Annotated in this window: 62 protein-coding genes (1 of these 62 cut by a window edge); 28 read left to right on the forward strand and 34 right to left on the reverse strand. The window is 56.2% G+C overall.

The features are described from left to right. From HEQ34_RS10045 to HEQ34_RS10060, 4 genes are all read left to right on the forward strand, one after another. The coding region (locus tag HEQ34_RS10045; protein ID WP_296200071.1) for a SufD family Fe-S cluster assembly protein at window positions 1-426 on the forward strand (426 nt) is incomplete at its 5' end. Further along, the gene (locus tag HEQ34_RS10050) at window positions 423-1736 is read left to right on the forward strand and encodes a cysteine desulfurase (RefSeq protein WP_296200072.1); all 1314 of its coding nucleotides are present in this window, start codon (window positions 423-425) and stop codon (window positions 1734-1736) included. The genes HEQ34_RS10045 and HEQ34_RS10050, both read left to right, overlap by 4 nt. After that, entirely contained in the window at window positions 1733-2188 is a 456-nt protein-coding gene (locus HEQ34_RS10055) for an SUF system Fe-S cluster assembly protein (protein WP_296200073.1), read from the forward strand. The genes HEQ34_RS10050 and HEQ34_RS10055 overlap by 4 nt, the downstream gene beginning before the upstream one ends. Beyond that, window positions 2185-2541, forward strand: a complete 357-nt coding sequence (locus tag HEQ34_RS10060; protein ID WP_296200074.1) for an iron-sulfur cluster assembly accessory protein — start codon at window positions 2185-2187, stop codon at window positions 2539-2541. Before HEQ34_RS10055 ends, HEQ34_RS10060 begins: the two co-directional genes overlap by 4 nt. On the opposite strand, the gene HEQ34_RS10065 is transcribed toward HEQ34_RS10060, so the two are convergent. Next, a complete protein-coding gene (locus HEQ34_RS10065) occupies window positions 2538-4925 on the reverse strand; it encodes a S8 family peptidase (RefSeq protein WP_296200075.1) in 2388 nt (795 codons plus the stop codon). The two genes, HEQ34_RS10060 and HEQ34_RS10065, sit on opposite strands and share 4 nt — an antisense overlap. A gap of 104 nt (window positions 4926-5029) precedes the next feature. On the opposite strand from HEQ34_RS10065, the gene HEQ34_RS10070 reads away from it, so the two are divergent. The 5 genes from HEQ34_RS10070 (at window position 5030) to HEQ34_RS10090 (ending at window position 8816) form a co-directional block, all read left to right on the forward strand. Continuing rightward, window positions 5030-5704: a pyrimidine 5'-nucleotidase gene (locus HEQ34_RS10070; RefSeq protein ID WP_296200076.1), complete on the forward strand. Its 675-nt coding sequence runs from the start codon at window positions 5030-5032 to the stop codon at window positions 5702-5704. Beyond that, window positions 5701-6540, forward strand: coding sequence for a 2,3,4,5-tetrahydropyridine-2,6-dicarboxylate N-succinyltransferase (gene dapD / locus HEQ34_RS10075; protein WP_296200077.1), 840 nt, complete (start codon window positions 5701-5703; stop codon window positions 6538-6540). The genes HEQ34_RS10070 and dapD overlap by 4 nt, the downstream gene beginning before the upstream one ends. A gap of 236 nt (window positions 6541-6776) precedes the next feature. Next, entirely contained in the window at window positions 6777-6959 is a 183-nt protein-coding gene (locus HEQ34_RS10080; RefSeq protein ID WP_296200078.1) for a DUF465 domain-containing protein, read from the forward strand. A gap of 73 nt (window positions 6960-7032) precedes the next feature. Continuing rightward, window positions 7033-8022 carry a TerC family protein gene (locus HEQ34_RS10085; RefSeq protein ID WP_296200079.1) on the forward strand — a complete coding sequence of 330 codons (990 nt, stop codon included), beginning with the start codon at window positions 7033-7035 and terminating at the stop codon, window positions 8020-8022. 11 nt (window positions 8023-8033) lie between these two features. Further along, window positions 8034-8816, forward strand: coding sequence for a universal stress protein (locus HEQ34_RS10090; RefSeq protein ID WP_296200080.1), 783 nt, complete (start codon window positions 8034-8036; stop codon window positions 8814-8816). Between the two features lie 27 nt (window positions 8817-8843). Here the strand turns inward: HEQ34_RS10090 and HEQ34_RS10095 are convergent, their stop codons facing one another. From HEQ34_RS10095 to HEQ34_RS10115, 5 genes are read right to left on the reverse strand one after another with little or no spacing between them, the layout of a single operon-like run. Then, window positions 8844-9164, reverse strand: coding sequence for an HNH endonuclease (locus HEQ34_RS10095; RefSeq protein ID WP_296200081.1), 321 nt, complete (start codon window positions 9162-9164; stop codon window positions 8844-8846). A gap of 33 nt (window positions 9165-9197) precedes the next feature. Further along, a complete protein-coding gene (locus tag HEQ34_RS10100; protein ID WP_296200082.1) occupies window positions 9198-10532 on the reverse strand; it encodes a M20 family metallopeptidase in 1335 nt (444 codons plus the stop codon). 49 nt (window positions 10533-10581) lie between these two features. Further along, window positions 10582-11739, reverse strand: a complete 1158-nt coding sequence (locus HEQ34_RS10105) for a serine hydrolase (protein WP_296200083.1) — start codon at window positions 11737-11739, stop codon at window positions 10582-10584. Next, a complete protein-coding gene (locus tag HEQ34_RS10110) occupies window positions 11736-12293 on the reverse strand; it encodes a DUF3617 domain-containing protein (protein ID WP_296200084.1) in 558 nt (185 codons plus the stop codon). Before HEQ34_RS10110 ends, HEQ34_RS10105 begins: the two co-directional genes overlap by 4 nt. Continuing rightward, window positions 12290-12832, reverse strand: a complete 543-nt coding sequence (locus tag HEQ34_RS10115; RefSeq protein WP_296200085.1) for a DUF3617 domain-containing protein — start codon at window positions 12830-12832, stop codon at window positions 12290-12292. Before HEQ34_RS10115 ends, HEQ34_RS10110 begins: the two co-directional genes overlap by 4 nt. 166 nt (window positions 12833-12998) lie before the next feature. On the opposite strand from HEQ34_RS10115, the gene HEQ34_RS10120 reads away from it, so the two are divergent. Both HEQ34_RS10120 and uvrB read left to right on the forward strand, forming a co-directional pair. Continuing rightward, window positions 12999-13768 (forward strand): IS5 family transposase gene (locus HEQ34_RS10120; RefSeq protein ID WP_296195893.1). Its coding sequence is split into 2 segments (ribosomal slippage): window positions 12999-13313 and window positions 13316-13768, totalling 768 coding nucleotides; the frame shifts between segments, so codons are not numbered across the junction. A gap of 208 nt (window positions 13769-13976) precedes the next feature. Next, the gene (gene uvrB, locus HEQ34_RS10125; protein WP_296200130.1) at window positions 13977-16163 is read left to right on the forward strand and encodes an excinuclease ABC subunit UvrB; all 2187 of its coding nucleotides are present in this window, start codon (window positions 13977-13979) and stop codon (window positions 16161-16163) included. 3 nt (window positions 16164-16166) lie between these two features. Here uvrB and HEQ34_RS10130 read toward each other — a convergent pair whose 3' ends face one another. From HEQ34_RS10130 to HEQ34_RS10150, 5 genes are all read right to left on the reverse strand, one after another. After that, entirely contained in the window at window positions 16167-16922 is a 756-nt protein-coding gene (locus tag HEQ34_RS10130) for a sulfite exporter TauE/SafE family protein (protein WP_296200086.1), read from the reverse strand. Then, entirely contained in the window at window positions 16919-17335 is a 417-nt protein-coding gene (locus tag HEQ34_RS10135) for a DUF305 domain-containing protein (protein WP_296200087.1), read from the reverse strand. The genes HEQ34_RS10130 and HEQ34_RS10135 overlap by 4 nt, the downstream gene beginning before the upstream one ends. Before the next feature lie 29 nt (window positions 17336-17364). Next, complete coding sequence (gene thrS, locus HEQ34_RS10140) at window positions 17365-19362, reverse strand: threonine--tRNA ligase (RefSeq protein ID WP_296200088.1); 1998 nt, start codon at window positions 19360-19362, stop codon at window positions 17365-17367. A 111-nt stretch (window positions 19363-19473) separates the two neighbouring features. Further along, window positions 19474-19899 (reverse strand): hypothetical protein, encoded by a 426-nt coding sequence (locus tag HEQ34_RS10145; protein WP_296200089.1) that lies wholly within the window; start codon window positions 19897-19899, stop codon window positions 19474-19476. 61 nt (window positions 19900-19960) lie between these two features. Continuing rightward, entirely contained in the window at window positions 19961-21451 is a 1491-nt protein-coding gene (locus HEQ34_RS10150) for a hypothetical protein (RefSeq protein WP_296200090.1), read from the reverse strand. Between the two features lie 76 nt (window positions 21452-21527). On the opposite strand from HEQ34_RS10150, the gene HEQ34_RS10155 reads away from it, so the two are divergent. Then, a complete protein-coding gene (locus HEQ34_RS10155) occupies window positions 21528-22721 on the forward strand; it encodes a CoA transferase (protein WP_296200091.1) in 1194 nt (397 codons plus the stop codon). Between the two features lie 27 nt (window positions 22722-22748). Here the strand turns inward: HEQ34_RS10155 and HEQ34_RS10160 are convergent, their stop codons facing one another. From HEQ34_RS10160 to HEQ34_RS10220, 14 genes are all read right to left on the reverse strand, one after another. After that, on the reverse strand, window positions 22749-23387 hold the full coding sequence (locus HEQ34_RS10160; protein WP_296200092.1) for a TetR family transcriptional regulator: 639 nt from the start codon (window positions 23385-23387) through the stop codon (window positions 22749-22751). A gap of 27 nt (window positions 23388-23414) precedes the next feature. Beyond that, the gene (locus HEQ34_RS10165) at window positions 23415-24287 is read right to left on the reverse strand and encodes a crotonase/enoyl-CoA hydratase family protein (RefSeq protein WP_296200093.1); all 873 of its coding nucleotides are present in this window, start codon (window positions 24285-24287) and stop codon (window positions 23415-23417) included. A gap of 121 nt (window positions 24288-24408) precedes the next feature. Next, window positions 24409-25191 carry an SDR family NAD(P)-dependent oxidoreductase gene (locus tag HEQ34_RS10170; protein WP_296200094.1) on the reverse strand — a complete coding sequence of 261 codons (783 nt, stop codon included), beginning with the start codon at window positions 25189-25191 and terminating at the stop codon, window positions 24409-24411. Between the two features lie 109 nt (window positions 25192-25300). Then, a complete protein-coding gene (locus HEQ34_RS10175) occupies window positions 25301-26470 on the reverse strand; it encodes an acetyl-CoA C-acetyltransferase (RefSeq protein WP_296200095.1) in 1170 nt (389 codons plus the stop codon). A gap of 214 nt (window positions 26471-26684) precedes the next feature. Then, a complete protein-coding gene (locus HEQ34_RS10180) occupies window positions 26685-28106 on the reverse strand; it encodes an aldehyde dehydrogenase family protein (protein WP_296200096.1) in 1422 nt (473 codons plus the stop codon). Between the two features lie 35 nt (window positions 28107-28141). After that, window positions 28142-29677: an acyl-CoA synthetase gene (locus HEQ34_RS10185; RefSeq protein WP_296200097.1), complete on the reverse strand. Its 1536-nt coding sequence runs from the start codon at window positions 29675-29677 to the stop codon at window positions 28142-28144. 1 nt (window position 29678) lies between these two features. Continuing rightward, window positions 29679-30437, reverse strand: coding sequence for a crotonase/enoyl-CoA hydratase family protein (locus tag HEQ34_RS10190; RefSeq protein WP_296200098.1), 759 nt, complete (start codon window positions 30435-30437; stop codon window positions 29679-29681). A 161-nt stretch (window positions 30438-30598) separates the two neighbouring features. After that, window positions 30599-31810 (reverse strand): acyl-CoA dehydrogenase family protein, encoded by a 1212-nt coding sequence (locus HEQ34_RS10195; RefSeq protein WP_296200099.1) that lies wholly within the window; start codon window positions 31808-31810, stop codon window positions 30599-30601. Between the two features lie 69 nt (window positions 31811-31879). Continuing rightward, window positions 31880-33010, reverse strand: a complete 1131-nt coding sequence (locus HEQ34_RS10200; RefSeq protein WP_296200100.1) for a GNAT family N-acetyltransferase — start codon at window positions 33008-33010, stop codon at window positions 31880-31882. Window positions 33011-33062: 52 nt separating this feature from the next. Further along, window positions 33063-33200 (reverse strand): hypothetical protein, encoded by a 138-nt coding sequence (locus tag HEQ34_RS14465; RefSeq protein ID WP_366934865.1) that lies wholly within the window; start codon window positions 33198-33200, stop codon window positions 33063-33065. A 286-nt stretch (window positions 33201-33486) separates the two neighbouring features. Then, window positions 33487-33630 carry a GIY-YIG nuclease family protein gene (locus HEQ34_RS10205; RefSeq protein WP_296200101.1) on the reverse strand — a complete coding sequence of 48 codons (144 nt, stop codon included), beginning with the start codon at window positions 33628-33630 and terminating at the stop codon, window positions 33487-33489. Between the two features lie 171 nt (window positions 33631-33801). Next, window positions 33802-34263: a RidA family protein gene (locus HEQ34_RS10210; protein ID WP_296200102.1), complete on the reverse strand. Its 462-nt coding sequence runs from the start codon at window positions 34261-34263 to the stop codon at window positions 33802-33804. Next, on the reverse strand, window positions 34260-34916 hold the full coding sequence (locus tag HEQ34_RS10215; RefSeq protein ID WP_296200103.1) for an HAD family hydrolase: 657 nt from the start codon (window positions 34914-34916) through the stop codon (window positions 34260-34262). Before HEQ34_RS10215 ends, HEQ34_RS10210 begins: the two co-directional genes overlap by 4 nt. Continuing rightward, entirely contained in the window at window positions 34913-35182 is a 270-nt protein-coding gene (locus tag HEQ34_RS10220) for a DUF3572 family protein (RefSeq protein WP_296200104.1), read from the reverse strand. The genes HEQ34_RS10215 and HEQ34_RS10220 overlap by 4 nt, the downstream gene beginning before the upstream one ends. Window positions 35183-35234: 52 nt before the next feature. Between HEQ34_RS10220 and HEQ34_RS10225 the strand changes: the two genes are divergently transcribed. Both HEQ34_RS10225 and HEQ34_RS10230 read left to right on the forward strand, forming a co-directional pair. Next, window positions 35235-35606 carry a response regulator gene (locus HEQ34_RS10225; RefSeq protein ID WP_296200105.1) on the forward strand — a complete coding sequence of 124 codons (372 nt, stop codon included), beginning with the start codon at window positions 35235-35237 and terminating at the stop codon, window positions 35604-35606. Next, complete coding sequence (locus tag HEQ34_RS10230) at window positions 35590-36072, forward strand: type II toxin-antitoxin system PemK/MazF family toxin (protein ID WP_296200106.1); 483 nt, start codon at window positions 35590-35592, stop codon at window positions 36070-36072. Before HEQ34_RS10225 ends, HEQ34_RS10230 begins: the two co-directional genes overlap by 17 nt. Before the next feature lie 219 nt (window positions 36073-36291). Here HEQ34_RS10230 and rpmG read toward each other — a convergent pair whose 3' ends face one another. After that, window positions 36292-36459, reverse strand: coding sequence for a 50S ribosomal protein L33 (gene rpmG / locus HEQ34_RS10235; RefSeq protein WP_125229418.1), 168 nt, complete (start codon window positions 36457-36459; stop codon window positions 36292-36294). A gap of 276 nt (window positions 36460-36735) precedes the next feature. On the opposite strand from rpmG, the gene HEQ34_RS10240 reads away from it, so the two are divergent. Further along, entirely contained in the window at window positions 36736-37200 is a 465-nt protein-coding gene (locus HEQ34_RS10240; protein ID WP_296200107.1) for a DNA starvation/stationary phase protection protein, read from the forward strand. A 68-nt stretch (window positions 37201-37268) separates the two neighbouring features. Here HEQ34_RS10240 and HEQ34_RS10245 read toward each other — a convergent pair whose 3' ends face one another. Then, window positions 37269-38078: a cold-shock protein gene (locus HEQ34_RS10245; protein ID WP_296200108.1), complete on the reverse strand. Its 810-nt coding sequence runs from the start codon at window positions 38076-38078 to the stop codon at window positions 37269-37271. A 215-nt stretch (window positions 38079-38293) separates the two neighbouring features. On the opposite strand from HEQ34_RS10245, the gene HEQ34_RS10250 reads away from it, so the two are divergent. The 5 genes from HEQ34_RS10250 to rpoN all read left to right on the forward strand — a co-directional run bounded on the left by HEQ34_RS10250 (window position 38294) and on the right by rpoN (window position 42512). Then, a complete protein-coding gene (locus HEQ34_RS10250) occupies window positions 38294-38911 on the forward strand; it encodes a ribonuclease D (protein WP_296200109.1) in 618 nt (205 codons plus the stop codon). 25 nt (window positions 38912-38936) lie between these two features. Beyond that, on the forward strand, window positions 38937-39572 hold the full coding sequence (gene lptC / locus HEQ34_RS10255; protein WP_296200110.1) for an LPS export ABC transporter periplasmic protein LptC: 636 nt from the start codon (window positions 38937-38939) through the stop codon (window positions 39570-39572). Between the two features lie 55 nt (window positions 39573-39627). After that, the gene (locus HEQ34_RS10260) at window positions 39628-40107 is read left to right on the forward strand and encodes an LptA/OstA family protein (protein ID WP_296200132.1); all 480 of its coding nucleotides are present in this window, start codon (window positions 39628-39630) and stop codon (window positions 40105-40107) included. 111 nt (window positions 40108-40218) lie between these two features. After that, window positions 40219-40989, forward strand: coding sequence for an LPS export ABC transporter ATP-binding protein (gene lptB, locus HEQ34_RS10265; protein WP_296200111.1), 771 nt, complete (start codon window positions 40219-40221; stop codon window positions 40987-40989). 29 nt (window positions 40990-41018) lie between these two features. Then, window positions 41019-42512 (forward strand): RNA polymerase factor sigma-54, encoded by a 1494-nt coding sequence (gene rpoN, locus HEQ34_RS10270; RefSeq protein WP_296200112.1) that lies wholly within the window; start codon window positions 41019-41021, stop codon window positions 42510-42512. On the opposite strand, the gene HEQ34_RS10275 is transcribed toward rpoN, so the two are convergent. Beyond that, window positions 42513-43307, reverse strand: coding sequence for a nucleotidyltransferase family protein (locus HEQ34_RS10275; RefSeq protein WP_296200113.1), 795 nt, complete (start codon window positions 43305-43307; stop codon window positions 42513-42515). An 83-nt stretch (window positions 43308-43390) separates the two neighbouring features. Here HEQ34_RS10275 and HEQ34_RS10280 point away from each other — a divergent pair, with 83 nt between their 5' ends. The 4 genes from HEQ34_RS10280 to HEQ34_RS10295 are packed head-to-tail and all read left to right on the forward strand — an operon-like array spanning window position 43391 to window position 47374. Then, window positions 43391-44074: an HAD family phosphatase gene (locus tag HEQ34_RS10280; RefSeq protein WP_296200114.1), complete on the forward strand. Its 684-nt coding sequence runs from the start codon at window positions 43391-43393 to the stop codon at window positions 44072-44074. A 5-nt stretch (window positions 44075-44079) separates the two neighbouring features. Then, window positions 44080-45240 carry a hypothetical protein gene (locus tag HEQ34_RS10285; protein ID WP_296200115.1) on the forward strand — a complete coding sequence of 387 codons (1161 nt, stop codon included), beginning with the start codon at window positions 44080-44082 and terminating at the stop codon, window positions 45238-45240. After that, window positions 45224-46567, forward strand: coding sequence for a lipopolysaccharide biosynthesis protein (locus tag HEQ34_RS10290; RefSeq protein WP_296200116.1), 1344 nt, complete (start codon window positions 45224-45226; stop codon window positions 46565-46567). Before HEQ34_RS10285 ends, HEQ34_RS10290 begins: the two co-directional genes overlap by 17 nt. A gap of 33 nt (window positions 46568-46600) precedes the next feature. Beyond that, window positions 46601-47374 (forward strand): FkbM family methyltransferase, encoded by a 774-nt coding sequence (locus tag HEQ34_RS10295; RefSeq protein WP_296200117.1) that lies wholly within the window; start codon window positions 46601-46603, stop codon window positions 47372-47374. Window positions 47375-47379: 5 nt separating this feature from the next. Here the strand turns inward: HEQ34_RS10295 and HEQ34_RS10300 are convergent, their stop codons facing one another. From HEQ34_RS10300 to HEQ34_RS10315, 4 genes are all read right to left on the reverse strand, one after another. Then, the gene (locus HEQ34_RS10300; RefSeq protein ID WP_296200118.1) at window positions 47380-48261 is read right to left on the reverse strand and encodes an alpha/beta hydrolase; all 882 of its coding nucleotides are present in this window, start codon (window positions 48259-48261) and stop codon (window positions 47380-47382) included. Between the two features lie 108 nt (window positions 48262-48369). Next, window positions 48370-48861 carry a 30S ribosomal protein S9 gene (gene rpsI / locus HEQ34_RS10305; RefSeq protein ID WP_295443277.1) on the reverse strand — a complete coding sequence of 164 codons (492 nt, stop codon included), beginning with the start codon at window positions 48859-48861 and terminating at the stop codon, window positions 48370-48372. Beyond that, entirely contained in the window at window positions 48861-49340 is a 480-nt protein-coding gene (rplM, locus tag HEQ34_RS10310) for a 50S ribosomal protein L13 (RefSeq protein ID WP_296200119.1), read from the reverse strand. Before rplM ends, rpsI begins: the two co-directional genes overlap by 1 nt. A 142-nt stretch (window positions 49341-49482) precedes the next feature. After that, complete coding sequence (locus HEQ34_RS10315) at window positions 49483-50541, reverse strand: COX15/CtaA family protein (protein WP_296200120.1); 1059 nt, start codon at window positions 50539-50541, stop codon at window positions 49483-49485. Window positions 50542-50665: 124 nt separating this feature from the next. Here HEQ34_RS10315 and HEQ34_RS10320 point away from each other — a divergent pair, with 124 nt between their 5' ends. The 4 genes from HEQ34_RS10320 to HEQ34_RS10335 all read left to right on the forward strand — a co-directional run bounded on the left by HEQ34_RS10320 (window position 50666) and on the right by HEQ34_RS10335 (window position 54657). Beyond that, window positions 50666-51031: a MerC domain-containing protein gene (locus tag HEQ34_RS10320; protein WP_296200121.1), complete on the forward strand. Its 366-nt coding sequence runs from the start codon at window positions 50666-50668 to the stop codon at window positions 51029-51031. A 318-nt stretch (window positions 51032-51349) separates the two neighbouring features. Continuing rightward, complete coding sequence (locus HEQ34_RS10325) at window positions 51350-51808, forward strand: transcriptional repressor (RefSeq protein ID WP_296200134.1); 459 nt, start codon at window positions 51350-51352, stop codon at window positions 51806-51808. A 54-nt stretch (window positions 51809-51862) separates the two neighbouring features. After that, the gene (gene dxs, locus HEQ34_RS10330; protein WP_296200122.1) at window positions 51863-53794 is read left to right on the forward strand and encodes a 1-deoxy-D-xylulose-5-phosphate synthase; all 1932 of its coding nucleotides are present in this window, start codon (window positions 51863-51865) and stop codon (window positions 53792-53794) included. Window positions 53795-53829: 35 nt separating this feature from the next. Then, on the forward strand, window positions 53830-54657 hold the full coding sequence (locus HEQ34_RS10335) for a restriction endonuclease (protein WP_296200123.1): 828 nt from the start codon (window positions 53830-53832) through the stop codon (window positions 54655-54657). Between the two features lie 42 nt (window positions 54658-54699). Here HEQ34_RS10335 and HEQ34_RS10340 read toward each other — a convergent pair whose 3' ends face one another. Both HEQ34_RS10340 and HEQ34_RS10345 read right to left on the reverse strand, forming a co-directional pair. Further along, window positions 54700-55113 carry a DUF3035 domain-containing protein gene (locus HEQ34_RS10340; protein ID WP_296200124.1) on the reverse strand — a complete coding sequence of 138 codons (414 nt, stop codon included), beginning with the start codon at window positions 55111-55113 and terminating at the stop codon, window positions 54700-54702. 24 nt (window positions 55114-55137) lie between these two features. Beyond that, window positions 55138-55162: the 3' end of a DUF3035 domain-containing protein gene (locus tag HEQ34_RS10345; RefSeq protein WP_296200125.1), read on the reverse strand. The gene runs 233 nt beyond the window's last position; only the last 25 of its 258 coding nucleotides appear in the window; its start codon lies beyond the right edge, outside the window — the gene reads right to left on this strand; the stop codon is at window positions 55138-55140.

The raw sequence follows: 55162 nt of genomic DNA on the forward strand, positions 1-55162 counted from the left end.
ACACAAACGCTCGAGATCATCACGACCGTCACCCATGACGAACCCAGCGCAACATCGTCGCAGATCGTGCGCTCGGTCCTCGCTGGCACCGCGACAGGAACCTATTTGGGCAAGGTCGCCGTCGCCCGCGATGCGCAGCTGACCGACAGCGTGCAGTCAGTGAAGGCCATGCTGCTTGACCGCAGCGCGACCGCCAACGCCAAACCCGAGCTTGAAATCTACGCCGACGACGTCAAATGCGCCCATGGTTGTGCGATTGGTGAGTTGGACCCGATGGGGCTGTTCTATCTGCAAGCACGTGGCATTGCGCCAGCGGATGCAAAGAAGTTGATGTTGCAGGCCTTTGTCGCTGGCGTGTTTGAAGGTGCGGCGGATGAAGAGATGCTGACCGAAGCGGCGTTGAAGAAATTGGGGGAATTGGTGTGAGTGAAATCACCGCCATGTCTCCCCTCCCGCAGGCGGGAGGGGCTGGGGGTGGGCATCCGACTTCAGCGTCAGAAAGTTCGCCTGCGGCTCACCCCACCCCTAACCCCTCCCGCCTGCGGGAGGGGAATGTTCGCGACCAATTCCCCGGCCTTGCCAACAACTGGCATTATCTCGACACCGCCGCGACCGCCCAAAAACCGCAGGTCGTGCTCGACGCGATGATGCGGGCTGGCGGCGTTGATTACGCAACCGTGCATCGCGGTGTGTATGCGCGGTCGGCGAATATGACTGTGGCATTCGAAGCGGCGCGGGATCGCGTGGCGCGCTTCATGGGCGCAGCTTCGTCCAATGAAATCGTTTTTGTGCGTGGTGCCACCGAAGGCATTAACTTGGTTGCGCATAGCTGGGGCCCAGCGAACATAAAGGCGGGCGACCGCATCATGCTGAGCCAGTTGGAGCATCACAGCAACATCGTGCCATGGCAGATGCTTGCCGAGAAGGTTGGCGCGCATATCGATGTCTGTCCGTTGACCGCGGACGGCCAAATCGACCTCGACTGGTTAGAGACGCATTTGACGCCAGCGCATAAGATGGTCGCGTTGGCGCATGTGTCGAACGTGCTTGGATCAGTGCTCGACGCGAGACGCGCAGCAGATGCCGCGCATGCGGTTGGTGCAAAATTCTTGCTCGACGGCTGCCAGGCGGCACCGCGGATGCATTTGAACATGGCGGACCTCGCCTGCGATTTCTACGTCATGTCCGGGCATAAATTGTACGGCCCGACGGGTATTGGCGTGCTTTGGGCGCATGCCGATATGCTTGAAGCGATGCCTCCATGGCAAGGCGGCGGCGCGATGATTGACCGGGTGACGTTTGAAAAGACGACCTACGCCCCTGCGCCTTCACGGTTTGAGGCGGGAACGCCGATGATCATTGAAGTCATTGGATTGCACGCCGCTATCGACTTCATCGACAGCTTTGGCCCGGAAGCCATTTTCGCGCATGAAAGCGCGCTGGCCGCGCAGACGCGCGATGCTTTGCGTGCGATCAATTCGATCACTTTATACGGTCCTGAACAATCGGCGGGGATTGTCTCCTTCTCAATGGAGGGCGTGCATCCGCATGACATCGGCACGATATTGGACGAAGAAGATGTCGCCATTCGCGCTGGCCACCATTGTGCGCAGCCGTTGATGGACCATTTGGGCGTGCCGGCCACCGCGCGGGCGAGCTTTGGGATTTACAATGATGAAGATGATGTCGCGGCTTTGGTGCGCGGCCTCGAACGGGTGAAGAGGATTTTTGGATGAACGAGAACATCCGCATACAATTAGTCGATAGCGTAGAAAAACCCCCAAAGGCGCGGGTGGAAAGCGCAACCGATGCGTCCGAACGTAAGAAAGATTATCTGGAAGGCTTCCTTGCGCAAAAGCCAGCCGCGCCCGCACCAAGCGAGCCCGATGGTGATTTGTACGAGGCGGTGATTGCTGCGCTTAAGGAAATATATGACCCCGAAATTCCGGTGAACATTTATGACCTTGGCCTGATTTACAATGTCGAGATCAATGATGGCCATGCTGTCGTGTCGATGACACTGACGACGCCGAATTGCCCTGTTGCAGAATCGATGCCTGGCGAAGTTGAACTGCGCGTTGGCGCGGTGCCCGGCATTGGCGATGCCGAAGTGAATTTGGTGTGGGAGCCAGCATGGAGCCCAGCCAATATGACCGATGAAGCCCGTTTGGAGCTTGGAATGTTATGACCGATGTGAAAACACGTGCACGCCCTGCGGCAGTTATGCTCACCGCGGCATCCGAAGCGCGCATTGCCGAACTGATGTCCAAGGCACCCGAAGGGGCAATTGGCGTGAAGCTTTCCACCCCGCGCCGTGGCTGTTCGGGCCTTGCTTACTCGGTCGATTATGTGACTGAGGCCGTCGCGTTCGACGAAAAGATCGAAACCCCAGGCGGCGTGCTGTATATCGACGGCGGATCCGTCCTTTATCTCGTTGGTTCAATCATGGACTGGGTCGAGGATGAATTTGCCGCAGGCTTTGTGTTCACCAACCCCAATGCGACGGGAAGTTGTGGATGCGGAGAGAGTTTTACCGTTTAGAAGTCGAATTTGAGCCGGAAGGCGATACCCACATCATCGGGTGCGTTTTCAAAGTGCCCCGGTTCCTGCCGCCAGAACAGATTTGACGAGAAATGGCCGCCATATATCGGCACGCCCCATACAAGCTCGCTGGCAATCTCCTGCCCCTTTGGTGCCAGCGAAATCTGGCGGACAGCCAATGTCGTCCCAAGCGTTGCATAATCATACGCCACAGGCAGATTGAGGGCGAGTCCGCCGCGTGTGACGCGCAAGGGCTGCGCAATCCGGAACGCAATGCGATCACCGCGCGTCAACACATGAGCACCCGACAGGTCCAGCGAAAAGGCGTTGCTTTGCAGCGAGCTTCGAGCTGTTAGCGACGCGCCGGCATTGGCGTTGGTCCATCCCTGCCGCCAGCTTGCGCCAAGCGACCAAGCGCCAATCAATGTGACATCAGCCCGGCCATCGACAAACAGGCTGCGTGCGCCATTTTGGCCAATGAAGTTAGCGAACCTTGCGCCAAGCACGGTTGCGTCTTCGCGCATCCAATTTGCACCAAAGGCGAATGACGCTGGACCAATCTTCCGATCCAGCGAGACGCCGACAAAGGCATAAGGATAACGATTGTCTGTGTGGCGCAAAAACGCCGCGCCGCCGCGTTCGAACACAGGTGCATGGCCTGCCTCAACGCTGCCTGTCAGGCCAAAGCGCCCAAGTTGCTGGCGCAACGCAAATGACTGACCGGGTGCACGTTCGAACCCGCCCTCCATGCGCGCATCTGTCGCGGTCAGGAAAGCGCTGCTAGACATGCCCTGCAACGCCGCAACCTGTCCAGCAGCCGCTTGGCGGATGCCAAGGCTAAACCGGGTGTCGCGTGCAATGGCGGCACTCACGCGCCCCGCCAGAATACGCGCTTGGTTTTGCTGCCCATATGACAAAAGCAATGGCGAAAGGCCCACGCTTCCGGCGTTGCTGGCGCTGATGGAAAAGGCAATGTCGGTTGTTCCGCGTGATATGCTGACGGATCGTCCCTGATCCACCAGAGCAGGCGCCAGCCGAAGACGCGCCGGGCTTGCGCTTATCCCTTCGGCAATGTTGATGTCATATGCACGGCCATAGCTGTCCAACACCACCGCATTTGCGGACATGGGGGACAACGCAGCATCACCCATGGCCGCTGATGTTGTGCCGCCATTTCCGCTAAGCGGAACTGCCATAGTTGTGCCTGCAAGCGACGTTTTACCTACAGGTGCAAAGGCGCGGCCAATATCCAATATGCCGCGTCCGTAAATCGCATCCGTGCCAGGTGCCCCGGCGTCACGCGCTGATGACAAGAGCAGATTTACAATCTGTGCGCCCGTGAGATTGGGGAAGGCTTGTGCCAGCAAAGCTGCGGCACCAGATATCTGTGGCGCGGAATAGGACGTGCCATTGAACACCCGCACAGAGGTCCCATCATTCGCAACTAAGCGGTAAATAGCGTCGTTGCGATATTCGCAGCAAATGCCTTGGCCCAGCGCGGACAACACCGCGTTTTGGGCAACCCCCGCCTTGTTGCTGAATTTTGTTATTATATTATTGTCATCAACGGCGGTGGCAATGATGACAAGCCCGTTGCCGTTGGCCAATAATGATTGTGCAAAGGGGCTTGGGCTATTCGGCTCAAAGGCGGGGTCTAATTTATCTCCCTCATTGCCTGCTGATACGACCACCACAACGCCAGCCGATGTTGCACGATTTATCGCGGAACGCAGCGCGCTACTCGCGCCGCCCGCGCCACCGAGCGAAATGTTAATGACGCGTGCTTTATTATCCACGGCACGGTCAACGCCAGTGGCAATTGCAGAATCGAAGAACGAACACCCCGCTTCGTCAACACCCTGGGCCGTCGGGGCGCAGCTTCCCGCTTGATCGGCCCGCAATGCCAATATTGTGGCGTCAAACGCTATACCGTGGATGTCGCGATCATCTTTGGCGGCAGCCAAAACGCGCGAAACGCTTGTGCCATGACCATCGTCGTCGCCAAGCGGCCGGCCCGCGCCCGTTACATCCCCCGACTGCGCATGGATTCGGCCCGCAAATTCGTGGCTATTTGGGTCAATTCCTGAATCAACTATACCAACGGTAACATCGCGGCCACTGGCCCCCGCTTGATAGGCGGTGATCGCCCGATGAAAATCTGGACCATCCGAGCGGAGATATTCCGGGGTTGCAAAACTTATCGTTGGCGGAGGCGGAGGTGGCGGCGCAGGGGGTGGTGCTGGAGGTGCTGGTGGTACGTCCGCTGTAGGAGGAGGCGGCACGGGTGTCGAGCCTACACCCCCTCCGCCGCAAGCAGACAGCGCGAGCGCAAAAATGACAGAGCTGCCGATCGCAAGTTTACGACCAATGCGTGGTTCATGCATAAAAATGCGACTTTCAGCGATTGAATTTACATTTAAGCACTATTCGCCTTAACTTATCCTAACGTCCCCGTTGAGTATAGATGGGTTTCTGGCTAGGTGGCTGGATGCATTTATCTTTCAGTAATATCGACAATTGGATTTTTGATCTAGACCTTACCCTTTATGGGCCAGAGGCGAATATTATGGCGCAAGTTCGGGACCGAATTGCGTTGTATGTTGAACGGTTTTTCAACATCGATTCTGATGCTGCGCATCAAATTCGTCACGCTTATTGGAAGAAATATGGAACCACGCTGGGCGGATTGATGACCGAGCATGCGGTCGACCCGCATGGATATCTTGATTTCGTCCATGATGTGGACATGACCCTATTGCAGCCTGCCGCCGATTTGCGCGACCAGATCGAGGCTTTACCGGGGCGCAAGTTGATTTTCACGAACGCAGATGCGCCTTATGCGCAGCGGGTTCTGACCGCGCGCGGCCTTGATGGCGTGTTTGAGGATATATTCGACATTCACCGGATGCAGCATCTGCCCAAGCCTGCGTCGGCGAGTTATGATAGGCTGTGCACTGAGCTACATATCGATCCGACCCGCGCACTTTTTGTCGAGGATTCGGCCCATAATCTTGGTCCGGCCAAAGCCTTGGGCATGACAACTATTTGGGTGAATCATGACGTCGAAGCTGATAGCGGTTGCGAAGAACCATTTATTGATCATGAGATTGCCGACTTGAGCGGGTGGCTTTGCGCACTCCATGCCATTGAAAGAACTATATGACTGACCAACTTGCCACGATCATTGACGCTGCATGGGATGCACGCGACGGCATTTCCAGCTTTACCCAAGGCGAAGTGCGCGACGCGGTGCAGACGGCCTTGGCTGGCCTAGATGACGGGTCGTTCCGCGTCGCTGAGAAGCTTTCGGGTAGTTGGCAGGTCCACCAGTATTTGAAAAAAGCTGTGCTTTTGTCGTTCCGCCTGAATGACAATATTGTGGTCGATGGTGGAGCGTCCGGTGCGCCTGCTTATGACAAGGTTCCGTCTAAATTCGGCGGTTGGGATGCCGACCGTTTCCGCAATGCAGGTTTCCGCGTCGTGCCCGGGGCCGTGGCCCGACATGGCAGCTATATCGGCAAAAACGTCATCCTGATGCCAAGCTTTGTCAACATTGGCGCGCGCGTGGATGAAGGGACGATGGTCGATACATGGGCTACCGTCGGCAGTTGCGCGCAAATCGGCAAGAATGTGCATTTGTCCGGTGGCGTTGGCATTGGGGGCGTTTTGGAACCACTTCAGGCTGGACCAGTAATCATAGAAGACAATTGCTTCATTGGTGCGCGGTCGGAGGTTGTCGAAGGCGTGATCGTCGAAGAAGGCGCCGTGCTGTCCATGGGCGTGTTCATCAGTTCAACCAGCAAGATTATCGATCGCACGACAGGCGAGATATTCGTTGGCCGCGTCCCCGCTTACTCGGTCGTGGTGCCAGGCTCAATCCCCGGAAAGGCCTTGCCTGACGGCAGCCCTGGACCCAATTTGTCCTGTGCCGTCATCGTCAAACGCGTCGATGCGCAGACCCGTGCAAAGACCGCAATCAACGACCTGTTGAGGGATTAACTCGACGAGCCGAGTTTCTTGTGTGGCAATCGTCTTGCAATTCTGACTGAATCGCTCCATAGCATTTGGGCGGACCGGGCCCCTCTGACGCTCGCTTCTTCGGAAGGAACGTGATGTCGGCCGCATCGGATGTTTCCGGTGCAGTGGTCAGGCGGTCTTCAAATACCCCCGAAATACGCTTGGCCATGCCCGGAACATCCGATTGAACTTAAACTTATGTTCAAAGAGGATGAGCTATGACTTTTTCGTCATTTCGATTGATGCAATATCACCAGAAGATTGACCGCGAATTGCGCGCAGAAATCACCCGGCGTTGGCCAGATGTTTTTCGCGTTCAAAGGCTGAAGCGGCTTAAACTGGCAATCAAGGATCGCCTTGAGAGTCATACAAAAGCGCCATTGCGTCTTAACAAAATCTAACATTTCAAACTTAGCCGCCACGCGGATTGTCGTCCGCGTGGCGCATAGCATTAAGTAAAACAGGAAATATTTCATGGAATTTTTGACGATGGACTGGTTGGGGACACCAGTTTGGTTTTGGCTCGCTTTTCTAAGCATCGTTGTTGCGTTGACAGCCTTTGACCTTGGCATCCTGCACAAGGAGGACAAGGAAATGGGCATCGCCGAAAGCCTGAAGCTGTCCGCTTTTTATATCAGCATTGCCATGCTGTTTGGCCTATGGGTCTGGTTTCAAAAAGGCGCCGACTTCGGCATGAAATATTATACAGGCTTTTTCATCGAAAAGGCGCTGTCGATTGACAATGTCTTCGTCATCAGCCTGATTTTCACCTTCTTTGCGATACCGCGCAAATATCAATATCGCGCGCTTTTGTGGGGCATTATCGCGGTCATTGTGTTGCGCGGCCTCATGATCGCTGCTGGCGCGGCTATTGTGCAGGAATATTATTGGACGCTGTATATCTTCGCGGCCTTCCTCATCGGAACCGGCATCAAGATGCTGTTCACTGGTGATCAGGAAATGGACGTCGCCAAAAACCCGGTCGTCAAATATATCTCGACACATATGCGGGTGACCAAAGAGCTTCATGACGAGAAGTTTTTCGTCAAGGTGCCGGACGAGAAGACCGGCAAGATGGTCCGCGCAGCGACGCCCTTGTTCCTTGCGCTGGTCGTCATCAACCTTGCCGACTTGGTGTTTGCGGTAGACTCGGTGCCAGCGATCTTTGCGATCACCACCGATACCTTCATTGTCTATACGTCGAACATCATGGCCATATTGGGCCTACGTGCGCTGTATTTCGCATTGGCGGCGATGGTTCATCGTTTCCATTATCTGAAATATGCGCTGGCGCTGGTTTTGGTCTTCATTGGGTCCAAGATTTTCGTGTCGGACTTCCTGATGGAAGGCGACAAATTCCCGCCGGTGTTGAGCCTTGGCGTTACCTTTGGCCTTATCTTGGGCGGCATCCTGTTTTCCCTCTGGAAAACCAAGGATGACGGCCATTCACAAGCATCCCATTAAGGAGAAAACAGATGGCGATGAAATCAATATTTCTCTTTGCACCTGCCGAAACAGCTCTGGGGAAGAAAGGGCCAGTGGGTTTTGCCATTAGCCTCGCTAAGGCGTACGGCGCACAGCTGACGATTTTCACAGTTGCGCTCGATGTTACGACGCCTGAACGCCACACAGATACACAGGCGGTGGCATTGGATTTGCGTTCTGCTGCTCAAGCGGCGGGTGTAGAATGTACGTTAATCACCGAACATTCGCATGCCTTGGGCGTCCACGAAGTTGTGGCTGAACATGCGCGATTGCATGACATAAGCGTTATTGGCAGCCAAGAATCGGGGCTTTTGAACGAGCGGATGGTTGCCGAATATCTTATGTTCGAAAGCGGCCGACCAGTGATTGTTGTACCCGAAGCCTATGATGCGCCCTACCAAAATGGGGCATTGGGCATCGCTTGGGATAACACCCCAGCCGCTGCGCGCGCGCTGGGCGATGCCATAACCCTGCTTGGTCCTGAACAAGTGCATTTCATCACCATCGTGGGCGAAAAGCCGCTGCCAACAGACATGGATAACCAGGCACTTGTCCAAGTTGTTGCCCGACGCGGCGTCAAGGCGGACCATATAAACGCTGCGCTGTTCGGACGCACTATTGGGTTAGCGCTACAACAAGAAGCGGTTGCCGCTGGCTCCCACATGCTCATCATGGGCGCCTTTGGGCACTCGCGATTACGCAGTTTTATATTGGGCAGCGCCACAGCGGACATTCTGCAAAGCAGCACGATGCCCACCCTGTTCTCTCACTGAACGCACAAACAGCAGTGGATTAGAAGGCTAACGCCGGTCTTTGGTCGGTGCGTTAAAGTCGGGCGGTTTGTTGGCTATCCAGTCGACAAACCGCCCGATTTCGTCATGCGCCAATAAAGCGCCGACAGTGGCGAAGCGCTTTTCAAGATCGCTGTTGGTGAAATTGGCGTGAATGGTCCGGTGGCAGATCGGGTGCACCGGTTGCCGCTCTTTCCCGCCCCGGCTTTTCGGCACGGGATGATGCCATTCGGTCACATTACCCATTGGGCGCGCGCAGAGCCAGCAGCTCAATTCTGGCTCCGCTGACACTTCGTCCGCTTCGTAATGATCGCGAATTTTGCGCGCCATAATGGCTTTTCCTATACTCTGCTTGGCCAGCGATCAGTTTTTGCTTGGCCCAAGCAAATCGAGCACCGCAGCGGTCGTTGCCTCAATCCCCAGCCGCACGGATGATTCCGGATCAATTTTGAACAAAGGCGAATGGTGGCCAGCCACGGAAGGTCCGCCATTCTTTGCGGCAGCGATCCATTCAGGCTTCGTCCCGCCAACAGCGAAATAATAGCCCGGAATGCCATGTTTCTGATCCACGAAGAAGGCAAAGTCTTCGGCGCCCATTGTCGTCTGGCGGAATGGTGTCACCACATCCTTACCCAAGGCATCGGCAATAGCCCCGTTCAAGCGGCGGGCAAGCGCGCCGTCATTGACCGTGACCGGCGTGCTTTCCGTCACTGTAACAATCGGCAACTTGTCTGCGGGCAAGCCATGTGCCGCGCCAATGCCCTTGGCAACGCGCTCAATGGAGGCAATCAACTGGTCGCGCACCGCCTGATTGTTGGAACGCACCGTTACCTGCAAGTCCGCATATTCGGATATGATATTATGCTTTGTTCCGGCGTGGAAAGCGCCAACGGTAATCACGCCGGGGTCCAATGGTCCCTTTTCGCGGCTGATGATCGATTGAAGGCCGACAACGATCTGCGAGGCAATATAGACCGGGTCGCGGCCCAAATGGGGCGCTGCGCCATGGGTGGCAATGCCGGGAACGCGAATATCAACGCTGTCGGCCGACGAATATTGAATACCTTCTGACGCGGAGATTTTACCGGTCTCAAGCTCTGCTGCGACATGGAAGGCCAATGCATAATCCGGCTTTGGAAAACGGGTGTAGAGCCCGTCTGCTATCATCGCCTTTGCGCCGCCGACGCGTTCTTCGGCAGGTTGAACGATGAACAATACTGTCCCCTTCCAACGATCCTTCATCCGCGCCAACTGGCGCGCTGTACCCACCAATGAGGTGATATGCACATCATGGCCGCACGCGTGCATCACGGGCATTTCAAGGCCATCGATCCCGACCTGTTTCACCGTCGACGCATTGGCAAGACCGGAGCGTTCTTGCACAGGCAGACCGTCCATATCCGCACGGACAAGGACGACTGGTCCATCACCGTTTTTCAACATACCAACGACGCCGGTGCCGCCGACTTTCTCGGTGACGACCATTCCGGGCACGGCGCGCAGTTCCTGCGCCATACGCGCGGCGGTTTTAAATTCGCGGAATGACAATTCAGGGTTGCGATGAAAATGGTCCCACAGGCTCGCCAGCGACTTGTCATAATCCGCCTTAATCGACTCTGCGTAATCTGGCTGCGCGACTGCTGGCGTTACGACCAACGCGCTGGCCAAGAATGCGCCCAAAATAGACCTTTTAATCATCTTACTTCCTCCTGTTATCTAAGTTTTCCGTTATCTATCGCCAACGCTATCATGGACACCGGTCAAAGCAATGCCCAACGGCGGAAAATTCATCGACCATAGTCACGTAGCGGTAAAAGCCCCTGCGTTCGGCAGGGTTGATCCAAAAGCCCGCACGCAGCGAATACGCCTCCCCCACATGGCCGAACCAGCGATGGCCAGCCTTGTCGGTCAACCAATGCACGCCAAGGCCATAGCCGGTAAAATAGCCCTTATCATCATCACCATTTTTGCCGTCAAAGGTCCAGACAGGGCCAATCATCTGCGCGAAACTTTTGCGCGACAATAAAGGTGCGCCATCGCGCAACAGCAATTGACCGATTTTTGCCAGATCGCCCGCCGAAATACGTAATCCGCCCTGCGGGCTGAAAGCCGACCCGTTGCGACCAAGCACATAGAGCTTATCAACGTCACAGCTTCCGTCGCTGGCGGGGTAAACCGCGCATGGGTCAGGCCCGTTCATCGGCGCATCGCGCGCTAGGTCTCCATTGGGTCGCAGCAAAGTGACCGCCTGCGCACGCCGCCCGTCGCTGCACCCGGCACCCCAATTATAGCAGGCATCCAGCCCAAGCGGCGTCAGCACCAGCCGCGCCATCAGCCGGTCAAAGCGTTCACCTGTTGCCCCCTCCATCACCGCCGCGATCAACGGCGAATTTATATTGGCGTAAGAAAAATATGTGCCCGGCGCGTGGTTCAGTTCCCATGCCTTTGGGTCGACAAGCACGGCCTCAAGACTGCCATCAAGCGGCACGATATAATCCACAGAGTCACGTAAACCGCTTTGATGCGATAACAAAACGCGCAAGGTAATTGGTGCATCGGGAAAGGCCGGATTGCGGACACGCCAACCCAGATAGTCATTCACGTCGCGATCGAGATCAAGAGTGCCTTGTTCCCATAACCGCATGACGCCAATGGCGACCACCAGTTTTGAAATCGACGCGACCCGCGCCGGATCATCTATGGTCACTGGCCGCCCGGCAACGCCGGCATCGCCCTCGACTATCGCGGGGGTGATGCTGTCCGATGTGAAATCGACTTTGACCACTGCGGGCCGGATATTGGCCTGGCCAGACAGCGTTTCCGCACCGCCGGTCGTTGCACATCCGGAGGCTATAACCACGGCCAGCGTTGCGCAGACCAACCTTAAGCGGCGCAGATGCATCATGACGCGGGGCAGGCACCCATATATTTGCCCCTTGCCGTGCCCTGCATGGCGACCTTTCCGACCATCGGCAGGCGGACATCTAATGTGCTGTCATAGTTGAATTCGGTTTCGCCCATGACGCCGGCAAGTTCCATGTCCACGCTGCCCATGCTATCCATGCCGCAAGACAATTTCATGCGCACATTTTGTCCGGAAATATCAAACGCCTTGTAAACGCATTTTTCAGCGCCGGTGCCGCCAAAGAAATCCGCACCTGGTTTTTTCGCTTCGGCATCGGTCAGGCAACTTTGGCTGGAGGCGCTTTTCGCCAGTTCGTCCATGATCCGCTGCTTTTCGGCTTTACCCAGCGTCGAAACATTGATGTCCGCAAAAACGAAATTGGTTTCCCAAAGCCCGGGCTTCATCGGAATGAACGCATCATAATCCATTTCGGCCGCGCGCTCTTGGCTGTCGATGATGCCGTTGCCGTCCTTATCCGCGCTGCTGTCGGCGCAAGATGCCAAACCCAGCACGGCCATTGCGGGCAACACCGCCTGTGTCATAATCATCTTCATGCGGGGCAGTCTCCGACGCGCTTTCCTTCGATCTTACCGGTCATCTTGACTGCACCCATCGGCGTGCCGTCAGTGTTCTGTTCAATGCTCATGGTGTAGGTTTCAGCGCTGAATTTGCCATCCATTTTGCTCTTCACAATTATTGGGCCCGCAGGTTTACAGGTCATAGCCATCTTCACACCGGCAGTAGAACGGTCGAGCGCTTCAAAGGTGCAATTGGCCTCCGGCTGCGCGCCAAAAAACTCCATACCGGGCTTGTCGACTTGCGCTTGCGTCAGGCAGCTGCGCTGGGTCACGCCTTGGCCCATTTGCGTCTTGAGGGTTTCCTGCATTGCGGCGGAGGCACCGGGCGCTTCAATTTTATCGAAACTAATTTTTACCTCCCATAGGCCGGGTTTCATCGCCATCGCGCCACCATCTGCCATTTCGGTCGCTGCTTCGGCGTCGCTGATTTTGCCGTCGCCATTGGTGTCGGCACCCTTGTCGGCACAGGCGGATAACGCCAGCGCGGCGGCGCTTAATAGGAAGAATTTATGCATTGAACTATCCTCTCGTCTGTCCTGACCCTTAGTGTCGCCGCATGCCCCAAAAGGCAACAGCGATAAACAATGCCGCTGAAAGGTCACACTAGGTCACATACTCATAAATTGGATTCCCAAAGTGATTGATATCTGATTCAATGCTTTTTCTGGAAGGGAGAAGCTGATGGCACGGTTTGATTTGACAGATTTCGAGTGGTTGGTGATCCAGCCTTTGTTGCCGACCAAGGTGCGTGGCGTGAAGCGGGTTGATGATCGGCGGGTTTTGAACGGGATATTCTGGCGGTTACGCACTGGCGCGCCTTGGGCGGATATTCCGGCGCGATACGGTCCGTATACGACCTGTGTGAACCGGTTCAACCGCTGGCGCAGAGCCGGTGTGTGGAAGCATATATTGGATGCAGTTTCCGTGGCTTACGAAGGCAATATCCAGATGATCGACTCGTCTTCGATCCGGGTTCATCAACATGGAGCCAATGGTAAAAAAAAGACCAGCGATCCCGTTGCATGGGTCACTCGCGTGGCGGCCTGACCACCAAGATACATGCACTGGTCGATGCGATGGGCATGCCGATCATGCTCAAGCTGACCGAAGGGCAAGCCGCCGATGGTCGCAGTGCAGCAGACATGTTCGATACCGTCGGCAAAGGGGATATCCTGCTCGCCGACCGGGCTTATGACTCCGATGCGTTGCGCGCCGAAATGGAGGCGCGCGGTGCCAGGGCCAATATCCGCGCCATGCCGCAACGCGTGATCAAACCGGCATTTAGTCACTTCCTCTATAAGCAACGCAACCTCGTCGAGCGCTTCTTTAATAAACTCAAGCATTTCAGAGCAGTTGCCACGCGATACGATCAAAGAGACGATAATTATCTCGCCTCTGTCCAACTCGCATCAATCCGGATCTGGTTGAGACATAATGAGTCTGTGGCCTAAGGTCTCACCTAAAACGCCTGCTTTTGCCGCGAATAACGCCCGTATAAACCTCGGTTGCGTCTGTATTCATCCCAACGCCTTTACGTCCCTTATTCATGGCGAAGGATAAAACAAATATCTGCCGTGTAGGAAAGTAAATTTGTTGCATCGCGCCGCAATCCTGCCCACGCCTCTTGCCCTTGCTGCGTGCAAAGCACATATAGCGAACATGGCAGAGCTCATCATCCGCCGTGGGCTGGAAGAACCGGACACGGTTGGCACCTTCACCCCGCACCGCCCGGAACGCCCGTCCAAGCTGGAGGGAGGCAGGCCTTTTAAGATCGTGTCGGATTATGCGCCGGCCGGCGACCAGCCGACGGCCATTCGCGAACTTGTCGAAACGGCACTGACGGGGGAAAAGAATCAGGTTCTGTTAGGCGTCACTGGATCGGGTAAGACCTTTACCGTGGCGCAAGTCATTGAAAAATTGCAGCGTCCGGCGCTTATCCTTGCGCCAAACAAGATACTGGCGGCGCAGCTATATGGCGAGTTTAAAAGCTTCTTCCCCGACAATGCAGTGGAATATTTCGTCTCTTATTATGACTATTACCAGCCCGAGGCCTATGTCCCGCGTAGCGACACCTATATCGAAAAGGAATCGAGCGTAAACGAGGCGATTGATCGGATGCGCCATTCGGCGACTCGGTCTTTGCTGGAACGCGACGACGTGATCATTGTCGCTTCGGTGTCATGTATTTACGGCATCGGCTCCGTCGAAACATATTCTGCGATGATTTTCGACCTGAAAAAGGGCGAAAGCGTTGATCAGCGTGAATTGATCCGCAAGCTTGTCGCGCTTCAATATAAGCGCAACGACATGGCCTTTGGCCGTGGTAATTTCCGCGTGCGCGGCGACAATCTCGAAATATTCCCATCGCATTACGAAGATACCGCGTGGCGCGTCAGTTTCTTTGGCGACGAGATTGAGGAGATTGCCGAGTTCGACCCGCTGACCGGCAATACAGGCGCGAAGTTGAACAGCGTGCGCGTTTACGCCAACAGCCATTATGTCACCCCCGGTCCAACGATGAAGCAAGCCAGCGAAGCAATCCGCTTTGAGCTGACTGAGCGGTTGAAGGAGCTTGTTTCCGAGGGCAAATTGCTGGAGGCGCAGCGATTAGAGGAGCGGACCAATTTCGATCTTGAGATGATTGCCGCAACGGGTTCATGTGCTGGCATCGAAAATTATTCGCGCTTTCTAACGGGCCGCTTGCCGGGTGAGCCACCGCCGACCTTGTTTGAATATCTGCCCGACAATGCGCTTTTGTTCGTTGACGAAAGTCACCAGACGGTGCCGCAAATTGGTGCAATGGCCAAAGGCGACCATCGGCGAAAGCTGACCTTGGCCGAATATGGCTTCCGCCTGCCGTCGTGCATCGATAACCGGCCACTGCGTTTCAACGAATGGGACATTATGCGCCCACAAACGGTGTGCGTTTCGGCAACGCCGGGCGGGTGGGAAATGGAGCAATCGGGCGGCGTCTTTGCCGAACAGGTCATTCGTCCAACGGGACTGATCGACCCGCCGGTTGAGATCAAGCCTGTCGAAGACCAAGTGCAGGATTGCATAAACGAATGCCGCAAAACGGCGGAAGCGGGATTCCGCACGTTGGTCACCACGCTGACCAAGCGCATGGCGGAGGACTTGACCGAGTTCATGCACGAAGCGGGGCTGCGCGTGCGATATATGCACAGCGATGTTGAGACTTTGGAGCGCATTGAACTGATCCGCGACCTGCGGCGCGGGGTGTATGACGTGCTGGTGGGTATCAACTTGCTGCGGGAAGGTCTCGATATTCCCGAATGCGCGCTAGTCGCGATATTGGATGCCGACAAAGAAGGTTTCCTGCGCAGCGAAACGTCCTTAATCCAGACGATCGGCCGCGCGGCGCGCAACATTGAAGGCCGCGTGATCCTATATGCCGACCGTATGACCGGCAGCATGGAGCGCGCCATTCGCGAAACCGACCGCCGCCGTGAAAAGCAGCATGCTTACAATATCGAACATGGGATCACCCCGGCCACGATCAAGCGCGACATTCACGACATCGTCGCCGACACGGCCAGCCGCGATTCGGTGCTTGTCGAGATTGACGCCGACGGTGCCAACAACCTCGTCGGGCATAATTTGCGGGCCTATATTGATGATCTGGAAAAGAAGATGCGCGCTGCAGCCGCCGATCTGGAGTTCGAAGAGGCTGGCCGCCTGCGCGACGAAATCAGGTCTTTGGAGGCAAGTGAACTTGGCCTGCCGCACCCGCAGCATGTTGCTGCCCCCAAGGGCCGCGCCACCGAAGGCCAGCCCGGCACACGCAAAATGCGTTATGGCAAAACGCAGCGCAAGTTCGGGAAATAAGCTTTAATTCAGTAACCGCAAAACGGCCGAAAGCCCGGCAAGGCCAAGAACACCAGCGACAAAACTGCGCCACAAGGTCGGTGGCACCCGGCCAAAGGATTTCGCGCCAAGCCAGTTGCCCAGCAGCACCGACGGGAACAGCAACAACGATAACCACAACAGGCGCGCGTTCGCCAATCCAAGGACATAAGCGGATATCGTGCCCGCAATCGCGGTGGCGAAAAACACCAGCATCATGGATGCCCGCGCTTCCTTGGGCGGGATAGGCTGGCGCAGATAAAAGGGCACCACGGGCGGGCCCGGCATCGCGGCAAAACCGGTCAATATGCCCGAGGCGATTCCCGTTAGCGCCGTTTCCTTCGGCCCGGGACGCAGTCCCCCGCGTTGCGGCAGCAGCACGAGCACAAACGCCCCAATCGCGATGGCAGCAATCATCAACCGCGCAACATCTGGGCTGGTATGCATCAACAGCCAAATCCCCAGCGGCGTTGCCAACATGGCAAAAACCGCAATCATCAACGCGCTTTGCCGGTGCGCGTCGGCGTAAATGACTTTCAACCCAACAGGCCCAATCAGCACCTGAAGCAATATGCCGATGACCACTGCCTCACCCGGCTTCACAATCAACCCGAACAAAGGCACAAGAATGATGGCCATGCCAAAGCCAGTCAGCCCACGAATATAGGCCGCGCCAAAAGTCATCGCCGCCAACAGCAATGCTTGCGCTGTGGTAATTCCAATCAGGTCTTGAATGTTCAATGCCCCATGGCGGCATGGTCAGCGGCGGTCATCGGCTTTTGTGCAGCCACGCCGTTTTTGTCGAGCCATGCCTGCATGTCCTTCATCTCGGCTTCTTGCGCGGCGATGACCTTTTGCGCCAGCGCGCGCACTTCGGGGTCCTTGCCATGCTCCAGCGCAACCTTCGCCATGTCAACCGCGCCCTTATGGTGCGGGATCATGCCTTGCATGAAGGCAATATCGGCGTCGGCATTGATATTGCCCATGCCGACATGCATCTTGTCATTGGCCGCAGCATAAGCCTTTTGCGCGGCATTGTAGCTGGCGGTCGCATCTGCTGTTGCCGCTGGGGTTTCGGCGGCTTGTTCCGCCGCGGGTTGCTGACACGCGGCCAAGAAAAATACCCCTGCAAGCGTCAATGATAGTGTTTTCATCACATTCTCCTTGAAAGACGTCTATTGGTTCAACGCAAATCGGGCGGCGTTGCTTCATGCTTGAGCATATCAATCGCCTCTTCGAGCGTCATGATACGCTGGCCATCGGAGCCAAGGCTGCGGATTGCGACCTTGCCCTCTTCTGCCTCACGCATGCCGACCACCAACAAATGCGGCACCTTGGCAACGCTATGTTCGCGCACCTTGTAATTGATTTTTTCGTTGCGTGTATCGGCCTCAACACGAATGCCCGCCGCCTTCAACTTCGCGGTGACATCATGCGCATAGCCATCGGCCTCCGACGTAATCGTCGCGACCACGGCTTGCACAGGCGCGAGCCAGACTGGGAACCGGCCGGCGTAATGCTCGATAAGGATACCGATAAAGCGTTCATAGCTGCCGAAAATCGCGCGGTGCAGCATGACCGGCCGGTGGCGTGCGCCGTCCTCACCAACATAGCTTGCGTCGAGACGCTCGGGCAATACGCGGTCGGATTGAATCGTGCCCACCTGCCACGTCCGGCCAATCGCGTCGGTTAAATGCCATTCCAGCTTTGGCGCGTAGAAGGCACCTTCGCCGGGCAGTTCTTCCCAACCAAATTCGGACGTCGCAAGGCCAGCGCGGACCACGGCATCGCGCAGTTCGTTTTCCGCTTTGTCCCAATCCGCGTCCGAACCGAAGCGTTGTTCAGGACGCAGAGCGAGCTTGATCGAATAGGTAAAACCAAATTCCTTGTAGACCCGATCGGCCAGCGCGCAGAACGCCTGCACCTCTTCGACAATCTGGTCTTCGCGGCAAAAGATGTGCGCGTCATCCTGCGTAAACTGACGCACGCGCATCAGGCCATGCAACGCACCATGCGGTTCGTTGCGGTGGCAACAGCCATTTTCGTAAATGCGCAAGGGTAAGTCGCGATAGGACTTAATACCTTGGCGGAAAATGAGAACATGCGCAGGGCAGTTCATCGGCTTCAACGCCATCCAGTCGGCATCGCCCGAAATCACGGGGCCTTCATCGTCGACATTGGGCACTTCATCAGGGATCACGAACATATTGGCGCGATATTTGCCCCAATGCCCCGATTGCTCCCATTGCCGTGCGTCCATGACTTGCGGCGTTTTGACTTCTTTATAACCAGCGCCGTCAATCGCGCGGCGCATATAGCCTTCAAGTTCGCGCCAGATCAGATAGCCATTGGGATGCCAGAACACCGAACCATGCGCCTCTTGCTGCAAATGAAACAGGTCCATCTCTTGGCCCAGACGGCGATGGTCGCGCTTGGCGGCCTCTTCCAACCGGAGAAGATGCGCGTCCAATTGCTTTTTATTTAGCCAGCCCGTGCCGTATATCCGGCTTAATTGCGGATTATTCTGGTCGCCGCGCCAATAGGCACCCGCCACCCGCGTCAGCTTGAACGCCGCAGGGTCCAACTTACCCGTCGAGGCCAAATGCGGACCACGGCACATGTCCATCCAGTCATTGCCGGACCAATAGACGGACAATTCCTCGCCCTCCGGCAATTCCGCCGCCCACTCTGCCTTGAAACTTTCGCCCGCATTTTGCCAACTCGCAATCAAGGCGTCACGCGCCATGACTTCACGGCGCAGCGGCTTATCGGCGCGGATGATCGCGCGCATGTGTTCTTCTATCGCGGGCAGATCATCCATTGTGAACGGCCCGCGTGTGGCAGGTGCCATGACGTCATAATAAAAACCGTCATCGGTCGATGGGCCAAAGGTGATTTGCGTGCCCGGATACAGCGCCTGCACCGCCTCTGCCAATATATGCGCGAAATCGTGCCGGGCGAGCTCAAGCGCATCCGCCTCGTCGCGGCTGGTCACCAACGCCAACTGGGCATCGGCCTCAATCGGGCGCATGATATCGCGCAATTCGCCATCGACGCGCGCCGCAATCGCTGCCTTGGCTAAACCCGGGCCAATCGCGGCGGCAATGTCCGCAGGGGTAGTCCCGCGCGCGACTTCACGGGCAGTGCCATCGGGAAGGGTAATGCGGATCATCTCGGACATGGAGTATCTTGCTTTCAACTGCGGTTAGAAGCGCCCCTTTGCCAGCCCAGAGGCGAAGTCGCAAGTGCGCTAAGTGTCCCCGAACAAGACCCCTCATCGCAGTAAGCGCGACTAATCGGTCGTCTTCTCGCTTCGATAAGGCACGAATTCGCCAAGGCTGCAAACGCCGCCGGTCATGCCGCTTGTCCGGTCCACCAGACGGATGATGTCGCCTTTGCATTTCTGGCTGCCAAATTGTTCGGACACAATGATGTCATTGTCCCGCGCAAGTCCGCTGCAAGCGGATCGCAAGTTGTTTTGATACACCAAGCGGCCGGATACGCGGTAGAGCAGGATATTGTCGCTAACACGGATGGTGTTGGTGGCGTTAAAGTCGCTGATACAATTTACCGGCTTGCCCGCGACCTTGCCGTTCAGTTCTTTCATCAAGACTGCGCTCTGTTTCTCGGTCAGCGGCTTTGGCGTGCTGTCCACTTGTCCGCACGCAGCGACCAGTGTCAAAGGAAAGGCAAAGAGGGCCAATTTGAGAATGTGCATCGATTTTCTCCAGATCACGCGAGCAGCATAACATATACCCAGCAGGATGAACCACAGATTATCAGACAAATGTCGCAATATGGCGTTTTTCGCCCGGGGTGACGTAAACGACCGCGTTGCCAAGGTCGGTATCCACCGGACAATCGATCACCGCCATCGCCCGCGCGCCACCTTCGGTTTCCAGCAGAGCCGTCGCCGGACCAAAACCGTCCTTGCCCGCCGGTCGCACAAAGCTGCGCACCCGCGCCGTGCCCTGCGGCGCATCATCGAGCGCGCGCGGTGTGGGGGCATAGCCCTTTGCCACGTCGCCGGACCATGGAACGCTGGGCTGCGTTGCGGTGTAAATACCGACCGCTTGCTTTGACATCACGCCGCCATTGGCCGTTAATATGGCGGGCTTGGCCCCATCACGGCGCAGTGCATCGACCATCGCGGCGATATTATACATGGCAAAGCCATTGCCCGGGCCGCCAAAAAAGCTCAGCCCGCCGGTGAGCGTATAATCACCAAGCGCCCGGCCTGCATCCTGCATACTGTCCACTGCCGCGAAGACCGCGCAGGGAAAGCAGCTATAAATGTCGACCGGGCCAAGGTCGGTCACGGCAAGGCCCGCTTGACCCAGCGCCGCAGGAATGGCGAAATCGAGCGCAGCGGAACGATGGATAACGGCACGTTCGGACAAGGGTGGCTCTGCGGCCTCGGCAGCGCCCGCCAGCCACACCCATTTGTCTTGCGGAACACCCAAATCGCGCGCCTTGCCTGCGCTGGTCAGGATGACCGCGCCACCCAGATCGACCGCATCCTGCGCCACATGCCAGCGCCGGTAGATGTCGGTCAGCGGGTAATTGGCATTGTCCCCGCTTTGCAGCGCTTCGGGGGATCGAAAACCGGGGAATTGTGCATGGAGCCGTGTTTCGGCCTTAACGGAGAAAGCGGACCATAAGGCCGCCATCTCGCGGGCATAAGCGGCACCGTCAAGGCCGAGCGCCATCCGCCGCGCATTTTCAATGAGGCTATACGCCAGCGGCATCGAAATGATGCCATGGCGTATTTCGGTGCGGCTTAGAATCGGGAAGCTGGACAGCCGATTGTCGAACGGGGTGTCCGAAGGAAGGCTCCAGTCCAAGGATACCCCCGCCTTACGTGCGCGCTTGGCAGTGCCCGTCGCTTCAGCCGCGACCAACACCGCCATGTCGCAAGTACCGCGCCTTATGTCACCGGCCAGTTCGTTCAACATCGCCTGCGGGCTTTGTCCGCCAACATCGGCATAGATCAGGCGTTTTGCCGTAATCCCACCCGCAGCGCCAAAGGCCTCAGGCGCGTTATCGGGAGAGCCGGTGCCAAGGCTGACGCCGCTATCCTCGAACGTGCGGATGGCGGCGATGGTGTGAATCACGGCGGCAACGGCTTGCGACTGCCCAGTATCGGCGAGTGCCACTTTGATGGCGGCTCCCGCCAGTTCGCGTGGGGCAGGCCATTCGCCAGCGACGGTTTTCCGGCTGGCCTCACCTACGCCGATGATCACTGGCGCGCGCGCGTCAAAATTGCCCATGTTGCTCTCCAGATTATCTCTTAACTGCACGCTTAAATATGCTAGCAGTTGATGCAAGGACTTTGGGAGAGCGCACATGGCGAAATGGCCGAAATTGAAATGGGACACAGAACCAACCGGGCCGTTGAAGGGCATTAAGGTCGTTGACATGGCCACGGTCGTGCTTGGGCCTTATGCCACGGTGCAATTGGCCGATCTGGGCGCCGAGGTTATCAAGATCGAAAATAGCCAGGGCAATACGCCGGGCGACATGATGCGCCATGGCGGCGATTCGCCCACCAAGCAGCATGGGCCGATTTTCACCGCGCTCAACCGCAACAAAAAAGCGATCAACCTCAACATCAAAAAGCCCGAAGACAAAGCCGTTCTTGAGGCATTGTTGGAAGAGGCCGACGTCTTCATCCACAATGTCCGTATGGCTGGCGTCGAGCGACTTGGCTTTGGCTATGAGGCGGTGAAGGCGATCAACCCCAATATCGTCTATGTGCATTGCGCGGGCTTTGGCGCGGGCGGTGCCTATGGCGAGCGGCAGGCATATGACGACCTCATTCAGGCCGCTTCGGGCTTTGCCGCCTTAAGCGAACAGCGCGATGGTGGACGGCCAACTTATTCCCCCAGCCTTGTCGCCGACAAGGTCAGCGGCCTGTTTGCCGCCAACGCCACGATGGCAGCATTGCTTGGCCGCGCGGGCGGACAGGGCGGGCAGTTTGTCCAAGTACCGATGTTTGAATGCTTCACCTGGTTCAACATGGTGGAAAATCTGTGGGGCGAAACCTTCGTCCCCGGCAATGGCCGCATGGGCTACACGCGCTCGGTCAACCCGCGCCGGCGGCCTTATCCGACCAAGGACAGCTTTATTGCCATCGTCCCTTATAATGACCGGCAATGGGCGACATTTTTTGAACTGGGCGGGCGGCCCAATGTCTTCGACGACCCGCGCTTTTCAACCTATCAGGAGCGCACTAAGCACACCGGCGAATTATATGCGTTGATTGAGGAAGTCAGCGCGACGCGGACCACCGCCGAATGGCTTGACCTATTGGCGCAGCATGACATTCCGGCGATGAAATATAACCGCATGGCCGATGTGCTGGCCGATCCGCATTTGGCCGATGTCGGGTTTTTTGAAGAACGAGAATCGCCGGACATCGGCAAATATCGGTCGATGAAGCATCCCGTGCATTATGCCGGGACGCCGGTATCCAATTACGCCCATCCGCCAATGCTGGATGCCGACGGAGATGAGATTAAGGCCGCATTGGGGATGTAATCCCTCTCCCACAGGGAGAGGATAAACCTAAACCAACAACCCGCGCATGATCAGATCAATGGTATGCTCGCGATAGGCATCGCGCATATTCTCGTCGAAATCGTCTTGATTGTAACAATGGCGAAGCACCAACCGTGATGAATAGAAACGGTCGGCTGCGCCTGTTACCGTGAAGTAAAAAAATTGCGGGTCGGTTTTGCGAAACTTACCCGCCTTTACGCCCTGCGTAATCAGCACTTCATAAACGTTAGAAATCGGCTTGAGATACAGTTCCGCAATGCGCGCGGCTTCGGCAGGGGCGCTGTCGCGGACCATGCGCATCAACAGGCGGTTGAGGTAAGGAAAGGCGTGATAGGTGTCGATCACCGCGCCAATATGGACACGCAATTTGTCGGCAGGCGGCATGTCTTTGGCCACCAAAGCACCAAGCCTTTGCACGATATTGCCCATGTCGCGATCAAGCAACGCCAGCATCAGGCCATTTTTATTACCGAAATAATATTTGACCAGGGCACTGTTCAGTCCAGCACGAAGCGACAATTCGGATAGCGAGAGGTCAATCGTATCACCTTCGCGCATGATCTGGCTGGCGGCCTCGATCAATTGATCGCGCGCCGTGTTGCCATCGGATGAATCGCTTGCCAGTCTTGGTCCTGTTGTTGCCATTGGTGCCCGCTCCCCATTTACCTAAGGTTACTTATAAACAGGTTCGTCCCACCATGGGAAGAAGTCAGGCAAGTCTGTGGAAACTTTGTCGGGGTAGACCGGACTGCGTTTCTCCAGAAAGCTGGCGATGCCCTCTTTTGCATCGCCGGACCGCGAACGGCGGTAAATTGCCCGGCTGTCAATGGCATGCGCGGCCATCGGGTGGTCCGCAGCAGACAGCCGCCACAACATGGCGCGCGTCAGGGCAATGGATACCGGCGCAGTATTATCCGCTATCTCACGCGCCAGCACCCGCGCCGCTTCCATCAATTCGGTCGGCGCATGGACAGAGCGGACGAGGCCGCCATTCAACGCCTCGACGGCATCGAACACCCGACCCGTCATGCACCATTCCAACGCCTGTTGCATGCCAACCAAGCGCGGCAGGAACCAGCTAGAGGCCGCCTCTGGCACAATCCCGCGCCGCGCAAAGACAAAGCCGAAGCGCGCAGTGTCGCTCGCCAAACGGAAATCCATCGGCAATTGCATCGTTGCGCCAATGCCCACCGCCGCGCCGTTGATTGCGCCAATGACAGGCTTTTTGCACTGGAATATCCGCAACGTTAGCCGACCGCCGGAATCGCGCACGCGTTCGTCCGAAAGCGATTCGACCTGTGATCGGCTGGCGAACACATCGCCGCCCGCGTCCGGTGTAAGGTCCGCGCCCGCACAAAAGGCACGTTCACCTGCCCCCGTTACAATGACCGCACGCACAGCATCATCAGCGTCCACCAAATCAAACGCCGCGCACATCTCGCGCATCATCACATTGGTGAATGCATTCATCTTTTCGGGACGATGCATGGTGATGGTCGCGATGCCGTCGGCGACAGCATATTGGATTTGGGTGAATTCGGTCATGGCAATTGGCCTCGCAATGAAAACGAAGCCCTGAGCAGCGGTCGCATAACAGATGCGCCAGTCAAAAGGCGTTGCGCTAACAACTCAGGGCTTGGGGTTATTTTTCATGGATAAGTGGCGTTTAGCGGGGCGCCATGCGGATCGCACCATCAACGCGCACATCTTCGCCGTTGAAATACCCACATTCGATCATCGTCATCGCAACGTGCGCAAATTCATGCGGGTGGCCAAGGCGCTTCGGGAACGGCACCGATGCAGCAAGGGCGTCTTTTACGGTTTGTGGAGCACCATTCATCAACGGCGTGTTGAAAATGCCCGGCAGGATGGTGTTGATGCGAATGCCTTCGCTCATCAAATCGCGCGCGATTGGCAAGGTCATACCGACAATGCCGCCCTTGGATGCGGAATAGGCCGCTTGCCCCATCTGGCCGTCCTCAGCCGCCACCGACGCGGTGTTGACCATCGCGCCACGTTCACCATCTTCCATCGGCTCCAGTGTCAACATGCCCGCTGCCGACTTGGCGATGCAGCGGAACGTGCCAACAAGGTTGATCTGAATGATGCGGTCAAAGGCATCGAGCGGGAAATGCTTGATCGATCCGTCTTCCTTCGAACGGCTGGCGGTCTTAGCCGCGTTGCCCGTTCCAGCGCAATTTACCAAGATACGTTCCTGACCATGGCCTGCGCGTGCCTTAGCAAAGCCAGCATCAACGCTTTCGTCGCTGGTGACATTTACGTTGCAAAACACGCCGCCAATTTCAGCGGCAAGCGCTTCGCCCTTGTCGGCTTGCAAGTCGAAAATCGCGACCCGCACACCCTTTGCCGCGAGCGCCCGTGCGGTTGCTTCGCCAAGTCCCGATGCGCCGCCAGTGACGACGGCTGCGACTGTTGAATCCAATTTCATGTAAATTCCTTTTCCAAATACCGTAGTGCTGAGCTGCGTCGAAGCGCGTTTAACCGATAAGCGCCCTTCGACAGGTTCAGGGCTACGGTGAAGTTTATCTGGTCGCGAGTTAAACCCGTTCAATAATCGTGACATTGGCCTGACCGCCGCCTTCGCACATTGTTTGCAGGCCATAGCGCCCGCCACGTGCTTCCAGCGCATTCAGTAATGTTGCCATCAACTTCGTTCCCGACGCACCAAGCGGATGGCCAAGTGCAATTGCGCCGCCATGAACATTTATCTTCGAACGATCGCCGCCTATGTGCTTGAGCCAAGCCAAAGGCACCGGTGCAAAGGCTTCATTGACCTCATACAAGTCAATGTCGGATATTTTCATGCCCGAACGCTGAAACGCGCGGTCGGTTGCGAACAATGGTTCTTCCAACATGATGACGGGGTCACCCGCCGTCACCGTCAGGTTGACGATCCGCGCGCGCGGGGTCAGGCCATGTTCTTTCAACGCCTTTTCCGATACGATCAGAACCGCGGATGCGCCGTCGCAGATCTGGCTGGCGTTGGCGGCGGTAATACTCCCGCCTTCCTGAAGCAACTTCACGCCGGACAGGCTTTCAAAGGTCGCGTCATAGCGGATGCCTTCGTCTTTATTGTGGACGAACTTGCCCTCTGGCGTATCGACTTCCACGCCGACAATTTCATTGGCAAATGCACCGCTTTGCGAGGCCGCAATCGCCTTTTGATGCGATTCTAACGCGAACTGGTCGAGGTCTTCGCGGGTAAAGCCATATTTTTTGACCAGCATTTCAGCGCCCATAAACTGGCTGAACATGATGCCGGGATAGGCTTCTTCCAAACGCGGGCTTTTGTACGTGCCCATGCCTTCTTTTTTGAACAGCATGGATGTCGAGCCCATCGGCACGCGCGTCATGCTTTCGATACCAGCGGCAAGCACAATGTCCTGCGTGCCTGACATGACGCCTTGGGCGGCAAACATCATCGACTGCTGTGATGATCCGCACTGGCGGTCAATGCTAACCGAAGGGATCGAATTTGGCAGGCGCGACGCAAGCACGATGTTGCGACCAACGTCGCCCGCTTGCTCGCCACCCTGCATGACGCATCCCATGATAACGTCTTCAATCGCCGCAGGGTCAAAATCATTACGGTCGGCAATAGAATCAAGAACCGCAGCGCCCAAATCCACCGGATGCACACCGGCAAGCTTGCCGCCACGACGGCCACCTGCGGTACGAACCGCATCCACAATATAGGCGTCTGCCATAGTCACTCTCCTGTTGTTCGAAATTTAATCAAACGATTAAACTTTGAAGGGGGAGAGTCAAGTTCGGATTATTCTCCCCATCGACTTGCGATGGGGAGGTGGCGCACTTACGCAAAGCGGAAGTGTGACGGAGGGGACTTTGGCGTTAAAGGCCCGTCCACCACCCTTCGGGTGGTCCCCCTCCCCATCGCAAGTCGATGGAGAGGATTTGGGTTTAAGCCGCCTCGCGCGCTATCGTGATCACTTGTGGATAGGTAAACTCAAGCAAGCCTTCCTCACCCAATTCCGCGCCAAAGCCTGACTGCTTATGCCCGGCAAAAGGCGCGTTGGGGGCGAGATGCATGGACTCGTTAATCCAGACAGTTCCTGTCTCCAATTGCTCGGCAACTTCGACCGCAGCATCCGGGTTGCTGGTCCAGATAGATCCGGCAAGTCCGTAATCCGACGCGTTGGCGCGGCTGATGACTTCATTAATCGTTGAAAATTTCATCAACGGCATCACGGGGCCAAACTGTTCCTCGGCAACAATCCGCGCATCTTCGGGCGGGTTATCAAGCACGGTGACAGGCACAAAATAGCCAGGGATAGATGGGTCATGATCGCCGCCGGCGAGGAATTTATAGCCCTTGTCCTTCGCGTCCTGAATAAGCTCCAAAACGCGCTTATATTGTGGCTTGTTCTGAATAGGACCAATGGCGGTGCCCTGTTCGGCGCCATCGCCAACCTTGACTGCCTTGGCATAGGCCGCAATCGCGCCCGACAATTCGTCATAGATATCTTCGTGAATGTAGATACGCTTGGCTGCGATGCAGACTTGGCCCGCATTGTAGAAGCTCGCCCAAAACAGCTTTTCCGCGACCTTGCCCACATCGGCATCAGGCAGAACGATTGCGGCGTCATTACCGCCCAATTCAAGCGTGATGCGCTTCAGATCCTTCGATGCCGATTCCATGACGCGTTTGCCCGTGGCGGTCGAGCCGGTGAAGGTGATCTTGTCAATGTCAGGGTGCGACGTCAGCAATGGTCCAAGCGCATCACCGCCCGTGATGATGTTGAGCACGCCCGGCGGGAATATGCCCGCCACCAGTTCAGCCAAACGCAAAGTCGCCAGCGGCGTGAAAGGCGATGGTTTTAGCACCATCGTGCAACCCGACAACAACGCAGGCACAATCTTCTGAATCGCCATCAACACCGGGAAGTTCCACGGCACGATGCCGCCAACCACGCCAACGGGAACGCGGCGGGTGCGACTGAGGCGCTTGTCGCTGTCTTCGGTAATTTTCTCTTCCAAATTCAGCATTGGCAAAGCGCGCGTCATGCCAACGCAGCCAGCGATTTCACTGCCCGCCTGCATATGCGGCTTGCCCTGTTCGGCGGTGAGCAAGCGCATCAGTTCGTCGCTGTTCGTCTTGATCACGTCGGCCATTTTGGCAAACAAGGCGCGGCGCTCTTCTACGCTCGTTTTCTTCCAGGTCTGAAATGCAGCGCGCGCAGCGGCAACCGCCTTGTCGAGATCGGCCTGTCCGCAATCGGGCACTTGGCCAATGACCTGCTCTGTCGCTGGGTTTACAACATCAATCCACTGGCCATTATCCACCAGTTCGCCGTTGATCAGATTTTTATATTGGGTGGTCATTGTCTATCTCCTGATGAGTCTTTGGCGTTATAGCCTTAATCTGACACTTTGTCCTGCTTCGCCCAATATTCATCGCGCAGCAGGCGTTTGTATAATTTTCCGGTATCATGGCGGGGAAGCTCTTCGCGAAAATCAATGCGGCGCGGGATCTTGATACCCGACAATTTTTCACGTGCGTAGGCGGTGAGTTCGTCGCGCAAATCATCTCCCGCGTCGGCCATATCGAGCGGCTGCACCACGGCAATCACCTCTTCCCCCATTTCGTCATGCGGGCCACCGATGACGGCGACGTCGCGCACGCGGGGATGCGTGACCAAGTGGTTTTCGATCTCTTGCGGATAGATGTTTACCCCGCCCGAAATGATCATGAAGCTTTTGCGGTCGGTGAGGTATAAATAACCTTCCTCATCCAACCGCCCCACATCACCAAGCGTGGTCCAGCCATGTTTGTTGGTCGCGCCCTTGGTTTTATCAGGATCATTATGATAGCTGAAAGACGCCGCACTTTCGAAGAACACGGTGCCTTCCTGGCCCACGGGAACATCATCCCCGTCTTCGTCGCATATATGCATGACCGCGTTCAATGGCCGTCCAACCGAGCCCTTGTGTGTCAGCCACTCCTCGCTGGAGATGAAGGTTATTCCCTGTCCCTCGGTCCCAGCATAATATTCGCGTAATACCGGACCCCACCAGTCAATCATCGCCTCCTTAATGGGAACGGGACATGGCGCGGCGGCATGGACCGCTGTTTCCAAGCTGGAAACATCATATTTGGCGCGTAGTTCTGCGGGCAGCTTAAGCATACGTGCAAAGTGCGTTGGCACCCATTGGCTGGCGGTTATCTTGTATGTCTCGATAGCCGCGAGCGCCGCTTCGGGGTCGAATTTCTCCATCACCACCACTGTGCCGCCAAGGCGATGCACCGCCGTACACCAGCGCAACGGCGCAGCATGATAAAGCGGCGCTGGCGACAAATAAATGCTGTCGCCCGAAAATTTGAACGCCATCATGGCAAGGCCCGCCAACACATTGGGGGCCGCAATATTGGCGTCTTCGGGCAGCGGAAAGCGAATGCCCTTCGGTTGTCCCGTCGTGCCCGAACTGTACAACATGTCGGTGCCTGCGCGCTCATCGGCCACCGGCGTGATCGGCATCTTGGCTACCGCATCAGCGTAATTTTCCCAGCCGGCATGTGCGCCGCCGAGGATGAAACGCGTCACCGGGCTTTCAATCTGGTCCAGCGCCGCGCCCAAATAAGGCGAGGCAAAAAGCGCCTTCGACCCGCTGTCCTTCAGGATATAGTCGATTTCGGGGGCCGTAAGCCGACAACTAATCGCGACATAGATCAGCCCCGCCCGTTGCGCGCCCCAGACAAGATCGAAAAATTCGGCACGGTTTTCGAGGCAAATTGCCACCGTATCGCCATGCTGAAGCCCAAGCGACCGGAACAAATGGGCACACTGGTTGGAACGTTCATCCAATTGCTTGTATGTAATGGTCTCGCCCGAACCCGCCATGATGACAGCTGGTTTGTCGGGGTTGGCTAAAGCGTGGACAACAGGATGGCCCATGTTACGCCCCCTGCCAGTTTGGTTTGCGTTTCTCGGCAAAGGCCAACGCGCCTTCGCGTGAATCTTTCGACGCAAAAACAGGTGCGCAAATCTCGTTCTGTTTCTTCCACATCTCGGTGGAGTTCCAGTCAGGTCGCTCATTGATCACGCGCTTCGTCGCAATCAGTGCCAGCGGACCGTTCGCGGCCACCTTAAAAGCAAGCTCAAGCGCGGCGTCAATGGCGGCGCCGTCGGTCACGCGGTTCACAAAGCCGACCTCATACGCCCGCTGCGCCGAGATAAAATCACCCGTCAGCGCAAGTTCCATCGCCATACGTTTACCGATAATCGACGGCAGCGTCAGCAAGCCTCCTGCGGCCGCGACAAGGCTGCGTTTGACCTCGGGAATGCCAAACTGCGCCTTGTCATTGGCCACGAGCAAGTCGCAAGCAATCGCGATTTCCATGCCGCCTGCAAGGGCATAGCCCTCCACTGCGCCAATGAGCGGCTTGGCCGGTGGAGATTCGATAAAGCCCGCAAAACCCTTGCCCTTGATGCTGGGCAGCTCACCGCGCAGAAACGCCTTCAGGTCCATGCCAGAGCAGAAAGTCCCGCCCGCGCCAGTGATAATGCCCGCGTTGAGGCTTTTATCGCTATCCAACTGCTCCATGGCCGCAGCAATACCTTGCGCGACCGCCTGGTTGACCGCGTTCTTCGCCTCGGGCCGGTTGATCGTGATGATCAGGACGCCATCTTGGGCTTGGGTTAGGACTTCGGACATAATCACTCCTCAATAAATCGCAGCCTTGAGCCGTCAGCGCATAGCGCTGACGAAGGGTCGAAGGGCGCTTCACCGCATGTGCGGCGTTCGAACGACAGACACCCTTCGACGGACGCAGTTGTTTAGCAACTGCTGCTCAGGGTTTCGGCCCATAGTCACAGTCACCGTCCCTTGGGCAGGCCAAGCACATGTTCGCCGATGATATTCTTCTGAATCTGGCTCGTGCCGCCGCCAATCGTGGCCGAAAAGCTGTTCAAATAGGACCGATGCCAATAGCCGTCATCGACCGCGTTTTCATCGCCAACATAATAGCCAGCGCGTGCGCCCTGAAACTGCAACGAGAACTCAGTCAATTCCCGCACCAATTCGGTCCGCGCCAGCTTGTTCATCAACGCAAGCCCCATCGGGCGATCACTGGTGAGCGGCGCCATGCGGCGGCGTTGGTTGTTCAGGTTCAGCGCCTGAATCTCGATCATATAATCGACCAGCCTGTCGCGCATCACGGGATCATCCAGCACTGGCTTGCCACCGCGCTTGGCCGAACGTGCCATATCGACGACGCCCATCACGTCCATTTCTTTGACGAAATAGCCGCCAACCGGATTAACCTTTGCGCCGCGTTCATATTCCAGCGTCTTCATCGCGACCATCCAGCCCTGGCCCTCTTCGCCGACAAGGCCCGATGCCGGAATGCGTGCATCGGTGAAAAAGCATTGGGTGAAGCCATATTCGCCGGTGAGTTTCTTCAACCGCCGCGTTTCAACGCCAGGAATTTTCATAGGTGCAAGGAAGAAGGAAAGCCCTGCATATTTGCTTGGTCCGTCATTCGATGTCCGCGCGAGCAAAATCATATAATCTGCGCGATCGCCCAAGGATGTCCAGATTTTGGAACCATTGATGACATATTCGTCGCCATCCCTGACCGCCTTCGTCTGCGCGCTGCCGAGGTCCGAACCATGCTCCGGCTCGGAAAAGCCCTGACACCAGATTTCTTCTGCGGACAGCATGGGCTTGATGAAGCGGCTTTTGTCCTCCTCACGGCCAATGTCGAGTAACAAGGGCCCCGTCCAGCCATTGGCAATCGCGTTGAGCATGATCGGCGCATCATGGCTTTTCATGATCCGCGTGGCGATCCGCTGATATTCGGGATGCATGCCATAGCCGCCATATTCTGTGGGCCAAGACATGCCGAAATAGCCCGCCTCATACACCTTGCGCTGCCAATTGCGTAGGAAATCAAACTGCTGATCTGTCGACACTTCCATAAAGGTCAAAGGCAGCATGAAACCCGGGTCGCGCAATGTGTTTTCGGCAAACCACGCATCACATTGCTTTTCGAAACGGCTCAGTTCTTCAGGGCTCGGTGTGCTCATGGGACGATTCCTCTCTCCGCAATTAATTGCGCGATTAAATTGAGGATTGCAAGAGCCGTTTGACTGGCCTCAGCCCTTCTTAAATGGCGCCATTTCGCCCAGAAATTCAATCTCGCGTTCCATGGCCACTGTTTCGCGTTCCAGAAAATCGGCAACTGCGGCCCGGAACCCTGCATTGGCGATATAATGCGCCGAATAGGTCGGCACCGCTTCATAACCGCGCGCCAATTTATGTTCGCCTTGTGCGCCAGCCTCAACGCGGGCGAGGCGATGCGCGATGGCATAATCAATCGCCTGATAATAACACAGTTCAAAATGCAAAAATGGCACATCGCGGGTGCAACCCCAATAGCGGCCATAGAGGCAATCGGGTCCGACGAAGTTCAGCGCGCCTGCAATCGGGCGGTCGTCATCAAAGGCCAAAAACAACACGATGCTGTCGCGCATGCTTGTCCCGATGATGTCGAAAAACGCGCGCGTCAAATATGGCGTACCCCATTTGCGCGCGCCAGTATCCTGATAGAATATCCAGAACGCATCCCAATGTTCCGGCGTAATGTCCGCGCCCGAAATCTGTTGTATGCGCACCGCGTCTTGCGCGCCGGCACGTTCCTTGCGGATTGCCTTGCGCTTGCGTGAAGACAGCGCGCCCAGAAAGTCTTCAAAATCCGCATAATCGCGGTTCTGCCAATGAAATTGGGTGCCGACCCGCGTCAGCCATCCCGCCGCGCGAAATTGCTCCAGCTCGGCCTCCTCCACAAAGGTCGCGTGCGCGGACGACAGGCCATTTTGGTCAACCACCGCTTCGGCGGCGCGCAAGATTGGCAACGCCATCGCTGGATCGCGCAATAACAATCGTGGCCCCGGCACGGGCGAGAATGGCGCGGCAATCTGCAACTTGGGGTAATATTGCCCGCCCGCCCGATGAAATGCGTCAGCCCAATGATGGTCGAACACATATTCGCCCTGGCTATGTGTCTTGAGATAGGCCGGAAGCGCTGCCGTCGGAATATCATCCGCATCGCGCATGATGACGGGCGCAGGCGACCAACCTGTGCCCGGACCGACGCTCCCGGATTGCTCCAGCGCCGACAGGAACGCGTGGCCCACAAACGGATTGCCCCGAGGGTTCAGCGCATCCCATTGGTCGGCGGGAATGTCGCTGACCTTGGTTAGAAGTTCGGCGGTGACTTTAGTCATTGATATAGCCGTGAGCGGCTGCCGCATAGCCGCCACGTCCGTTGAAGAGCGGTTAAGGGTTTCGACTGCGACATCTTGCTAACTCCGATACACGATCCCAATCACCCCGTATTAACGCCTCTTTCTTCGCCCTGCTCCAGCCTTTAATCTGCTTTTCCGCAGCCTTTGCGTCATCGCGGGTCTGGAACATGTCGCTCCATATCAACTCTACGGGTCGCCGTTTATAAGTGTAGCCGGGAAATACCCATAGGGTCAGGACCACTTAAATCCACCTTCGCGGCGTCAAAATGGCAAAGATATCGAAGGAAAATGTCCGCCGCAGGCAGTTATTCTGCCTGCAAGGGCATTTTGCTTTGAGATCGAAGCCATTTTGGCGTCCTTCGGATTTGACCCATACTGTCCATTGCCGCGTTGGCAAGCTTGGACTTAGAACCACTAAGCCCTGCGCTTGCCGCCTTGCACTGAACAGTATGGCCTCAAACCGCGAAGGTGGATTTAAGTGGTCCTGACCCTAGCGGATGCTCCGCAAATCGCCTCTCCATGTTATCGGTATGGCCGACATAATAGGTTCCGTCAGCGCATTTGAGTATGTAGCAATAAAACAACCAATCGCCCGTCATCGCTTCGGCCTCATCATTACCGTAGCCCTGAGCAGCGGTCGTGCAGCGACCGCGTCCGTCGAAGGGCGCTTATCCGCCCAATACGGCGCTATGACGAGAAGCGTCCTTCGACTTTCGTCAGCGCTTTTGCGCTGACGGCTCAGGACTACGGTTATTTTTCCACATCAGTGCTTAACTTCGAATTTTCACAACGCAGTCGATTTCGACAGTGGCATTGCGCGGCAAGACTGGGACCGACACCGCAGCCCGCGCATGCTTGCCTGCGTCGCCGAACACTGCTTCCATCAGGTCCGATGCGCCATTGGCGGCTTCGGGTTGATCCGTGAAATCAGCGGTCGAGGCGACGAATACGCCAAGCTTGACGATCCGTTCGACGCGGTCAAGATCTCCGCCCAACGCAGCCTTCATTTGCGCGATGAGCATGACTGCGCATGCTTTGGCCGCAGCCTTTCCGTCTTCAAGACTGCGCGTGTCGCCGACTTTGCCGGTGACAACCTTGCCATCGACAAAGGGCAACTGCCCCGAAATGAACAGCATGCCATTCGCTTCGACAGCGGGCACATAGGATGCGACCGGCGCAGCAGGTGCCGGAAGAGTAATGCCCAGTTCGGCCAATTTTGCTTCAATCATCATACTAGCTTCTCCAACGCGGGCGCTGGTACGTTCGCCACCAGCTTATCCCTAATCCAAACTTCCGCGTCCGCCCAGCATTCCAAACGCGCATGCGCAGACTTCGACGGTTTCACGCGATCCCATAACAATGGTTCACCCACAAAATGCAGACGCCACACATCGGGATGTTGTTCGCCGACCGATTCATGTTGATGCCCCAGATCATCGACGAAAACCGCTACACTCGGCCGATATTCTTCGAGAATTCGTCCAAGCGCCTCACCCTTGCCGCCTTGATTGCAATAGACTGGCGCATCAATACCAACGGCACGCAGTTGCTCTGTGCGCGGCCCCGCCCGGTGGTCGAGCAGGTTGGTCAGGATAACAACATCGGCATGTTCACGCAGGCGGTTGAGGCTGTCTACCGCGCCATGTATCGCCTGTTGCCGGTGCATTTCGGTATCGAAAAAGCCATTGAGCAAATCCCAAACCCGCCCGCGTTCAACGACCGTGCCGTCATGTTTGTGGCGCAGCGCCTCACCCCAATCGCCATGGACAAGGTCGAAATGGATGTGGTGCGCCTCATCGAGCCAATCGCGAAAGGGCACAATCATATGCAGCAACACTTCGTCGCAATCTGAAATCAAAAGTGGCCGGGAACCCATGATACTCATGCTTCTAACGCCTGGCGCGCTTGCACCAATAAAGCAGGTGACACCCCGATGACCGCCGCACAGGCAATCAGGTCAGGCTCATAAGCCTCCAAAAACGACAGGATCGCGGCCTGCGTGCTGCGTTCCATAACGCTGCTGCGCAAGCCCTCTGGCGTGAGGCCAGTGAGCGACAATAATCGCTCCGCCCGTGATTCTTCCATCAACGCCCAAGCTAATGCCTGGAACGCCATAGCCGATGCGTCTAACTTGTCGTTTGTTTCATGCATGGCTTTCGCTTAAGCCATGCCCTGTGCGAACGCAAAGCGGGAAAAGGTCGGTATGCGTAAAAAGGTAATGATCGTTGAGGATAATGAACTCAACCTCAAGCTATTCACCGACCTTTTGCGCGCGCATCAGTTTACGGTGGAGGGCGTCCGCGATGGACGGCTGGCGCTGGAACGCGCGCTAAGCTTTGCACCTGACCTTGTCATCATGGACATTCAATTGCCGCATGTCAGCGGCATCGACTTGATCGAAGCCATGCAGAAAGAAGCCGCGCTGTCGGCTATCCCCGTGCTAGCCGTCACCGCTTATGCGGGCAAAGGCGACGAAGAACGCATCATGGCCGCAGGTGCGCGCGGATATTTGTCGAAGCCGGTGTCAGTGATGAAGTTTTTGGAAGCGGTGCGCGGGATTGTGGGTAGTTATTGAATTTGCTCGCTATATTGCACCCAACAGCTTAACATTTATCATGGCGTTATCATATTATCCCAGCATCGGCGAAATCGTCCTGTGTGACTATCGCGGTTTTATTGAACCCGAAATGATCAAGACGCGACCGGTCGTCGTGGTCTCACCACGTCTTAGACGGCGCGGTAATTTAATCGGTGTTGTGCCATTAAGTACCACTGCCCCCAAGCCCGCCGAAGCTTATCACTGCCTAATCCAATTGGACAATCCTCTTCCAGCGCCTTTCGACAACCCGATCATGTGGGCAAAATGCGACATGTACAGCGTTGTTGCTATGCAACGGCTGGATAGATTCAAGGAAGCAAAGCAGAGACATGGGGGCGCACGTCAGTGGCGTGTGGGTAGGGCCAATACCCTGCAAATCGCCGCTTTGAAAAAGGGGATACTTTGTGGCCTAGGGTTTGATTCATTGACAATTCACCTTTAGTACCTTACTACATAAAGGTACCCGCTCTGCCTTGGCATCGGGCTTGGAGACTGTCGCAAGGCAGCCAGTTTCACAATGGCGATAACAAGCCGGTGAAACTGTAGTGTGTTCAGAAAAGCCGCCCAATGGGCGGCTTTTCTTGTTTAGGCTACCGGACTAATCAAAAAGGGCGCCCGAAGCGCCCTGATCGATACCCTACTATTCAAGCAACGCTTGTGCTTACTTGATTTTGGCTTCCTTGAACTCAACATGCTTGCGCACGACGGGGTCATATTTGCGGAACGTCATCTTTTCGGTGATGTTGCGCGGATTTTTCTTGGTCACGTAGAAAAAGCCCGTGTCAGCGGTGCTGAGCAGCTTGATCTTGATCGTGGCTGGCTTCGCCATGGCCCATTCCTTTTGTTCAAAAAATTTCGTAAAAAACTGCGCAGTAAAAAAGCCGCGCTGTTCACAGATGGGGGCCAATGCGGATTCGCGGGGCTAAAGTCAAGCCAATAAGCGGGCACTGGGGTCGCAGACCGACCAAATTTGCGCCAAAGCGTCATGATTGCGCGCGATTGTTGCAACATTGCGGCATAAGGCACGACCCACGCGCCCCATAGGTTGGAAATCGGTCCCTTCGTTCCCATATCAAGCTTCCCCCCCCAATAAAGGAGAACTGCAATGGCAGCCGGTGATAATAGCAAAAAGGCGTTGGCCGACGCGTTAAATGGCCTATTGGCCGATTATTACGCGTTATATTTGAAAACCAAGAATTTCCACTGGCATGTCACGGGTCCGCATTTCCGAGAATATCATCTGCTGTTTGACGAACAAGCAACAGAGCTGATCGCGACGACTGACCTTGTGGCCGAACGCGTGCGCAAATTGGGTCAGGATACGCTGACCTCAATCGGCTCTATCGCGGCAAAGCAGCGGATCGCGGATCATGATTCGACGACAACCGATGCCGCCCAGATGCTGAAAGAGCTACACGCAGATAATGAGACGCTGATCACAGCGTTAAAGGACGCCAAAGACCTAGCCGACGAAGCAGGGGACAATGCGACCGACGGTTTGCTGGACGATTGGACCGACCAAGCCGAGCAACGCGCTTGGTTCTTAGCCGCGACCATCGGCAAGGCGTAAGGTCCGGATACAAAAAAGGCGGGCGAAGCCTATTGCTGCACCCGCCTTTTTCGATGTCAGAAGTGCGCTTATTCGGAAAGCGTGCTCAGGTTCGTTGCCGAATATTTGCCGCGACGGTCGATTTCGATGTCGAAGGACAAACGGTCGCCTTGGGTCACTTGGCCCATGCCCGAACGCTCAAGCGCCGAAATGTGCACAAATACATCTTCGCCGCCATCATCACGCTGTACAAAACCAAAACCCTTCATGTCGTTGAAGAATTTCACGGTGCCATTGGCCCGTTCACCAGTCGATTCGCGCTGCGGACCGCGTGGAGCCGAATCGCGATCGCCACCACGGAAGCCGCCACGATCATCGCCGCGCGGTGCACGGTCACGATCAAAAGCTGGACGGTCAGGACGCGGTGCGCGTTCACTGACGGCCATTGGCTCACCGTCGATCACGAGATCGGTTGCCGACACCTTGCCACCACGTTCCACAAGTTGAAACTCGAGCGGTTGGCCCTCGGCAAGGCCAGCCAGGCCAGCTTGCTCGACAGCGCTGATGTGAACGAAGACGTCGTCGGGACGACCATCTACCTGAATGAAGCCAAAACCTTTTTGGCCATTGAAAAATTTGACGATTCCCTTGCCAGAACCGATGACTTGAGCCGGCATTGGGGGGCCGCCGGGGCCACGGCGCGGGGCACCAAAGCCACCTCCGCCGCCGCTGTTACTGCCGCCGCTATTACCGCCGCCGCCATATCCACCGCCGCCTGAACGACCGCCACCAAAATCACTTTGATAGGGGGATGGCGCGCGATAGCCATCGTAGCTTTCATCACCGAAACCGTCTCTCTTGTCCCGGCCCTTGCCAGCACGCTTGCGATCAAAACCCATAACTTCTTGCTTGCCTTCTCATCGCCCCAAACCACTATGTTATGCAGTCGAGGGCGACTGTACTGCACGTCACAAGCGCAACCGTTGGTGATTACGCGAGAAACAGCTATATCGTAATAAAATGTGACGCGATAGCAAATATTGTGACAGAAATGCGCCATGCGATATCTGTACTTTCATTTGCCTTGGGCAACACGGTCGGGCAAGGGGCAAGCATGAGCGTATATTTGCATGAAGAAGACCTTCCCGCTGGCGTATTGGCCGAAGGTCCTGTCGCCGTTGACACCGAAACCATGGGGTTGATTACCCCACGCGACCGGCTCTGCCTGTTGCAGATTTCCGATGGTCGCGGGGACGAACATCTGATCCGCTTTGGCCGGGACAGCGACTATTCAGCGCCCAATTTGCGCGCCGTTCTTGCCGACCCTGCACGCCTCAAGCTATTTCATTATGCCCGATTCGATCTGGCCGCGATTTCGCATTATTTGAATGTCGTCGCGACACCATTATTCTGCACGAAAATCGCCTCACGCCTGACCCGGACATATACGGATCGCCATGGTTTGAAAGAATTGGTGAAGGAAATGCTGGCAACCGATATTTCGAAGCAGCAGCAATCCAGCGATTGGGGCGGCCCCATGTTATCCGAAGCGCAAAAGGATTATGCCGCAAGCGATGTACGCTATCTCCACCGCCTGCATGCCGAATTTGTTATCCGCCTTGAACGTGAAGGCCGCACCGCCTTGGCGCAGGCATGTTTTGACTTTCTGCCGCACCGTGCAGACCTTGATCTTGCAGGTTGGCCAGAAATCGACATATTCGGGCACAGTTAAGTTTCGATCTAGTTAGGCATCTATCATGTCAGCACAAGCCGATCTTGAACGCACACAAAGACAGCTTTGGGCAATGCCGGGCGGACGGCATGATCGCCTAATCCGCGCGCTGCGTGTTGTGTTGCCCATCATCATTGGCCTGTTGGTGGCGCTACTGGCATTCAGCCCCTTTACCGGCAAGCAGGAATTAAGCTTCGTTCTAAACAAGGACGAAGTAAGCCTATCGCGTGAGCGGCTGCGCGTTGTCGAGGCATTATACCGCGGCGATGACAGTAAAGGTCGCCCTTTTTCCTTGCGCGCGGGCAGCGCTGTGCAGAAAACATCCGCTGATCCTGTCTTGGACATGACATCCCTGTCGGGCCGGATAATGTTGGATGACGGGCCAGCGTCCATCGTCGCGCAGAGCGGTGTCTATGACCTGAACAAAGAAACGATGCGCGTGAAAGGCCCCTTAGCTGTTGAATCAACGGGCTATGACATGGTCGCCAGCAATGTAGTGCTATCGCTGAAAGATCGTTCAATGCAAAGCTTTGGCCCTGTTAGCGGTCGGACGAAAGTTGGCACCTTCCACGCGGGGCGCCTGCGCGCTGACCTCGACACGCGTATTGTACGTCTGGATGGTGGCGTTCGTTTGCGTATCGACCAGAATGCGATTAAGTGAGCGCGCAATGACTATCCGTTCTCTCTCTTTTGGCCTGTGTGCGGCGATTGCTGGCATGAGCATGCTGTCCACGGCGTCGACGGCGCAAAGCATTCGTAATCATGATAGCAACGCCCCTGTCGATTTTTCAGCCGCTTCTATGGAGTTGCAAGACCGTGCCGACCGCGTGGTGTTGTCTGGCGGCGTGACGGCGATGCAAGCAGGGCTTACGCTGAAAGCAAATCGCGTGACCGCCGCATATTCCGGCAATGACGGCGTTGATGTGAACCGCCTAGACGCCACCGGCGGCGTGATAATAACCAAGGATGACCTGCGCGCCACGAGCAACTCTGCCATTTATGATCTCGACTCAAGCCTGATCACCCTGATCGGCAATGTGAACCTCGTCCAAGGTAGCAACCGTCTCACCGGCGGCCGATTGGTCATTGATCTGAACTCAGGCCGTTCAACCATCAACGGCGGCGCTGCACCAGGCACGACAAATGGCGGTGGCCGAGTCACTGGGACCTTCAGCGTACCACAACGCAAAGATTAAGTGTGAACTGACGCATCATAAACCATGCCAATTGCAAAATGCTTCGCTATTCACTAGCTATCATCCAGAATTTAAAAGCATCATGGCAGGCGACTATTGAATATGGAAAGCATGAAGGCCACCCGACCTGCTGCTGATGCAACTACCGATGCGGGTATGCAATCGGGGCTGGGTGTTGTGTCCATCGCCAAAAGCTATGACAAGCGCGCCGTTCTGACGGATGTTTCACTGTCCGTGGCAAAGGGCGAAGTGGTTGGCCTGCTTGGACCCAATGGCGCGGGCAAGACGACCTGTTTTTACTCGATCATGGGACTGGTTAAACCCGATAGCGGCCGCATTACGCTCGACGGCGCGGATATTACCAAGCTGCCAATGTATCGCCGCGCCATTTTGGGGCTTGGCTATCTGCCGCAGGAAACCTCCATTTTTCGCGGGATGACGGTTGAACAGAATATCAGCGCGGTTCTCGAAATGTCGGAACCCGACGCAGAATCTCGCGGTGAGCGGCTGGAAAAACTGCTGGACGAATTTGGCCTTACCCGTTTGCGTAGCGCGCCTGCGATGGCCTTGTCCGGCGGAGAGCGTCGGCGGTGCGAGATCGCCCGCGCACTGGCCGCGAACCCCTCGATCATGCTGCTTGACGAACCTTTTGCCGGCATTGACCCGATTTCGATCTCTGACATTCGCGATCTTGTGAAGGAACTCAAGACACGTGGAATTGGCGTGCTCATCACTGACCATAATGTCCGCGAAACATTGGATATCGTGGACCGTGCCTGCATCATTTACGGCGGGCAGGTCCTGTTTGCCGGATCACCAGAGGCGCTGGTCGCCGATCCTAATGTCCGTCGCCTGTATCTGGGCGAAAGCTTTGCGATGTGATGTAGGGGAGATGGCGGAAAACTAACTTCATGGCATTAGCTCCGCGCCTCGACCTTCGCCAAAGCCAGTCGCTGGTCATGACGCCGCAGCTGCAGCAAGCGATCAAGCTGTTGGCGCTATCGTCGCTCGAAATCGAAGCCTTCATCGCCGAAGAGATCGAACGCAACCCGGTGCTTGATGCAGGCGGCGGCGATTCCATATCCGACACGCCGCTTAACGAATTGACGCAACCCACAATTGCCGAGAGCAACGAACGCGGCAGTGACGAGATATTAGGCAATGACAGCCACGCCGCCTCCGACGCGCTTGATGTCGATTTCGGTGCAGCGACCTTCCATCATGATGCGCCATCCGACAGCGTGGCGGGTGCGGACGGGATGCTTGGCCTGTCGGGCAGCGCGATGTCCAGTGGCAGTTTTGACGGCGACGGCCCTGATTTCGACAGCTTTGCCGCACGCGACGTTAATTTGCGCGAGCATTTAATGGCGCAGGCAGGTGCAAGCCTTTCGGGTCGTCCGCTTTTTCTGGTGCAGCAGATTATCGAGCACATTGAACCCACAGGTTATGTGGGTGAGGATTTGCTGGCAATGGCGCAAAGGCTTGGGGTGCCCCTTCCGCAAGTAGAAGCCGCGCTGACCGAGCTTCAACGCTTTGACCCGACGGGGGTTGGCGCACGCAATCTTGCCGAGTGCCTTGCGCTTCAGGCCAAGGATGCGGACCGATATGACCCATGCATGGCAAGGCTGATCGACAATCTCGATCTGGTGGCCAAGGGCGCGTTTGACCAATTGAAGCGCATGTGCCGAGTCGATGACGAAGATTTGAGCGATATGTTGATGGAACTGCGCGGCTATGATCCAAAGCCGGGGTGCCGTTTTGACAGCGAAGACGCCATGGCGGTGACACCCGACATCTATGTGACACCACGTGGCGATGGTTGGTCGATTGAATTGAACAGCGCCAACTTACCGCGCTTGTTGATCAACCGAAGCTATGTGGCCGAGCTTGGCCAGGACAAAGCTACCAAGGCGTGGCTCAGCGATTGCATGGCGGATGCCAATTGGCTGATCAAGGCCATGGACCAACGGCAGCGCACGATCGTCAAAGTTGCGACCGAAATCGTGAAGCAGCAAGAAGGGTTTTTCCGGCGCGGTGTTGCGCATTTGCGGCCCTTGACGCTGCGCCAGGTTGCCGATGCTATTGAGATGCATGAATCTACCGTCAGCCGGGTGACGAGTAACAAATATCTGCACTGCGGACGCGGGCTGTTTGACCTCAAATATTTCTTTTCGTCAGGTGTTCAGTCGGCAGATGGCGAAGGCGCATCTGCCGAAGCGGTCAAAAGCCATATCAAATCGCTGATTGAGGCCGAAGGAAGTAAAATCCTATCGGACGATACGTTGGTCGAACTGCTGACGGCAAAGGGCTTTAACATTGCCCGCCGCACGGTCGCCAAATATCGTGAGGCCATGGGTATTGGTTCGTCGGTGCAGCGTCGTCGGCAAAAGAAAATGGGCCGTTAATCAGGCCGCATCGGTGCCGCCGCGCCGCGCTTCGCGTTCTGTCAGTATTTTTTCTGCAAGCATATGATCGCTCAGCTTATCGACATCGATGGCGGCAACGGGGTCGGACATGGGAACCAGCTTTGCGTCTAAACCAAGCCGCTTCCCAGCTCTCTCCATCGCCTGATGCAAGCCAATGGTGCGGGTCAGCGCACGCGTCGCCAAACGCAGGCCAAAATGCAAGAACAGCCGCCACGCCTTTTTGCGGTCCTGCTCGGCATCGGCCCATAAATCGAGTGCGAACGATGACTTCTGGGTCATCAGCGCAAACAGATTGGCACCGGACCAAGCTCCGTCCGAAAAGCGAAGCCAGGTTCGCTGCGCATCCGGAAACTGCTTTAACATGTTTTGGCGTTCAACCATCGCCACCGCAATATCCCCATCCGCATTGCGCACAAATTCGTCGATCATCTCCACAGTCAATAAGGGATGGTCCGCCGTGGTCACCAATAATGGCGCAGAAAACCCCAGGGCCTCGGCCTGCGCTTTAATGCTCCGTGAAATGCTGTTCTGGCTTTCCACCAAAATGGCGCCGCCAGCTGCGTCAACGGCCGGGCGCAGATGTTCTATGTCTTGCGACAATATAACGACCTTACCAATGTGCGGTGACAAATGCAGCGTGCGGACAACATGGCAAATCATCGGCTCGCCGCGGACCGGAACTAAGGCCTTGCGTTCAAGGGCGAAATGCTGGGCAAGCATATCAGGGCCGGGCCGCTGTCCGGCAAGGACGATGCAGGTCCATTGCGCTTGCAAGTTGCTTCTCCTAAACGCGAAAAAATCAGAAGGTTTCGTCAGTCTGTCTGACAGCACCTTGAGGCGGGGCTTGGCCATCAAATATGAATATTGCAATATATGATCTCGACAAAACCATTACGCGCCGTCCGACCTTCACCCGTTTTCTGCTATATTACGCACGGCGGACAGCGCCCTTCCGGCTCGTCGGTCTACCCATATGGATCATGGCCTTAATAGGGTACCGCATTGGTTTATATGGCCGCAAGCCATTGAAACAATTTGGCATAAGCATATTCATGGGACGTAATTTGGACGCTGATATCCTCGCAAAAATGGTCGCAGATTTTGTGTCCGAAGCCGTTTTGACCGACATTCAACCCGGCGCGGCCAAATCTATTGAAAATGACCGAAGCCAAAACCAAAAACTGGTTATCGCTACCGCTGCACCGGCATTTTACGCCAATGAAATTGGCGGGCGCATGGGTTTTGATGCGGTTGTGGCGACCCGGCACAGATTGCGACCAGACGGCAAGACCTGCCACTTCATCGATGGCGAAAATTGCTATGGCCCGGAAAAGTTGAAAATGGTCAGGGCATGGTTTGCCGCTGAGGGGCTAAAGCGCGAAGACTGCCATGTTTCAGTATATTCCGACCACGCCAGCGACGCACCTTTGATGGATTGGGCAGATGCCGCATATCTCGTCAACCCGTCCGGAAAGCTGCGCCTGTTGGCGGCGCAAAAAAATTGGCAAGTGCGGGATTTTTCAAGCGGTAAAGGGCATTGAAGCACGTGCAAAAAATCTGCTTCCTGTTCAACCATGATCAAACGCACCAGATTGCGCATAGTCTGCCAATTGCATTGCAGATGGCCAAAAGCGGCGTTGCCGATGTAACACTGGCCGTTACCAGCATTTTGGTTGAAGCGGAAATCCGCAGGTTGAGCGGCGCGGGGCTAGCAGGCATGAAAATTGTCCGGCTGCAGACCAGATCGACTGTGTCGCAAATGCTCGTGCGTGCATTCGATAGTTTGGTGCCGGCGCGGAAGCTCCTCGTCTACCGTGACAATCTCGATTTTTTTAGGCAGTTTGACGCGCTGGTAGTGTCGGAAAAATCCAGCCTCATCCTGAAATCGCGATATGGATTGGAAGACATAAAGTTCATCCACACGCGGCATGGGGCAGGTGACCGCGCGATTGGGTTCAATGCGCAAAGCGCACAGTTCGACCTCATTTTGGTATCGGGCAAAAAGATCCGCGACCGCCTTGTCTGTGATGCAGGGGTGCCGCCCGAAAAAATCCGTGTCACCGGTTATGCAAAATTCGATATTGTGGTGCCCGAACACAAGCCGCTGTTTGCGCCATCTGATCGCCGGACCATTTTATACAACCCCCACCCTTCGCCGCATCTTTCAAGCTGGTTCAAATTCGGAGCGAATGTTTTGGAGCAATTCTACCAAAGTGACCGCTACAACCTTATTTTTGCGCCGCATGTGATGCTGTTTGCGCGGCGATGGACGGTCACCATCGATAGGCTGTCGATTGCGTCCGCCAAAAAGCCCGATCCCCGATATAATGATGCACCGCATATGTTAATGGATTTGGGCAGCCCGGCCTGCACAGATATGACCTATACCAATGCGGCTGACCTGTATCTGGGCGATGTGAGTAGTCAGGTCTATGAGTTTCTGAATCGCCCACGGCCTTGCTTGTTTTTGGATGCCCATGATACGCCGTGGCAAGGTAACCCAAACTACCGGCACTGGACGACGGGCCCTGTGAAGACAGACGCAAGTGATATTATCGGTGCTGTCGATGCTGCCTTTGCATCACAGGCTTCTTACAGCGATGCGCAGCGTGCCGTATTGGAGGCCAGTTTTTCAGTCACCGCCACGCCTGCATCGGTGCGCGCGGCGACGGCCATTATCGAATATCTGGATGAAGCCATTGGTTGAAGAGGCACCCCAATTGCCCGTATCGGCCCATTCACCACTGCGACGCATCGCCGGGAATATGGGTCGGCTGCTGTCAGGCAAGGCGGCGGCAGGCATCATCAGCCTTGGCTCGATTGCTATCGCGGCGCGAATCCTTGGGGTCGAACAATATGGTGTGCTAAATCTGGTGCACGGCTTTGCGACGCTGATGGGTGGAACCATCGCCTTTTCCGGCTTCCACGGCATGGTGCGCTATGGCGCAGAGGCGCTCAACCGTGGCGCACCTGCACAGTTCCGCAACCTCGTGCTGTTACTGGGACTTGTTGAACTCGGCATGGCCGCAGCCGCCATTGGCGTGGCGATGCTGCTGGTTCCATGGGTTGGGGCATCCTTGGGGTGGAGCCCACAAGCCATTCAATTTGGCGGGCTGTATTGCTTGGCCATTCTCGCCACGGTTCGGGCCACGCCACAAGGTTTGCTTCAGTTGGCCGAGCGCTTTGACTTGATCGGTCTGCACCCGGTCATCATGCCACTGATCCGCTTATTGGGGGCACTTGCCATTTTGTTTACGGGCGGCGGCTTGGCGGCATTTTTGTGGGTGTGGCTCGCCGCAGCGATTGCCGAGGGCCTTTCGATGTGGATATTGTGCTGGATTGGCACGCGCCATCTGGCAATAGGCGCAGATGGGCGGCCGACGCTAAAGGGCACGCGGCGGGACAATCCGGGTATCGTGCGCTTCATTGCGACAACCAACCTCGACCTCACCTTGCGCGACATTGCGCCTAAGGCGACGCCTTTAATCATCGGTTGGATGCTCGGGCCAGCCGCTGCGGGCCTGTATGCCCTCGTGCAAAGGGCGAGCGCCATTCTGATTCAACCCGCACAAATGCTGGGGGAGGCAGCCTATCCGGTCGTAACCCGCCTGTTGATTAGCGGCAATGACCAGGCAGCGGGCAAGGCTGTCCGGCGTTCGGCCATATTCGCAACAGGCGCGGCATTGCTAGCCGCGGCTATCATGTGCCTGTTCGCCGGAAAAGTTCTGGTGCTGCTTGGCGGCGCAAGCTTTGCAGGCGGTGCGTCGTTGCTTATCCTGGTCCTGCTTGGCCGGGCGATGATTGCAGGCATGCCGACTTTATCGGCGGCGCTCACCGCGCAAGGACGACCCTGGATCAGCGCCCGCGCCAATTTGGCCAGCAATGTGGGTATGTTACCGATGCTACCGCTCATGATTTGGTGGTTCGGTCTGAACGGTGCTGGCATACATGGCATATTGCAAAGCCTTGTTCTCCTTAGCTTGTTGATATGGAGTTATAATGGATCGCGCCTTGCACCGGGCATCAGGATGTGATTACGCGGCCACCTACGCGGCAGGGGAAGTAAGATGACGAACGGCGATTTTTTGATCAAGCAGTTGAAAAAGGCTGTTTTTCTGCCATACGCCAAATTGCGGGCAAAGCTTGGCGGCGAAGGCACTGGTTTTAGCCGCTCAAGCTATGGCGTGCTGATGAAAACAAACTGGCGCGACCGGACATTCATTTACTGCCGTTTCGCCGTCTATGGGCACGGCCTGTCCGATTATCTGAAAAGCCTCAAACAGCCTTTCGTCTTCTTAGACATTGGTGCGAACCAAGGCCTGTACAGCCTGATTGCCGGACAGAACCCGCATTGCACCCGCGCGATAGCGCTTGAGCCAGTGCCGGATACATTTGAGCGGCTGAGCCAGAATATCAACGCCAACAACCTTCAAGGCAAAGTCCAAGCGGTGCAAGCCGCCCTATCAAGCCAAGCGGGCACAGCGAAAATCGTCTTTGATGCCGCGCATAGCGGGCTCGCCTCGCTACGTGATGACGGCGCAGAAGGTTTGGACATCAGTACCATCAATATGGAAGCTTTCGATGATCTGCTTGGCGATCCCGAAATGTTGGTCATCAAGGTCGATGTCGAAGGGCATGAAGCCGCGGTGATGGCAGAGCTGGTCAAGTCGCGTTTTCTGTCGCGCATCCAGTCGGTGTTTTACGAAGTCGATGCCAAATGGAGCGATGCCGACAGCTTGCGTGCGATTTTGGAAAGCGGCGGCTTTACCCATTTCGTGACCGTGGGCCGTGGCAAGCATTATGACGTATTGGCCACCCGCAAGCCACAAGCGGTCGCTTGAAATGGTCAGTGCGCGTTTATGAAGTTCACGACATCCTTCACAATGGGCGCCTTTTGACGGAACGGACGCGCGACGGCCATGATGATATCTGCGTGGCCCACATCAGGATAAATCCTTAACTGCTGCTGCCCGCCGAGCTTTTGTATCTTCTCGGATAGGATTTTGCTGTTGCGGGGCTTCACGACGGTGTCCTTATCACCTGTGAGCAGAAGCAGCGGTGGAGCATCCGCGCGCGCAAAAGTGATTGGCTGCGTTTCGGTCAGGTCCGGCCACTGGCCCAAGGCAATTTTTGATGAATCGGTCGTCAGCGGCAGGAAATCATACGGCCCGGCAAGGCCGATGACCCCTTTGATCACATCCGGCGTCAGATTTTTCGCCGCCAGCCATTGCGGGTCAAGCGCCGTCATCATCGCGATATGCGCGCCAGCGCTATGTCCCATAAGAAAAATACGTTCGGGGTCGCCGTCATGCTCGACGATGTTGGCATTGACCCAAGCAATAGCGGCGGCTGTGTCTTGCACAAATGCAGGAAAGCGCACCTTCGGCGATTTGCGATAGTCGGCAATAACGGTAACAAAACCGCGCGATGCAAAGGCACGTCCCAGAAAGCCATAGCCCTCTCGTTCGCCATCACGCCACGCGCCGCCGTGAAAGAAAATAAGCACGGGAAGCGGCGATTTGGCTTTTTTGGTTGGCGCATAAATATCGAGCTTCTGCCGTGCATCGACGCCATATGCGATGCCCGTCACGGGCGGTTCTGTATACTCCGCAGCACCCGGCGCCATCCGGTCTGCGAAATCCAGTTTCTGCGGGTCGGTTTTGCTCCAGAACCAAAAGCCGGAACAGATGAGAACGAGAAGCAACGCACTAAGGATATATTTGATCATCAGCACCATGTGCCAATCAAAGTGCTGGTCCACAACAAAAAAGGCGACCCCAATGGAGCCGCCTTTTTGTGTAAGCCATAAAATTGGCCCACGGTGTTCTGCTTATTATTAGCGCTTCGAGAATTGGAAGCTCTTACGCGCCTTGGCCTTGCCGTATTTCTTACGCTCGACCACGCGGCTGTCGCGGGTCAGGAAGCCTTCCGACTTCACGGCGCTACGCAGCAACGGCTCATATTTCGACAGCGCTTGCGCGATGCCGTGCTTTACGGCGCCGGCTTGACCGGAAAGACCGCCGCCCTTCACGGTTGCGATAACGTCATATTGGCCGGTACGCTCGGTAACACCAAATGGTTGGTTGATGACGAGACGCAGCGACGGACGTGCGAAATAGATTTCTTGGTCGCGGCCATTGACGACAATCTTGCCAGTGCCAGGCTTCAACCATACGCGGGCAACCGCGTCCTTGCGGCGGCCAGTGGCATAAGCGCGGCCTTGCGCGTCGATTTCCTGTTCACGAATGACAGCAGCGATCTGTGCAGGTGCTTGAACGTCGGCGCCCAAGGTTTCGAGATCAGCCAGCGAAGTTGCAGTATCGGACATTATGCACCCACCTTATTCTTGCGGTTCATGGAAGCGACGTCGAGCGTCGTTGGCTGTTGACCGGCATGCGGATGCTCGGTGCCATTGTACAAATGCAGCGCGCGCATTTGCGCGCGACCCAACGGACCACGTGGAACCATGCGCTCAACGGCCTTTTCAAGGACACGCTCAGGAAACTTACCGTCGAGTATCTTGCCGGCAGTGATTGCCTTGATACCGCCGATGTAACCGGTGTGGCGATAATAGACCTTGTCGGTCAATTTCTTGCCGGTGAACTTCACCTTGTCCGCATTGATGACGACAACATGGTCGCCGCAATCCACATGTGGGGTGTAGCTTGGCTTGGTCTTACCACGCAGGATGTTGGCGATAAGGCTGGCCACACGGCCAACAACCAAACCTTCTGCGTCAATGAGGATCCACGATTTCTCGACGTCCTGCGGACGGATCGATTTCGTAACTCTGGATAGCGTTTTCATCGCTAATCACACCTTTCGAAATTTTGTAGATAACTAGAATCATGAATGACCCACATGCGAAGCGGAGCCAATGGCGACAAAACCCCCGATAGTCAAGCAAAAGCAGGGGTTTTACGACGGGTATAATAATACCGTTTGAAAATTATGCCGTTTCGCGTCCCAATATATGCGCGCCCCATATGGTGGCTGCGACCAGCACAGCGCCGACCGCCTGATGCGACACCGCCAGAACGATGTTGACGCCGGTCATGACGGTAGCAATGCCTAAGATGATCTGAACGCCAAAGGCGCTGTGGATGGCAATAGAGGCGCTACGTACGCCCGCTTGTTTGACGCGGCGCGCCAGCAGGATCAAGGCGAACACTGCGACCCACGCCCACCAGCGATGGACGAAATGCGTGAGATAGGGGTCGTTCACCAACGCATAGAAAACGCCTTTGGCAGTATCTACGCCGTCGGGATACAGCCGGTCGTTCATCAATGGCCAACTGTTGGACACATAGCCTGCGTTCAACCCTGCGACCCAGGCCCCAAACAGCATCTGGATAAACAGGATCACAAAAACCGACGCCGTAAACAGAGTGAGTCTCGCCGGCTTCGCAGCGGGGTTTTTGACCAGTGCCTTTAGGTCGAGCGCAGTCCAAACCAGTCCACCCAGAATGATAAAAGCGGTGAGCAAATGTACGGCAAGGCGGTAATGGCTGACATCGGTGCGCGCCGAAAGGCCCGATGACACCATCCACCAGCCAATGGTGCCCTGAAGCCCGCCCAAGGCCAGCAACGCAAGCAAACGCGGCTTATACCCGGCGGGAATGGCTTGCTTTATCCAAAACCATGCCAGCGGAAGTGCAAAGGCCAAGCCAATGACGCGCCCAAGTAAACGGTGAACCCATTCCCAGAAATAGATGAATTTGAATTCCGCTATGGTCATGCCGGCGGGCCCATTAATCTGGGTATATTCCGGAATCTGCTTATATTTCTCAAATTCGCTCATCCAGGCTGCCTCGTTGAGCGGAGGAAGTGCGCCGGTTATGGGTTTCCATTCGGTGATCGATAGTCCCGATTCGGTCAGACGCGTGATCCCGCCGACGACGACCATTGCAAAGACCAAGGCAGCGACGCCCATCAGCCAGTTGATCAAAGCAGCAGGTCGTGCGGATGGGATTTCGGACGCGGGATGTAAGTTGAGCGCAGTATTCATGCGCGCCGATATGCCGCTTAATGCCGATGGTCGCAAGCAAAGGCGGTTGCAAAAATTGCTAACCAAGCTGCAATTTAGCGATGTAATGTTGTAACGTGCATCGAATCAGTGTAGGGGCCGAGTCATGGCACAGGTATGGCAAAAATGGCGTTGGGACGGGCTTGGCCTGAGCATCGCCGGACTGTGCCTGTTGCATTGCCTGATAACCACGGTTTTGCTGGCCATATTTGCGTCGGCGGGTGGCTTACTGTTGAACCCCATGATCCATGAGGTCGGGCTGGGCCTCGCCATCCTCCTGGGCGTTTTGGCATTGGGCAAGGGCTTCCGTGCGCATGGCTTGTTCATGCCCGCCTTTATAGGCGCGCTGGGCATCGGCATGATGGGCGGCGCACTGACGCTGCCACATGGCACTATGGAAATCGCCTGGACGGTCATTGGCGTTGTCTTTTTGGGACTTGGCCATTTGCTCAACCATCGGGCCAGACGTTAGGGTCAGGACCTATTAAATCCACCTTCGCGGCGTCAAAATGGCAAAGATATCGAAGTAAAATGGCCGCCGCAGGCAGTCATTCTGCCTGCAAGGGCATTTTGTTTCGAGATCGAAGCCATTTTGGCGTCCTTCGGATTTGACCCATTTTGTCCATTGCCACGTTGGCAAGCTTGGACTTAGAACCACTAAGCCCTGCGCTTGCCGCCTGGCACTGAACAGTATGGCCTCAAACCGCGAAGGTGGATTTAATAGGTCCTGACCCTAAACCTTAATCGCGCAGTGATTGACCCGCCGCATGCCAACGCCTACATCGGCATCATGGCAGCACATCACCATCATGAGCATGCAGGCGCATCGCTTGCGCACGCCGCAGAAGCCGCGCTTGTCGGGGCGGGCGAACAATGGACCGATATGCGGTCAGATATTTTCGCCGTACTCGCAACTTTTGAAAAACCGGCGTCGGCTTATGATATTGCTGACCTCGTGTCGCAAAAGCGCGGCAAACGCGTTGCCCCCAACAGCGTCTACCGCATCTTGGACCTATTTGTGACGACGAACCTCGCGCGCCGCGTGGAAAGCGCGAATGCCTATATCGCCAATTCGCACCCGGGGTGCTTGCATGATTGTATTTTCCTGATTTGCGATAGCTGCGGCACCGCAACACATATTGATGATGATGCGCTGACCATGAGCGTGCGGGCAGCGGCGGAACATGCTGGCTTTGCGCAAGTTCGCCCCGTCATAGAAGTACGCGGCAAATGTGCCGATTGTGATTGAAAAATCTGCAATTACCCGTTCGACAGCCAGATAAAACGCCGCTAAGCTTAAAATATGACACATTCGCCTGACACGCCGTTACTTGACACGGTTAAAGTGCCCTCGGACCTTCGCAATCTTGCCGCATCGCAGCTTCGCCAGCTTGCCGACGAATTGCGCGCCGAAACCATTTCTGCCGTATCGGTCACGGGTGGTCATTTGGGCGCGGGGCTTGGCGTTGTTGAGCTGACCACCGCCATCCATTATGTGTTTAACACGCCCGAAGACCGGTTGATCTGGGATGTGGGCCATCAATGCTATCCGCACAAAATCCTCACTGGACGCCGCGACCGCATTCGCACCTTGCGTACTGGCGGGGGGCTTTCGGGCTTCACGAAGCGCAGCGAGAGCGAATATGACCCGTTCGGCGCTGCACATAGCTCAACGTCGATTTCCGCAGCTTTGGGCTTTGCCGTAGCCAACAAAATTTCTGGCAAGCCCGGCAAGGCAATTGCCGTCATTGGCGATGGCGCGATGTCCGCCGGCATGGCGTATGAGGCGATGAACAACGCGCAAGCCGCAGGCAACCGTTTGGTCGTCATCCTGAACGACAATGACATGTCGATCGCGCCGCCGGTGGGTGGCCTGTCCGCCTATCTGTCGCGCTTGGTGTCCTCAAGCGAATATCTGGGGCTGCGCAGCCTTGCGAGTAAGGTCGCCAAGCGCCTGTCGCGGCGCATCTATACCGCCGCATCAAAGGCCGAAGAATTCGCCCGTGGCATGGCGATGGGCGGCACCTTGTTTGAAGAGCTGGGCTTTTATTATGTCGGTCCCATCGACGGCCATAATCTGGACCAGCTAATTCCCGTACTCGAAAATGTCCGCGACAATGCCGAAGGTCCAGTCCTCATCCATGTCGTCACGCAAAAGGGCAAAGGCTATGCCCCTGCCGAAGCGGCCGACGACAAATATCATGGTGTGGTGAAATTCGACGTCATTACCGGCAAGCAGGAAAAAGGCCCCGGAGGGGGGCCGCCTGCCTATCAAAATGTGTTTGGCGAAACGCTGTCCAAGCTTGCGGAAACCGACCCCAAAATCTGTGCAATTACGGCCGCCATGCCCGGCGGGACGGGCGTTGACAAATTTTCCGCCACCCACCCCGAACGCTCGTTCGATGTGGGCATCGCGGAACAACATGCCGTGACCTTCGCCGCTGGCCTTGCCGCGCAAGGCATGCGCCCATTCTGCGCAATTTATTCAACCTTCCTGCAACGCGCTTACGATCAAGTCGTCCATGATGTCGCGATCCAGAATCTGCCCGTACGCTTTGCCATCGACCGCGCTGGTTTGGTCGGTGCCGACGGCAGCACGCACGCCGGGTCTTTCGACATCACATATCTTGCGACCCTGCCAAATATGGTCGTCATGTCACCAGCCGATGAGGCGGAGTTGGTCCATATGACCTACACCGCCGTCTTGCACGACAGCGGCCCAATCGCCTTCCGCTATCCGCGCGGCAATGGCACGGGCGTTGCCTTACCCGAAGTGCCTCAACAGCTCGAAATCGGTAAGGGCCGGATCATGCGTGAAGGCAAGAAGGTCGCTATCCTGTCGCTCGGTACGCGACTGGCCGAAGCGATCAAGGCGGCGGACACGCTGGACGCAAAGGGCCTTAGCACGACCGTTGCAGACTTGCGCTTTGCCAAGCCGTTGGACGAAAAATTGATCCGCCACCTCATCGCCACGCATGAAGTCGTCATAACCGTCGAAGAAGCCGCAGTTGGCGGCCTTGGCGCGCATGTGCTCACGCTGGCGAGCGATGCCGGCCTGATGGACACGGGCCTAAAAATCCGCACCATGCGCCTGCCCGATATCTTCCAAGAGCATGATAGCCCGCAAAAGCAATATGACCAAGCGGGCCTGAACGCGCCACAGATCGTCGAAACCGTGTTGAAAGCGCTGCGCCACAATAGCGCAGGCGTTGAGGAAGCGAGCGTGCGCGCTTAATGGGGCCCGGAGACCTCCCCCGGTATTGGGAGCTTATGCAACCGACTTTGGTGGCACTTGATCAGCTTGGCGGGTCAGCTTCAATTGATGAAATCGATGATCGCGTCGCTCTATTACTATCACTTCCAGACGATATGCTGGAAATCCCTTATCCGAGCGGTAACGGATTGGTCTTTCCTGATCGCGTATCATGGGCCCGCAGTCATCTTAAAGTCGCGGGGCTCTTGGAATCCGGTGGTCGAGGAATTTGGATCCTTACTGATGCCGGCCGGGATGCGATGGCATTAGATGGCCGACACTTGCAAAGACTTTACCGGGATGCACGATCGGAACGAAATACAGTCAACGCTTTAGATTCGTCGGAGCGAATGGCCGATCTTGAAGAGGATGAAAAGCAATCCACTTTGGATTGGCGCGATGAACTCCTTACTAAATTGAAGGGCATGGACCCCGCCGCGTTCGAGCGGCTCGCGCAACGAATTTTGCGCGAAAGTGGCTTCATCAAAGTGGAAGTAACGGGGCGGTCAGGCGACGGCGGCATTGATGGCACCGGAATTCTCCAGCTCAGTTTAATGTCATTTCATGTGTTGTTCCAGTGCAAGCGCTATCAAGGATCCGTTGGTTCCGGAGCGGTCCGCGATTTTCGTGGAGCGATGATGGGACGAACGGACAAGGGCCTGATCATTACAACAGGTACATTTTCTCCCGATGCTCGACGTGAAGCGACGCGCGACGGGGCTCCCCCCATTGACTTAATCGATGGTGAAGCGCTTTGCGAAAAGCTCAAGGAGCTCCATCTTGGGGTTCGCACTGTGATGGTTGAACACATCACTATTGAACCGAGTTGGTTCGACGAAATTTGAAATCAGATACTCGTAAGTATCAACCAACCGTTAGGGGCAGGCTTAACCCGGAATAACTGCCTGCGCGGTTTGGCCGTCGCCTTCTGGGGCGGCGATGATATCGCGTGTGATGCTGCCCTTGTTTACGGTCGTGGTCTGCGGATCGCCGACCGATGAACGAATGCCCAATTCTGCAGTGCCAGACGTCGTCGAAATCGCGCGTTCAGCAGCGGAGCGCGTTGCGGTCCCGCCAAACAAAGTCTCCAGCATCTGCTCCTGACCAGCTTGGGCAGGGCGCATGACCGATACCGCCGTTGGCTCAAGCGCAAAATCAGGCGGAACCACCAAGGGCGCAGCGCGGCCAACCGACGGCGCAGCCGCTTGATTGCCACCTAAGATGCTGCCCATTGACCCACATCCCGACAGCACAGGAAGCGTGATCAGGGCAACCGCAAAAAGAACAGGTTTTGTGTTCATAAATATATCCATTTTCAGGCCGAGTTACGGGCGAGGAGGCGTTGCAGGC

It is taken from the genome of Sphingorhabdus sp., from assembly GCF_023910635.1.
Lineage (GTDB): Bacteria > Pseudomonadota > Alphaproteobacteria > Sphingomonadales > Sphingomonadaceae > Sphingorhabdus_B.

What these genes read in the sequence shown, in the direction of transcription:
- HEQ34_RS10055 (WP_296200073.1), top strand. Translation starts at nt 1,733, where the DNA reads ATGAACGAGAACATCCGCATACAATTAGTCGATAGCGTAGAAAAACCC.
- HEQ34_RS10060 (WP_296200074.1), top strand. Translation starts at nt 2,185, where the DNA reads ATGACCGATGTGAAAACACGTGCACGCCCTGCGGCAGTTATGCTCACC.
- HEQ34_RS10065 (WP_296200075.1), bottom strand. Translation starts at nt 4,925, where the DNA reads ATGCATGAACCACGCATTGGTCGTAAACTTGCGATCGGCAGCTCTGTC.
- HEQ34_RS10070 (WP_296200076.1), top strand. Translation starts at nt 5,030, where the DNA reads ATGCATTTATCTTTCAGTAATATCGACAATTGGATTTTTGATCTAGAC.
- dapD (WP_296200077.1), top strand. Translation starts at nt 5,701, where the DNA reads ATGACTGACCAACTTGCCACGATCATTGACGCTGCATGGGATGCACGC.
- HEQ34_RS10080 (WP_296200078.1), top strand. Translation starts at nt 6,777, where the DNA reads ATGACTTTTTCGTCATTTCGATTGATGCAATATCACCAGAAGATTGAC.
- HEQ34_RS10085 (WP_296200079.1), top strand. Translation starts at nt 7,033, where the DNA reads ATGGAATTTTTGACGATGGACTGGTTGGGGACACCAGTTTGGTTTTGG.
- HEQ34_RS10090 (WP_296200080.1), top strand. Translation starts at nt 8,034, where the DNA reads ATGGCGATGAAATCAATATTTCTCTTTGCACCTGCCGAAACAGCTCTG.
- HEQ34_RS10095 (WP_296200081.1), bottom strand. Translation starts at nt 9,164, where the DNA reads ATGGCGCGCAAAATTCGCGATCATTACGAAGCGGACGAAGTGTCAGCG.
- HEQ34_RS10100 (WP_296200082.1), bottom strand. Translation starts at nt 10,532, where the DNA reads ATGATTAAAAGGTCTATTTTGGGCGCATTCTTGGCCAGCGCGTTGGTC.
- HEQ34_RS10105 (WP_296200083.1), bottom strand. Translation starts at nt 11,739, where the DNA reads ATGATGCATCTGCGCCGCTTAAGGTTGGTCTGCGCAACGCTGGCCGTG.
- HEQ34_RS10110 (WP_296200084.1), bottom strand. Translation starts at nt 12,293, where the DNA reads ATGAAGATGATTATGACACAGGCGGTGTTGCCCGCAATGGCCGTGCTG.
- HEQ34_RS10115 (WP_296200085.1), bottom strand. Translation starts at nt 12,832, where the DNA reads ATGCATAAATTCTTCCTATTAAGCGCCGCCGCGCTGGCGTTATCCGCC.
- uvrB (WP_296200130.1), top strand. Translation starts at nt 13,977, where the DNA reads ATGGCAGAGCTCATCATCCGCCGTGGGCTGGAAGAACCGGACACGGTT.
- HEQ34_RS10135 (WP_296200087.1), bottom strand. Translation starts at nt 17,335, where the DNA reads ATGAAAACACTATCATTGACGCTTGCAGGGGTATTTTTCTTGGCCGCG.
- thrS (WP_296200088.1), bottom strand. Translation starts at nt 19,362, where the DNA reads ATGTCCGAGATGATCCGCATTACCCTTCCCGATGGCACTGCCCGTGAA.
- HEQ34_RS10145 (WP_296200089.1), bottom strand. Translation starts at nt 19,899, where the DNA reads ATGCACATTCTCAAATTGGCCCTCTTTGCCTTTCCTTTGACACTGGTC.
- HEQ34_RS10150 (WP_296200090.1), bottom strand. Translation starts at nt 21,451, where the DNA reads ATGGGCAATTTTGACGCGCGCGCGCCAGTGATCATCGGCGTAGGTGAG.
- HEQ34_RS10155 (WP_296200091.1), top strand. Translation starts at nt 21,528, where the DNA reads ATGGCGAAATGGCCGAAATTGAAATGGGACACAGAACCAACCGGGCCG.
- HEQ34_RS10160 (WP_296200092.1), bottom strand. Translation starts at nt 23,387, where the DNA reads ATGGCAACAACAGGACCAAGACTGGCAAGCGATTCATCCGATGGCAAC.
- HEQ34_RS10165 (WP_296200093.1), bottom strand. Translation starts at nt 24,287, where the DNA reads ATGACCGAATTCACCCAAATCCAATATGCTGTCGCCGACGGCATCGCG.
- HEQ34_RS10170 (WP_296200094.1), bottom strand. Translation starts at nt 25,191, where the DNA reads ATGAAATTGGATTCAACAGTCGCAGCCGTCGTCACTGGCGGCGCATCG.
- HEQ34_RS10175 (WP_296200095.1), bottom strand. Translation starts at nt 26,470, where the DNA reads ATGGCAGACGCCTATATTGTGGATGCGGTTCGTACCGCAGGTGGCCGT.
- HEQ34_RS10180 (WP_296200096.1), bottom strand. Translation starts at nt 28,106, where the DNA reads ATGACCACCCAATATAAAAATCTGATCAACGGCGAACTGGTGGATAAT.
- HEQ34_RS10185 (WP_296200097.1), bottom strand. Translation starts at nt 29,677, where the DNA reads ATGGGCCATCCTGTTGTCCACGCTTTAGCCAACCCCGACAAACCAGCT.
- HEQ34_RS10190 (WP_296200098.1), bottom strand. Translation starts at nt 30,437, where the DNA reads ATGTCCGAAGTCCTAACCCAAGCCCAAGATGGCGTCCTGATCATCACG.
- HEQ34_RS10195 (WP_296200099.1), bottom strand. Translation starts at nt 31,810, where the DNA reads ATGAGCACACCGAGCCCTGAAGAACTGAGCCGTTTCGAAAAGCAATGT.
- HEQ34_RS10200 (WP_296200100.1), bottom strand. Translation starts at nt 33,010, where the DNA reads ATGACTAAAGTCACCGCCGAACTTCTAACCAAGGTCAGCGACATTCCC.
- HEQ34_RS14465 (WP_366934865.1), bottom strand. Translation starts at nt 33,200, where the DNA reads ATGTTCCAGACCCGCGATGACGCAAAGGCTGCGGAAAAGCAGATTAAA.
- HEQ34_RS10205 (WP_296200101.1), bottom strand. Translation starts at nt 33,630, where the DNA reads ATGACGGGCGATTGGTTGTTTTATTGCTACATACTCAAATGCGCTGAC.
- HEQ34_RS10210 (WP_296200102.1), bottom strand. Translation starts at nt 34,263, where the DNA reads ATGATGATTGAAGCAAAATTGGCCGAACTGGGCATTACTCTTCCGGCA.
- HEQ34_RS10215 (WP_296200103.1), bottom strand. Translation starts at nt 34,916, where the DNA reads ATGAGTATCATGGGTTCCCGGCCACTTTTGATTTCAGATTGCGACGAA.
- HEQ34_RS10220 (WP_296200104.1), bottom strand. Translation starts at nt 35,182, where the DNA reads ATGCATGAAACAAACGACAAGTTAGACGCATCGGCTATGGCGTTCCAG.
- HEQ34_RS10225 (WP_296200105.1), top strand. Translation starts at nt 35,235, where the DNA reads ATGCGTAAAAAGGTAATGATCGTTGAGGATAATGAACTCAACCTCAAG.
- rpmG (WP_125229418.1), bottom strand. Translation starts at nt 36,459, where the DNA reads ATGGCGAAGCCAGCCACGATCAAGATCAAGCTGCTCAGCACCGCTGAC.
- HEQ34_RS10240 (WP_296200107.1), top strand. Translation starts at nt 36,736, where the DNA reads ATGGCAGCCGGTGATAATAGCAAAAAGGCGTTGGCCGACGCGTTAAAT.
- HEQ34_RS10245 (WP_296200108.1), bottom strand. Translation starts at nt 38,078, where the DNA reads ATGGGTTTTGATCGCAAGCGTGCTGGCAAGGGCCGGGACAAGAGAGAC.
- HEQ34_RS10250 (WP_296200109.1), top strand. Translation starts at nt 38,294, where the DNA reads ATGAGCGTATATTTGCATGAAGAAGACCTTCCCGCTGGCGTATTGGCC.
- lptC (WP_296200110.1), top strand. Translation starts at nt 38,937, where the DNA reads ATGTCAGCACAAGCCGATCTTGAACGCACACAAAGACAGCTTTGGGCA.
- HEQ34_RS10260 (WP_296200132.1), top strand. Translation starts at nt 39,628, where the DNA reads ATGAGCATGCTGTCCACGGCGTCGACGGCGCAAAGCATTCGTAATCAT.
- lptB (WP_296200111.1), top strand. Translation starts at nt 40,219, where the DNA reads ATGAAGGCCACCCGACCTGCTGCTGATGCAACTACCGATGCGGGTATG.
- rpoN (WP_296200112.1), top strand. Translation starts at nt 41,019, where the DNA reads ATGGCATTAGCTCCGCGCCTCGACCTTCGCCAAAGCCAGTCGCTGGTC.
- HEQ34_RS10280 (WP_296200114.1), top strand. Translation starts at nt 43,391, where the DNA reads ATGAATATTGCAATATATGATCTCGACAAAACCATTACGCGCCGTCCG.
- HEQ34_RS10290 (WP_296200116.1), top strand. Translation starts at nt 45,224, where the DNA reads ATGAAGCCATTGGTTGAAGAGGCACCCCAATTGCCCGTATCGGCCCAT.
- HEQ34_RS10295 (WP_296200117.1), top strand. Translation starts at nt 46,601, where the DNA reads ATGACGAACGGCGATTTTTTGATCAAGCAGTTGAAAAAGGCTGTTTTT.
- HEQ34_RS10300 (WP_296200118.1), bottom strand. Translation starts at nt 48,261, where the DNA reads ATGATCAAATATATCCTTAGTGCGTTGCTTCTCGTTCTCATCTGTTCC.
- rpsI (WP_295443277.1), bottom strand. Translation starts at nt 48,861, where the DNA reads ATGTCCGATACTGCAACTTCGCTGGCTGATCTCGAAACCTTGGGCGCC.
- rplM (WP_296200119.1), bottom strand. Translation starts at nt 49,340, where the DNA reads ATGAAAACGCTATCCAGAGTTACGAAATCGATCCGTCCGCAGGACGTC.
- HEQ34_RS10315 (WP_296200120.1), bottom strand. Translation starts at nt 50,541, where the DNA reads ATGAATACTGCGCTCAACTTACATCCCGCGTCCGAAATCCCATCCGCA.
- HEQ34_RS10320 (WP_296200121.1), top strand. Translation starts at nt 50,666, where the DNA reads ATGGCACAGGTATGGCAAAAATGGCGTTGGGACGGGCTTGGCCTGAGC.
- HEQ34_RS10325 (WP_296200134.1), top strand. Translation starts at nt 51,350, where the DNA reads ATGGCAGCACATCACCATCATGAGCATGCAGGCGCATCGCTTGCGCAC.
- dxs (WP_296200122.1), top strand. Translation starts at nt 51,863, where the DNA reads ATGACACATTCGCCTGACACGCCGTTACTTGACACGGTTAAAGTGCCC.
- HEQ34_RS10335 (WP_296200123.1), top strand. Translation starts at nt 53,830, where the DNA reads ATGCAACCGACTTTGGTGGCACTTGATCAGCTTGGCGGGTCAGCTTCA.
- HEQ34_RS10340 (WP_296200124.1), bottom strand. Translation starts at nt 55,113, where the DNA reads ATGAACACAAAACCTGTTCTTTTTGCGGTTGCCCTGATCACGCTTCCT.